Below are 57,671 nucleotides of genomic sequence, written 5' to 3' on the forward strand. Positions count from 1 at the left end.
TCTGACCTTGCACCTGTTTGCCGCGCTGGTGTTCATCGGCACGGTTTTCTTCGAAGTCCTGTTCCTGGAGAGCATTCGCAAGCAACTGCCCGCCAAGGTCATGGTGCTGCTGGAGCAAGGCATCAGCCAACGCGCCCGGCAGTTGATGCCGTGGGTACTGCTGGTGCTGTTCGGCGCGGGCATTGGCATGGTCTGGTTGCGCTATCGGCCGGTGCTGTCGCAGCCGTTGCAGTCATCCTTCGGTTTGCTGCTGGGGCTCAAGATCCTGTTGGCGGGCAGTGTGCTGGGGCATTTCCTCTGGGCCATGTGGCTGTTCAGGAGCGGGCGCATGAACGCCCGCTATGTGCACATCATCCATACCAGCGTGTTCCTGCACATGGTCGCGATCGTGCTGCTGGCCAAGACCATGTTCTACATCACCTGGTAAGCGCTGGCGCGTGGTTCCAAGGCGCTTGATACAGGTCAAGGTGACCCGGCGGGTTACCCCACAAACTGCTCCCGCACAGCCACTCGGAGATTGTCATGTTCGACCCGTTCCATACCCTCGGTGAGCGACCCTCGGGACGTGCCCCCGTGGTGGTTGATTTCGATTGTCCGGTCGGTACACGTAGATTCCACGCAGGCATCGGCTCGCTCGACCTGCTTCGAGGGTTGCGCAGCAGCCGTCAGAAACGACGGCCCCTATCCGTGGCGGTGCACCTGCCTTCGCGCTTGCGGCTGGCGTCGTGTTCGCCCCTGGCCAGCGACTGCCGGTGCGGCGAGATCGAAGGCTACTTGCAACGCCTGACCTATGAGTTGGGGTTGGTCGGTTGTCACCTGGGCGCAGGGCGGCGCGTCGAGCAGTTTTGCCTGACCGGTGGCACACCGGTGATCGCTCACCTGCAGAAGCTGATGAGTGACCTGCGCAAGCGCTTCGACTTCAGTGAATACGACGGCGGCGACCACAGCATCGAGGTGGACCTGCACCACACCGATTGGTCGACCATGGGCCTGATCCGTGACCAGGGTTTTACCCATGTCAGCATCGGCGTGCCCGACATTGGCGTCGACAGCGATCTGTCGGTCGATTGCTACCAGAACCCGGCACCGATCCATTCGTTGATCGATGCGGCGCGCACCTTTGGTTTTCGCTCCATCAACATTGACCTGGGCTACGGCCACGCCTGGCAGACGCCGAGCAGTTTCGCCCTGAAACTGGCGACGCTGATCGAACTGGAACCGGACCGGTTGCACGTTTTCGACTATGCCCGCGCGCCGTATCGTTATCGCTCGAAAAACGCCGGGATGGCCGGCGCGTTTTGCAGCCCGGCCGACAAGGACGCCATGCGGCAGATCTGCTGTGAACAGCTGATTGGCGCCGGTTATCACTACATCGGCCTGGGCCAGTTCGTCAGGGCCGACGATGACCTGGCGGTGGCCCAGGAGCACGGACGCCTGCATCGCAATTGCCAGGGTTTTACCCGTCACGGTTGCTGTGATCACGTGGGCTTCGGTTTGTCGGCCATCACGCAGATCGAGCACCTGTACGTGCAGAACACCGACGACCTGCATCAATACTGCCAGCAGTTGGACGCCGGACAATTGCCGGTGTGTCGCGGCTGGCGCTGTGAGGCGCAGGATCAGGTCAAGGCGAGCGTGACCGAGCAGCTGTCCTGTGACCTGGAGCTGGATATCCTGGCCATCGAGGCACGCTTCGGCCTGGTGTTTCGCGAGCATTTCGCGTCCGTCTGGCCGTCGCTGGAAGTGTTGCATGACCAGGGATTGATCGAACTGTCGAGCCGGTTTATCGGCATCCTGCCCGCCGGGCGCTTGAACGTCGATGCGATCTGCAATCTGTTCGACCCAGGACTGGATGACGCAGGCCCACACCCTTTTGAAAAGTTGAACCCATCATGAATGCTGCATCCGGTTTCAATCGTGCCCTGGTGGAGAAATACGACCGCCCGGGGCCGCGCTACACCTCCTATCCGACGGCGCCGCAGTTCCACCAGGCCTTTGCCATGGACGAATACCAGCAGGCTGCCCAGCGCAGTAACCAGGCGCCGCTGCCCAAGTCGTTATCGGTGTACATCCATATCCCGTTCTGCCAGAGCCTCTGCTATTACTGCGCGTGCAACAAGATCATCACGCGCAAGACCCATCGTGCCGTCGAATACCTGACCTACCTCAAGCGCGAAATTGCCCTGCAGGCGGCCTTGTTCGACCGCTCGCGCAAACTGACCCAACTGCACCTGGGTGGGGGCACGCCGACCTACCTGACCCATGAGCAACTGGCCGACCTGATGGACTGCCTGCACCAGTCGTTCGACATGGACGACAGCGACGCCCATGAGTTTTCCATCGAGGTCGATCCGCGGACCATCGATGCGCAACAGATCCAAGGCCTGCGCCAGCTGGGGTTCAACCGCCTGAGCTTTGGCGTCCAGGATTTCGATGCCCAGGTGCAGATCGCCGTCAATCGGGTACAAAGCGAAGCCCAGGTCGTCGAGCTGGTGGAAGCCGCGCGCCTGGCGCGCTTCAAGTCGGTCAGCGTCGATCTGATCTATGGCTTGCCCTTGCAGACTATCGCCAGTTTCGATGTCACCTTGAGCAAGATCATCGCCCTGCGTCCGGACCGGATCGCGGCCTACAGCTACGCCCACCTGCCGCAACGGGTGCGGGCGCAACGGATGATCCGGCCAGAAGACATGCCGCCGCCAGAGCGCAAGCTGGAGTTGCTGGAGCTGACCATCAATCGCCTGACTGAAGCCGGCTACGTCTACATTGGCATGGATCACTTTGCCTTGCCGGATGACGAACTGGTACGCGCCCGCGCCCAGGGCAGCCTGCAGCGCAATTTCCAGGGTTACTCCACCCACGCCGACTGCGACCTGATTGGCCTGGGGGTGTCCTCGATCGGCAAGGTGGGCGACAGCTACAACCAGAACGTCAAGGAGCTTTCCCAGTATTACGCCCGATTGGATCAAGGCTTGCTGGCGGTGCAGCGTGGTTATCGGCTGAGCGACGACGATCGCCTGCGGCGGGAGGTCATCAGCGAACTGATGTGTCACGCACGCATCGATTTCGGCCGGATCGAGAGCGCCCACGGCATTCGATTTACCGAGTACTTCGCCGATGCCCTGGACCGGCTCCAGGAGCTGGTGCGCGATGGGTTGCTGGACCTTCGTGACGACGAGCTGGTGTTGCTGCCCCAGGGGCAATTGATGATGCGCAACGTGGCCATGGCGTTCGACGCGTACCTGGGGGCGGACCAGACGGTTCAGTATTCGCGTACGGTCTGATAACCGCTCTTGTGGCGAGGGAGCTTGCTCCCGCTGGGCTGCGTAGCAGCCCCAAGGCCAGTCACCGAGGTGTATCAGGTTGATGTCGTCAGTTTCATTGGGGACGCTTCGCACCCCAGCGGGAGCAAGCTCCCTCGCCACGGGGATGTGGGCCAGGTTTTATCTTCCAGGCTGCAAAGCCCTTTTCAGAAACTCCGCCGTCCGGCTTTCCCGGCAGGCCGCGACTTCCTCCGGAGCCCCGCAGGCCACGACGTTCCCGCCCTGGGAGCCCGCGCCCGGGCCGACATCGATGACCCAGTCACTCTGTGCCACGACGCGCATGTCATGTTCCACCACAACCACCGTGTGACCTTCCTCCACCAGGCGATTCAGCTGTACCAACAAACGGTCGACGTCCTGGGGGTGCAGCCCGTTGGTGGGTTCATCCAACACATACAACGTCGCCCCCCGGGCTTTGCGCTGCAGTTCTGTCGCCAGCTTGATCCGCTGGGCTTCGCCGCCGGACAGTTCCGTGGCCGGTTGGCCCAGGCGCAGGTAGCCCAGTCCGATATCCTGTAGCACTTGCAATGAGCGCCGGGCCGCCGCTTGCTCGGCAAACACCTCGAGTGCCTGATTCACGGTCAGCTGCAGCACTTGGGAAATGTCCAGGCCTTGCCAGCTCACCGCCAGGGTCTGCGGGTTGTAGCGCGCGCCGTGGCAGGTGGGGCAGGGCGCGTACACGCTGGGCATGAACAACAATTCCACGCTGACGAAACCTTCACCTTCGCAGGTCTCGCAACGGCCCTTGGCGACGTTGAAGGAAAACCGTCCGGCATCGAATCCCAGTGCTTGCGCCTGCGCCGTCGCGGCGAACAGTTTGCGCACATGGTCGAACAGCCCGGTGTAGGTGGCGAGGTTGGAGCGCGGGGTGCGGCCGATGGGTTTCTGGTCCACCTGCACCAGCCGCTTGACCGCCTCGAGCCCGGCGGTAACGCGCCCGTCGCTGGTTTGCACGGGTTCGTCTTCCAGGCTTTGCTCATCGGGTTCGGCGTTGGGGCTGGCCTGGCCCAGGTGGGCGCCGACCAGATCCAGCAGGGCCTGGCTGACGAGGCTGGATTTGCCTGAGCCGGAGATGCCGGTCACGGCGGTGAAGCAGCCCAAGGGGAAGGCCGCGCTCAGGTTGTCGAGGTTGTTGCGGGTGATGCCTTCCAGGCGCAGCCAATCCCTGGGCACTCGGGAACTGCGTGCCGCAATGTGTTCTTCACCAAAGAGGTAGCCTCGGGTGCGTGATTCAGGCACTTGGCCAAGGCCTGCCGGCGGCCCGCTGTAGAGGACTTTTCCACCTTGTTCGCCGGCGTCCGGGCCGACGTCGATGAGCCAGTCGGCGCGGCGCATGGTATCAAGGTCATGTTCGACCACAAACACCGAGTTGCCCGCTGCCTTGAGGCGTTGCAGGGCGCCAAACAGCGCTTCGCTGTCGGCCGGGTGTAGGCCGGCGGAGGGTTCGTCCAGCACGTAGATCACGCCGAACAACTGGGAATTGAGCTGGGTCGCTAGGCGCAGGCGTTGCAGTTCGCCGGACGAAAGCGTCGGAGTGCTGCGCTCCAGGGCGAGGTAGCCGAGGCCCAGGTCGATGAGGGTGGTGATTCGTTCCAGCAGCTCGGCGGCGATGCGCTGGGCGGCCAGGCGTTTCTCCAGGGAGAGGTTGGGCGTGTGGCGGGCGTCGGGCCCGCCCGCATGGGGATTATCGCCCCTGGCGGCGCGTTGCTCACGGGCCTCTCGGGTTTGCTGGTGGCTGAGGACATCCCCTGTTTCTTCGGCCTGTGCAAGGTAGTTGGGCGCCAGGACACGCTTGAGCACCTCGGCCAGTTCAAGCAGCGGCAGGTGCGACAACTCGGCGATGTCCAGGCCGGCAAAGGTCACGGTCAGCGCCTGGCGTTTGAGGCGCTTGCCCTCGCACACCGGGCAGGGGCTGGCGCGCATGTATTGCGCCACGCGTTTGCGCATCTGCGCGCTTTGCGAATGCATGAATGTGTGCAGCAGGTAGCGTCGGGCGCCGCTGAACGTGCCCTGGTAACTCGGTTCGAGCTTGCGTTTGAGAGCGGCGCGGGTCTGGGCCGGCGTCAGTCCCGCGTAGACGGGAACGGTCGGGGTTTCTTCGGTGAAGAGAATCCAGTCCCTTTGCTTTTTCGGCAGGTCGCGCCAGGGGATGTCGACGTCATAGCCCAGGGTCACCAGGATGTCCCGCAGGTTCTGGCCCTGCCAAGCCATGGGCCAGGCGGCTACGGCGCGCTCGCGGATGGTCAGCGACGGGTCCGGCACCATGGACGCTTCGGTCACCTCATAGACCCGGCCCAGGCCATGGCATTGCTGGCAGGCACCCTGTGGCGTGTTGGGCGAGAAGTCTTCGGCATAGAGCATCGGTTGGTCGGCCGGGTAGCTGCCGGCGCGGGAGTAGAGCATGCGAATCAAGCTCGACAGGGTGGTGACGCTGCCCACCGATGAGCGTGCGCTGGGTGTGCCGCGCTGTTGCTGCAAGGCGACTGCCGGCGGCAGGCCCTCGATGCTGTCCACGTCCGGCACGCCGACCTGGTCGATCAGGCGCCGCGCATAGGGTGCGACGGACTCGAAGTAGCGACGCTGGGCTTCGGCGTAGAGCGTGGAGAAGGCCAGCGACGACTTGCCGGAGCCCGACACACCGGTAAACACCACCAGCGCATCGCGGGGGATGTCCACGTCGACGTTCTTGAGGTTGTGTTCGCGGGCACCACGCACCCGGACGAAACCGGTGCCTTGCGGCAGGTCGGCGGTTGAAGCAGGGGCGGAGCGTGGCGGCATCGGGCATTCCTTGTGGACGTTGGTGTAATGCATCGGGGCATTATGGCAATGGAGAGTGGACTGGATCACAGCGCTGACAATTATGCGACCGGGTTCAACCGTTCGCGTGCGATAAAAATTTACTCTGGGTAAAAGAGCACCTGTTCACGGATACGGGCTTAAGTTTTTCCAAGTTGATTTCAATCAAGGGCCCAGCAGAGTGCCGGCCCCTACCATGATCGCCAAGATCCTGTCTTTAAGCCCTGGCGTCCATGACCCCTCCCTTTGTGATGCTGCACCTATCCCGCTTCTGGCCCCTTGGGCTGTTCGTTCTCCTGCTGTTGTTCACGGGCTTGGCCCAGGCCAGGGACTACGGTGACATCCAACAACAGCGCATCCATCACGTACTGAGCCAGACCGACGCGATCTCCGAGCCCGATGGGCCCTTCAAGGTTCGCAAGCTGTCCACCGCAGGCAAGGTCGTCGGCTATGTGTTCCAGAGCCTGGACGTGGTGGACATTCCCGCTTATTCAGGCAAGCCGATCAACGTCCAGGTCATTCTCGATCCTGCCGGGGTGATCCTCGATGCCTATGTGCTCGAACACCATGAGCCGATTCTGCTGATCGGCATCGCCGAAGAAAAACTTCACGCGTTCAGCGCACGCTACAGCGGCATCAAGGTCAATCAGCGAGTGGTGGTGGGGCATTCCAGCGACCCGAATGCCGTGACCGTGGATGCCATCGCCGGGGCTACCGTGACGGCGATGGTGGTCAACGAGGTCATCATGCGTGCCGCCCACGATGTCGCGGTGTCCCTGGGCCTGGTCAAGGGCGATGCGGGGTTGGCCGTGGCGCCAGCGCGTGTGCGCGAGGACATCTACCAGCCCGCCGACTGGAAGACCCTGACTGGCAACGGCGCTATCCGCCGTCTGCTTCTGACCCGTGGCCAGGTCGACGCGTCCTTCAAGGGCACCGAGGCCGAACAGGTCGAAACCGCCAGCGGCGAGCAGGTGAACGACACCTTCATCGACCTCTATGCCACCCACCTTAATCCGCCCACCATCGGCCGCAACCTGCTGGGTGAGGCGCAATACCGCACACTGATGGCCGAGCTCAAGCCGGGCGAGCAGGCCATCGCGGTGATGGGCAGCGGTCGTTATTCCTTCAAGGGCTCGGGATACGTGCGTGGCGGCATCTTCGACCGGGTGCAGCTGCGTCAGTCCGGCGACACCATCAGCTTTCGCGACCTGGATTTTCAGCGCCTGAATGATGTGGCCCTCGACGACATGCCGGACTTCGATGAAATGGCGATTTTCATCATCCGCGCCTCCCACCGTTTCGACCCCGGTTCGCCCTGGAACCTGGAGCTGCTGGTGCGCCGTCAGACCGGACCGGTCAGCGGCACCTTCAGCAGCTTCGAGCTGGCCTATCAGTTACCGGAACCCTACCTGGAGCGGCCATTGCCGACCGCCGAGCAACTGGCGGCGGCCGAAGAAGCCAACCGGCCGATGTGGCTGACGCTCTGGTATCAGAAGAGTGTCGAAATCAGCGTGCTTGGGGCCGCGTTGCTGGTGCTGACGGCGATCCTGTTTTTCCAGGACTCACTGGCCCGGCGGCCGACGCTGTTGCATTGGCTGCGCCGCGGTTACCTGGTCTTCACGGTAGTGTTTCTCGGCGGCTACGCCTTGGCCCAGTTGTCGGTGGTAAACGTGCTGACCTTCGTCCACGCCTTGTTCGAAGGCTTTCGCTGGGAGCTGTTCCTCACCGATCCACTGATCTTCATCCTCTGGGTGTTCACCGCCGGCAGCATCCTGCTGTGGGGGCGTGGGGTGTTCTGCGGCTGGCTGTGTCCGTTCGGCGCGTTGCAGGAGTTGATCAACGAACTGGCGCGCAAGCTCAAGGTGCCCCAATACGAGTTGCCGTTCGCGGTGCATGAGCGCCTGTGGGCGATCAAGTACATCATTTTGCTGGTGTTGTTCGGCGTCTCGCTGGAGTCGATGGCCACCGCCGAACGGCTGGCCGAAGTGGAACCCTTCAAGACCGCCATCACCCTCAGGTTTGATCGCCAATGGTGGTTCGTGGCCTACGCAGTGGGCCTGCTGGTGATCAACCTGTTTACCCGCAAGGTCTATTGCCGCTACGTCTGCCCGCTGGGCGCGGCCCTGGCGATGCCGACCCGGCTGCGACTGTTCGACTGGCTCAAGCGCCGCAAGGAATGTGGCAACCCCTGCCAACTGTGCGCCAAGGAATGCGAGATCCAGGCGATTCATCCCGATGGCCGGATCAATGCCAACGAATGCCATTACTGCCTCGACTGCCAGATGACCTGGCACAACGAAAACAAGTGCCCGCCGCTGATCAACAAGCGCAAGAAACGCGGCAAGACGACCGTGACCGATCCGCAACTGATTCCCGTGGTGCAGGTGAACCCGGCGCCTTGAGGCACCCCAATGGCCTGTCCCTTGACCGTTTCATTCTTCATGGAGCACACAGCATGAGCGATAAAGAAAACCAAACCCCAGGCTCGGTGGAAGAACCCAGGGGTGTCAGCCGGCGCAGCTTTCTCGGCACTGGCGCGGTAACGGGTGCGGTACTGGCCGGCGCGACGGCGCTGGGGGCCGGGACGTTCACCCGTGAGTCCTGGGCGGCGGCGGCCAAGGAGGCCAAGTCCAAGGTCCACGTCGGGCCTGGGGAGCTGGACGAATACTACGGTTTCTGGAGCGGCGGCCATCAGGGCGAGGTGCGGGTGCTGGGGGTGCCGTCGATGCGTGAGCTGATGCGCATCCCGGTGTTCAACGTCGACTCGGCCACCGGTTGGGGCCTGACCAACGAAAGCAAGCGCATTCTGGGCGACAGCGCCAAGTACCAGAACGGCGATTGCCATCACCCGCACATCTCCATGACCGACGGCAAGTACGACGGCAAATACCTGTTCATCAACGACAAGGCCAACTCTCGGGTCGCGCGCATTCGCCTGGACATCATGAAGTGCGACAAGATCCTCACCGTGCCCAACGTGCAAGCCATCCACGGCCTGCGCCTGCAAAAGGTGCCGTACACCAAGTACGTGTTCGCCAACGCTGAGTTCGTGATCCCGCACCCCAACGACGGCCATACCTTCGACCTGCAGGACAAAAACAGCTTCACGATGTTCAACGCCATCGATGCCGAGAAAATGGAAATGGCGTTCCAGGTGATCGTCGACGGCAACCTGGACAACTCCGACGCTGACTACACCGGCAAATACGCCGCCAGCACCTGCTACAACTCCGAGAAGGCCTACGACCTGGGCGGCATGATGCGCAACGAGCGCGACTGGGTGGTAGTGTTCAACATCCCGCGTATCGAGGCAGCGATCAAGGCCGGCAAGTTCATCAACCTGGACGGCTCCAAGGTGCCTGTGGTCGATGGCCGCAAGACCGATGGCAAGGACTCCGAATTCACCCGCTACATTCCCGTGCCGAAGAACCCCCACGGGCTCAATACTTCGTCGGACGGTAAATACTTCATCGCCAACGGCAAGCTGTCGCCCACGGTCTCGATGATCGCCATCGATCGCCTGGACGACTTGTTCGCCGACCGCTTCAAGGACCCACGCGAAGTGATCGTCGCCGAGCCGGAACTGGGGCTTGGGCCGCTGCACACCACGTTCGACGGGCGCGGTAATGCCTACACCACCTTGTTCATCGACAGCCAGGTGGTGAAGTGGAACATGGACGAGGCCATCCGCGCCTACAAGGGCGAGAAGGTCAACTACATCAAGCAAAAGCTCGACGTCCAGTACCAGCCTGGCCACAACCATGCGTCCCTCACCGAAACCAGCGAGGCGGACGGCAAGTGGCTGGTGGTGTTGTGCAAATTCTCCAAGGACCGCTTCCTGCCCACCGGCCCATTGCACCCGGAGAACGATCAGTTGATCGACATTTCCGGTGAAGAAATGAAGCTGGTGCACGACGGCCCGGCGTTCGCCGAACCCCATGACTGCATTCTCGCCCGGCGCGACCAGATCAAGACCCAGAAAATCTGGAACCGCAACGATCCGTTCTTCGCCGGCACCGTGGAGCTGGCGAAGAAGGACGGCATCAACCTGGAAACCGACAACAAGGTCATCCGCGACGGCAACAAGGTGCGGGTGTACATGACGTCGATGGCGCCGGCCTATGGCCTGACGGAGTTCACCGTCAAGCAAGGCAACGAGGTGACGGTAACCATCACCAACATCGACCAGATCGAAGACGTGTCGCACGGCTTTGTCATGACCAACCACGGCGCGAGTATGGAGATCAGCCCGCAACAGACCTCATCGATCACCTTCATCGCTGATAAGGCCGGTTTGCATTGGTACTACTGCAGCTGGTTCTGCCACGCCCTGCACATGGAAATGGTCGGGCGCATGCTGGTTGAAAAGGCCTGAGTCATTCATTAGGGAGACAGGCGCAATGACCGGGAATATGCAGCATCCAAACGTTCATCGATCGGTCATTGCCCTGGTGTTCTGCCTGCTGTCGGGCGGCGCGCGCGGCGCGCCGCAGCCGATCACCGATTTGCCTTTGCAGGCCGAGGGCGACCAGCAATGGCGCTTGCCTGCAGGCCAGTACCGGGGCTCGTTCAGCATCGACCAGCCCATGACCCTCACCTGTGCGCCGGATGCGGTATTCCAGGGCCAGGGCGAGGGCAATGGCGTGATCATTCGCGCCTCGAACGTGCGGATCCAGGGCTGTACGTTCCTGGATTGGGGCCACGACCTGACGGCCATGAATGCCGCCGTGTTCATCCAACCGGTCGCCCAAGGGGCTGTGGTGCGTGGCAACCGGATGCAGGGCCAGGGCTTCGGTATCTGGGTCGATGGCACACGGGACGTCAGCCTGATCGACAACCGTATCCAGGGCGACCCCAGCCTGCGCTCCCAGGACCGTGGCAATGGCATCCATTTGTATGCCGTACACGGCGCCCGGGTCATCGGTAACCAGGTGCGCGAAACCCGCGACGGCATCTACATCGACACCTCCAGCGGCAACCTGCTCCAGGGCAATGTCCTGGAGGACCTGCGCTACGGCGTGCATTACATGTTCGCCAACGATAACCGCCTGCTGGATAACGTCACCCGGCGTACCCGCACCGGTTATGCCTTGATGCAAAGCCGCCAGTTGACGGTCATCGGCAATCGCTCCGAACAGGATCAGAACTACGGGATCCTGATGAACTACATCACCTATTCGACCCTGCGCGACAACTTCGTCACCGATGTGCGCGACGGGTCCACCGGCGACACCATGATCACCGGCGCCGAGGGCAAGGCCCTGTTCATCTACAACTCATTGTTCAACCGCATCGAAGGCAACCATTTCGAGCGCAGCGCCGTGGGTATTCACCTGACGGCTGGCTCGGAGGATAACCGCATCGCCGGCAATGCCTTCGTCCATAACCAGCGCCAGGTCAAATACGTTGCCACGCGGTTGCAGGAATGGTCGGCGGACGGGCGCGGCAATTACTGGAGCGACTACCTGGGCTGGGATCGCAACGGCGATGGCTTGGGCGATGTCGCCTATGAACCCAACGACAATGTCGATCGCCTGCTGTGGCTGTATCCCCAGGTGAGGTTGTTGATGAACAGCCCGGGGATCGAACTGCTGCGTTGGGTGCAGCGAGCCTTCCCGGTGATGAAATCCCCCGGGGTGATGGACAGTCATCCGCTGATGGAAACGCCTGTCCAACCCCCGCCACGCAACAGTGCCCAGGAGGACGCGTCTTGAACGTCGTCGAGATCGAAGGCGTCAGCCAGTACTATGGCGATGTCGCTGTGCTGCGCGGGCTGGACTTGAACCTGGCCCAGGGCGAAGTGCTCGGCCTGTTCGGGCATAACGGTGCAGGCAAGACCACCACGATGAAGCTGATCCTCGGCTTGCTGCGGGCCAGCGAGGGGCAGGTGCGTGTCTTCGGCCGCGCGCCCAGTGACCCGAGCGTGCGGCAGATGCTCGGTTATCTGCCCGAGAACGTGATGTTCTATCCGCAGCTGAGCGGACTGGAAACCTTGCGCCATTTTGCCCGGCTCAAAGGTGCTGCACCGGAGCAAGTGCAGCGTTTGCTGGAAGAGGTCGGGCTGGCGGGTGCCGCGACACGGCGCGTGAAGACGTATTCCAAGGGCATGCGCCAGCGCCTCGGTCTGGCCCAGGCGCTGCTCGGCCAACCGCGCCTGTTATTGCTGGATGAGCCGACCGTTGGCCTGGACCCTATCGCCACCCAGGACCTCTATCAGTTGCTCGACCGCCTGCGTTGGCAGGGCACCAGCATCATTCTCTGTTCTCACGTCTTGCCTGGCGTGGAAGCTCACATCAACCGCGCCGCTATTCTTACCCGGGGTCGCCTGTTGGCCCTGGGCAGCCTGGCCCGGCTGCGCGAGGACGCCGGGCTGCCGACGCTGATCCGCGCCTCGGGCCTGTCGCGGGCCGACTGGCTTCGCCAGCATTGGCGCAGCGAAGGGCACGCCACCCAAGGCTGGGGCGCCGAAGGGGTGCAGGTGTCTGCGCCGGATGGCAGCAAGCTTAAGTTGCTGCGCCAGTTACTGGCCCAGGATGACCCGTCGGATGTCGAGATCAAGCCGCCGTCGCTGGAGGATTTGTACCGTCATTACATGGTCCGTGCCGCGGCCGAGGAGACCAGCCTATGAATCCGGTCTGGAACATGGCCCGCAAGGAATTCAGCGATGGCCTGCGCAATCGCTGGTTGTTGGCGATCAGCCTGTTGTTCGCGGTGCTGGCGATCGGCATCGCCTGGCTCGGCGCGGCGGCGTCCGGTCAACTGGGGTTCACCTCGGTGCCGGCCACGGTGGCGAGCCTGTCCAGCCTGGCGACCTTCCTGATGCCGCTGATTGCCTTGCTGCTGGCCTATGACGCGATTGTCGGCGAGGACGAGAGCGGCACCTTGTTGCTGTTGCTGACCTACCCGTTGGGCCGCGGCCAATTGCTGCTGGGCAAGTTTGTCGGGCACGGCTTGATCCTGGCCCTGGCCACTTTCATCGGTTTTGGCTGCGCGATGCTTGCCATCGCTCTGTTGGTGGACGATGTCCAGTTGAGCCTGCTGCTCTGGGCCTTCGGTCGGTTCATGGTATCGAGCACGCTGCTGGGCTGGGTGTTCCTCGGGCTGGCCTATGTGCTGAGCAGCTTGTCGGCAGAGAAATCCACCGCGGCCGGATTGGCGCTGGGGGTGTGGTTTTTCTTCGTGTTGGTGTTCGACCTGGCCTTGCTGGCGTTGCTGGTGCTGAGCGAGGGGCGCTTCAGCCCGGAACTGTTGCCCTGGCTGCTGCTGTTCAACCCTACTGACGTGTATCGGCTGATCAACCTGTCCGGATTCGATGCGGCGTCCAGCGGCGCCGCGGTGCTGACCTTGGGCAGCGACCTGCCGGTGTCGGCGCCTTTGCTCTGGCTGTGCCTGGGCCTGTGGATGGCGGTGCCGTTGTGGCTGGCCTATCGGCTGTTCAATCGCCGGTGCCCGTGAATTTCAATCTTGATAAGGGAGTATGCAACGATGAACAGGGTGTATTTCAAGGCAGGTCGCTTTTGGGTCGGGGTGTTGATGTGCCTGGCACTGGCGGCCTGCGGCAAGGTCGAACCACCTGCGGCCAGCGAGGCGGCGCTGGCGTTTCATCCCAGTGACGAGTGCCATGTGTGCGGCATGGTCATCACTGACTTCCCCGGGCCCAAGGGCGCGGCGGTCGGGGCAGGGGGCGTGAAGAAATTCTGCTCGCCGGCGGAGATGCTGGGCTGGTGGTTGCAGCCGGAAAACCATCGAGCCGACGTCAAGCTGTATGTCCACGACATGGGCCGCAGCCATTGGGACACACCGGATGACGCCCACCTGATCGACGCCCGGACCGCCTACTTCGTCATCGGCAGCGGGCTTAAAGGCGCCATGGGCGTTGTCCTGGCCTCGTTCTCCGACTCCCAAGCGGCACAAAAACTCGCCAGCGACACCGGCGGACGGGTGCTGCGCCTGGAAGACATCGACCAGAAACTGCTGGGGCAGGCGAGTGCCATGGCGCCGATGAGTCACTGATATTGCTTGTTCGGCAAACCACGCTTGTGGCAGGGGCGCTTGTGGGAGCAATCTCATCCCATGGAAGCGTCCACCCGCTACCCAAGTAGCATTCGTCGACCCGCCGCGGCTTCGTACACTCAGGGCTCCTATCACGCACCCGTCGGAGGCGAAGATGCAGCAGGCCCAGAGCGAAGGTGTGGTGAGCGCCATGTCCCAGGCGACGGACGTCCAGCAGGTAGCCCAGGAGTTGGCGCGGCAGTTGTTGCACCCGCACCTGGGCTTCGTGCTGTTTTTCTGTTCCGCCGAATACGACCTGCCGGCCTTGGGCCAGGCGTTGTCCCAGAGTTTCGGCGGGATTCGCCTGGTGGGCTGTACCAGCGCCGGTGAAATCACCTCCCAGGGCTACGGCCGCAACTGTGTGACGGCGGTGGGGTTCGATCACCGGCACTTTTCCATCGCCGCCGAACTGATCGGCGAAATGGAGCACTTCAGCCTGATCGACGCCCAGCAAATGGTCGAGCGCCTGGCCAGCGGCTGTCGCAGCAACGCCCTGGCGCCGATCAAGGGCCACAGTTTCGCCTTGACCCTGCTCGATGGCTTGTCCAGCCGCGAGGAAATGGTGCTGGCGGCCTTGAGCGCCGCGCTGGGGGACATTCCGCATTTCGGCGGGTCGGCCGGCGATGACAACTACCTGACCCACACCCACGTGTATTTCGAAGGCCAGTTCCACAGTGGCGCGGCGGTGGTGGTGTTGATCAATACCTGGCTGGAATTCGAAGTCTTCACCACCCATCACATCCTGCCCCGGGAGGAGAAACTGGTGGTGACCGGCGCCGACAGCGCCTTGCGACGGGTCTACGAGCTCAACGCCGAACCCGCTGCCGAAGAATACGCCCGGCACATCGGCGTGCCGGTGAGCGCCCTCGACTATCGGGTATTCGCCGCTCATCCACTGGCGGTGCGCATCAACGACCAGTACTACGTGCGGGCCATTCAGCAGGTGCACTCGGACCTGAGCCTGAGTTTCTACTGTGCGGTGGAGAACGGCATCGTTCTCACGGCGATGACCCCCGGGCCCTTGCTGCACAACCTGCAAACGCTGTTCGACGGTTTGCAGGCCCGTCTCGGTGACCTGTTGCTGACCATCGGCTGCGATTGCTTCCTCCGGCGCCTGGAGCTGGAAGACCGCGGCGGCCTGGAGCAGATCGGCCAGTTCCTGCGCGAACAACGGGTGATGGGGTTCAACACCTATGGAGAACAGTTCAATGGCATGCACATCAACCAGACGTTCACCGGAGTTGCCATTGCCCGACATCGCGTCCCCGGCCATCGCTGAGCTGCAGGCCCAGCTCGCTGCCCAGCAGCATGAAAACCGCAAGTTGCGGCGCATCAACGAGGCGCTGATCGAACGGGTGGAGTCCGGCGTAACCCGGGGCAACGACCCGTATGCGGCGTTCCAGCACTCGGTGGTGCTGGCCGAGCAGGTGCGCGAGCGCACCGATGCGTTGAACCAGGCCATGGCTGAACTCAAGGCCGGCAATCACTTGCTGGGCGAGGCACGGCTGCGGGCAGAAACCGCCCACCGGCACCTGATCGACGCCATCGAAAGCATCTCCGATGCGTTTGTGCTGTTCGACGAGCAGCAACGCATTGTCCTGTTCAACAGCCGCTTCAAGGCCTTCTGGGCCAACAGCCGGGTGCGCATCATCGCCGGCATGCGTCTTTCCGAGGTCAAGCGCTTGATGACCGCCAACGGGCTGTTCAGCGAAGAACCCCGGGGCCAGGCCGACGAGCACGTGCTGTACCGCTTGCAGAACGGACGTTGGTTGCAAGTCAGCGAGCGGCCGACCCAGGAGGGCGGCCGGGTAATCCTGTTTACCGACATCACCGACGTCAAGCTCAGTGAAACCGTGCGCCGCGAGCAGGCCATCGCGCAGAAATCCCACCTGTTGCAGCGGGCGGTGGACAACCTGTCCCAGGGCGTGGCGATGGTCAACGCCCAAGGCGTGCTGGAGCTGTGGAACCGACGTTTTCTCGAACTCAGTGGCCTGGCACCGGTAGCGGCCCACCGGCCGTTCAATGAAGTGATCGGCGACAGTGAGTTGCAACTGCTGACCCCAGCCAGTCGCGACAGCAACGGCCGGCTGATCCACGAATCCGAGCAGCGCCTGTCGGATGGCCGGGTCCTGGAGATCCGTACGCATCCCTTGCCCACTGGCGGCTACGTCAACACCTTCACCGACATCACCGAACGCTACCAGCACGCCGAGGCGCTGAGCGAAAGCGAACGCTGGATTCGCCTGATCACCGACCATGTGCCGGCGCTGATCGCCTACCTCAACGCCGACCTGGTCTACGAATTCACCAACAAGGTCTACGAGCAATGGTATTGCTGGCCCCGTGGCGTGATGCTCGGCCAGAGCCTGCGCGAAGCCCATAGCGAGCAGCATTACCAGCGCCTGGAGGCCTACGTGGCGCGGGCGTTGGCGGGTGAGAGCGTCACCTTCGAATTCGCCGAGACCAACATCAACAACCAGGAGCGCTACATGCTGCGCTCCTATGTACCCAACCGCCTGGCCAACGGCGAAGTGGTGGGGATTTTCGTGCTGATCCGCGACATCACCGAACGCCGGCGCACTGCTGAAGCGCTGCACCAGGCCTACCAGAACCTGGAACAGCGGGTCCAGGAGCGCACGGCCGAACTGACCACCCTCAACGAGCAGTTGCTGCGCGAGATCGACGAGCGCAGCCGGGTGGAATTGCGTCTGCGGGAGGCCAAGCGTGAGGCCGAGCAGGCCAACCTGTCGAAGACCAAATTTCTCGCAGCGGTCAGTCATGACCTGCTGCAACCACTCAACGCCGCCCGACTGTTCACCAGTGCCTTGCTTGAGCGCCGCGAGCCGGTCGCCAACGCACAACTGGTGCGCAACGTCAGCAATTCGCTGCAGGACGTGGAGAACCTGCTGGGCACCCTGGTGGACATCTCCAAGTTGGACGCCGGGGTGATCAAGGCCGATGTCGCGCCGTTCGCCCTCAGCGAGCTGCTCGACAACCTGGCCGCCGAATACGCCCAGATCGCCCGCAGCGAAGGGCTGGCGCTGCACTTTGTCGGTTGTTCGGTGCTGGTGCGCAGCGACATGCAATTGCTCGCGCGGATTCTGCGCAATCTGCTGACCAATGCCATTCGCTACACCCCCAGTGGCCGGGTGGTGCTGGGCTGCCGGCGACACCGTCAGCGCGTGTCGATCCAGGTCTGGGACAGCGGCATCGGCATTGCCGAGAACCGCCTGGAGGAAATATTCCAGGAGTTCAAGCGCGGCGACGTGCAGCGCCCGAACCAGGACCGTGGGTTGGGCCTGGGCCTGGCGATTGTCGAGAAAATTGCCGGGATCCTCGGGCACCGGATCCAGGTGCGCTCCTGGCCGGGCAAGGGCTCGATGTTCTCTATCGACGTGCCGCTGAGCGCCACCGCGCCCAAACCGCTGCCGTGCCTGGGCATGAGCGAACCGATGCTCGAACGCCTGCGTGGGGCGCGGGTCTGGGTGCTGGATAACGATGCGGCGATCTGCGCTGGTATGCGTACTTTGCTGGAGGGCTGGGGTTGCCAGGTAGTGACCGCGTTGTCGGAGCAGGACCTGGCCCGCCAGGTGGACAACTACCACGCCGAGGCCGACCTGCTGATCGCCGATTATCACCTGGACAACGATCAGAACGGCGTCGATGCGGTGGCCCGGATCAACGCCCGCCGGGCCTCACCGATCCCGGCCATGATGATCACCGCCAACTACAGCAACGAGCTCAAGCAGCAGATCCGCGAACGCGGGCACACCCTGATGCACAAGCCGGTGCGGCCGATGAAGCTGAAGATTGCGATGAGTCATTTGTTGGGCCAGACCCAGAGCCATTGAGCCCGACCCATTTTGTGGCGAGGGAGCTTGCTCCCGCTGGGGCGCGAAGCGCCCCCAAACCCAGGCACCTCGGTGTATCCGGTTTACTCAGTTAGCAGGATGGGGCTGCTTCGCAGCCCAGCGGGAGCAAGCTCCCTCGCCACAGAGTTGTTCACCCTGTCCCTGTAGCGTTCAGCGGTTCAACGCCGCAGGTAAGCCCCGAAATCAATATCCCCGGCACTGAGGATCGCCTGCACCCGGTTGTGCACATTGAGTTTGCGCAGGATCGCCGAGACGTGGGCCTTGACCGTGGTTTCGGCGATGTCCAGGGTGTAGGCGATCTGCTTGTTCGACTCGCCCTTGGTCATGCGTTCGAGCACCAGCAGTTGCTTGCGGGTCAAGGCCTGGAGCAGCTCCGGTGGGAAGCTCGGGTTTTCGTTCAGGCGCCGGCCCATCGGGCTTTTTTGCGTGCGAATGATGTCGGGCGGCAGATACACGTTGCCGTTGAGGATCTGCTCGATGGCGTCGGTCATCTGCGAGCGTGGCGAGGATTTGGTGATGAAACCCACCGCGCCATAGGTGATCGCCTGCAGCACCACTTGCTTGTCCTGCTCGGCGGAGACAATCACCACGGGGATGGTCGGTGCCTCGTTGCGCAGGTTGATCAGGCCATTGAGCCCGTGCATGCCGGGCATGTTCAGGTCCAGCAGGATCAGGTCCAGGTCGTCATGCTCGGCGGTCAAGGCCAGGGCACTGTCCAGGTCGGCGGTCTCCATGACCTCGCTGCCAGGAAAACCGTCGCTGATGACGTTGTGGATGGCTTCGCGAAACAGTGGGTGATCGTCGGCTATCAGGATTTTGTACATGGCCATTCACCTCGTTATTGTCGTGTAGGGCAGGGCAGTTGCACGCACTTCTTGCAAGATCAGGGAAAGGGTTCGGGCCGGGCCGCTTGCAGGGGCAGGTTGGCCGCCTCCCAGGCATCGAGGCCATCGCGATACCAGTACACATGGTTATAGCCCATGGCGGCGGCGCGTTTTACCGCGTTCCAGCTCAGCCAGCAATCGGCGCGGCAATAAAAGACCAGCGGTAGATCCAGCCGGCCGCCGGTGGCAGCGTGCAGGTGACGGCTGAAATAGTCCTGCCAGCTTGGGTCGAGATAGCCGTCACCGGTATTGGCCAGCCACAGGCTGCCGGGGAGGTTGGCATGGGGTTCGTTGTCGATGAAACGCCCCTGGAGCCACGGCCGACGATAAACGTCGATCAGCACCGGAGGCTGGGCTTGACCGAGCAGACGTTGCAGGGCCTGGGTGTCGAGGGTCTGGGCGCCGTCGACGGTGGCGGGCGTCGGGCTGCGGTATTGGGCGATGCGATAGCCCTGTGCTGAAAACAGCGTGGTATCGGCCTGCGCGACATTCAGCGCCAGGCCCAGCAAGAGGATTGCCAGTAAACGGGGCATAGGATTTATCCTTTTTGTTATGCGCCCATTACATGCCAGGGTCGAGGTCTTGTGAATGCGACCATAGACAGGAAAACCAGTACTAAAGTAGTAATTTGAGTGCTAAAGACCCGCGTGACATGGAGAACATGCTCCCACAGATTGTCTGTGCAATGAGGCGTTAGCTGCCTGCCTTGCGCAACGCCGCATGCTGCGGATTGAACGTCCACACCGCCAGCAGCGCAAACACCAGGGTCAACCCCACGCACACCGTCATCGCCAGCAGGTTGAACTGCTCGTACAGCGCAAAACGCACCAACTCCACGCCATGGGTGAACGGGCTGACCGCGCAGAGCCAGTACAGCCAAGGGCTGGCTTCCTGCATTTTCCACAGTGGGTACAGCGCCGAAGACAGGAAGAACATCGGGAAGATCACGAAATTCATTACGCCGGCGAAGTTCTCCAGTTGCCGGATGGCATTGGACAACAACAGGCCCAGGGCGCTGAGCATCAGGGCCACCAGCAGCAAGGCCGGGAGGGCCAGCAGCAGACCAAGAGTCGGTGGCTGGATGCCGTACAGCCAGGCGATGGCGAGAAAGGCATAGACCTGCAACAGCGAGATCAGCGAGGTCGCCAGCAACTTGCTCGCCAGCAGGAACGCCCGGGGCAGGGGGCTGGTGAGCAATACGCGCATGCTGCCCATTTCCCGGTCGTAGACCATCGACAGCGAGCCCTGCATGCCGTTGAACAACAGGATCATGCAGGCCAGCCCAGGCACGATGTACACCTCATAGGGGATGTAGGTGTCGTAGGGCGCGATGATGGCGATGCCCAGTGCCGCGCGAAAACCGGCGGCGAACACCAGCAGCCACAGCAGGGGGCGTACCAGTGCGCTGAGCAACCGTGTGCGTTGCAGCACGAAGCGCAGCCATTCGCGCGTTACGATACCGCTGAAACAATGCCAGTACGCGTTCATGGCCGGGCTCCCGAGGTGGTCAAGCGGGTGAAGGCCGAGCCGAGGCTGCCGCCGTGTTCCAGGCTCACCGCGTCGGCCTGTCCGCTGGCAACCAGGCGGCCCTGATGCACGATCAACAGGTCGTCGCTGGGCTGCACTTCGTCCAGCAGGTGAGTGGTCCAGAGCACGCTGATGCCTTGCTCGCTGCACAGTTGCCGGATGTGCAGGCCCAGGGCGAGGCGGCTGGCCGGATCAAGGCCGACGCTGGGTTCGTCGAGCAGCAATAGGCGTGGTTCGTGGAGCAGCGCGCGGGCGATCTCAACCCGGCGTCGATGGCCACCGTTGAGGTCGCGCACCCGTTCATGGCGCCGCTCGGTCAGGTGCTGGCGGGTCAGTTCGGCGTCGATGCGGGCGCTGCCCTGGCGCCGCGAAAATCCGTGCAACGCCAGGTGATAGCGCAGGTTCTGTTCAATGCTCAGGTCCAGGTCCAGGGTGCTCTGTTGGAACACCACGCCCAACTGGCGCAAGGCCGGTCTTGGTGATTTCTGCAGGGAATGACCACCGATGCGGATCTCGCCGCGTTGCAGGTCGTAGAGGCGTGTGAGCAGGGCGATCAGCGTCGACTTGCCAGCGCCGTTGGGTCCCAGCAGCGCGGCGAAACGTCCGGCCGGCAAGCTGAAACTCATCTGCTTGAGGGCTTCGCGCGCGCCATAGGCAAAGCTCAGGTCGCTGACCTCCAGGGCGTTCATGGCGTGACCACCACGCCCCAAGGGTAGCGTCCGACTTTCACCGACTTCAGGACCTTACGGCTGTCTACATCGATCACTGAGACATCGCCGCTGACACCGTTGGTCGCCAGCAGCTGCTTCTGGTCCGGGGTGAACGCCAGTTGCCAGACCCGCCGGCCCACCAGCAGGTAATCCAGCACTTCGAAGGTCTTGGCGTCGATCACCGCCACATGGTTGGCCGGGCCCAGGGCGACGAACGCCAGTTTGCCGTCGGCACTGAGCTTGATGCCCACCGGTTGGACCTTGTCCGGGTGCACGCCCTTGATCTGGAACGTCAGGGTCTTGAGGATCTTGCGCGTCGCTACGTCGAGCACGGTCAACGTGCCGCCGATCTCCGCCGAGGCCCAGAGCTGTGTACCGTCGCGATTGAACTCGACGAAACGTGGACGCTGGTCCACCAGGGTGTTGTCGGTCAGGGTCTGGGTGCTGGTGTCGATCCAGTGCAGCATGTTCGTGGTTTCGCTGGTGTTGACCGCCCACTTGCCGTCGGGGCTGACGGCCATGCCTTCGGGCTCGACACCCACGCCGATCTGGCCCAGTACTTCGGAGGTCTGGGTGTCGATCACCGTGACCAGGGCATCGTCTTCGTTGGAGACATACAGCCAGCGGTCGTTGGGGTGCAGGGCGAACTGCTCGGGGTCCTTGCCGGAGGGCAGTTCCTTGATGATCTTGCGGGTGGCGACGTCCATCACCTGGACCCGGTCCGAGTCGCTGGCGCAGATGTACAGCAGGCGATTGTCATGGGACAGCAGCAGGCCTCGGGGGCGTTGGCCCACCGGCAGCGTCTCGATGACTTCCAGGCTCTGCATGTCGATCAGGCTCAGGCTGTTGTCTTTCTCGTTGGAGACCCAGGCGATGCTGGCGGCGGCGCAGGGGCCAGCGGCGAGTAACGCGGCGCCCAGGGCGAGGGCTTTGCATAACCGGGTCGGGCAGAGCCGGGCCGGGTAAATCAGGGAGCGGCGCATGGCGGTTTTCCTTATTGTTGTTATCGATCAGGGGTAACGGCAGCTCACTTCGGGCTGGTCATAGCCCAGGCTGTCCATTTCATTGGAAGGGTGCAGAAAACCGTCCTGGGGCGAGGTGCTGACCAGTGCCCGGGGTTGGACCAGGGGAATCGGTTGGCGCAACTGGCCGTTCCAGGGCCGGTAGCTGAGCTTGCGACCCTTGAACCCGTCCAGGGGCAACTGGTCGCTGAGGGCCAGTTGGTGGATGGCAAGTGGGTCGTCCTGACGCAACTTGCTCACGGCGCTGGCGATGCTGCGCACGGCAATCCAGGCGGCGAAATCGCGGTCGTTCATCCAGCGTCCGGCCAGGGCTTCGAAGCGTTTTTGCAGTTGCGCCGCGCCGTAGGTTTCCACGGTCTTGTGCCAACCGGTGGGGGTCAGCCCTTGGGTGCCGGCCACTGGGCGTGGGTACCAGGTCTGGTAGGGCAGGTATTCACCGAAGTCGCCGCGCTCGTCGGCCACCAGCACCACGTCGTACTCGGCGGTCTGGGTGAACAGCGGCATGTCGGCCTGGGCGCTGCGGCGCTGGTCGTTGTCGAACTGCCAGGCCTTCTCGGCGACGATCTTCATGCCGAAGCGTTTCGTGGCCCGGCGCAATGCGGCGGCATAGGCCTGGTCCTCGGGCGTCTGGCCGACGACCAGCAAGGCCCGCTGCCATTTGCGCACAACGCTGAACTGCACCAGGGCATCGGCGAGCATGGCGCGGTCGGGCAGGCTGTGCAGCACGTTGCCCAGGCAGTCGGTGGTGCGCAGGCGGTCGTCGGGGCTGCCGGCGTTGAACAACAGGCTGTCGGGCAGGGCGGCGCTGAGTTGGCGCAGGCTGGCGGCCGGTGCGTTGACCACGAACAATCGCAGGCCCTGGTCGTGTTGGGCCCGGGCGGCCTGGAGCAGCGCTTCGGGCGTGTCGACGCTGGCGCTTTCCAGGCGGTAGTCGTGCTTGAGGAAACGCCCGGTGCTGTTGCTGTCGACGATCGCCAGTTCAGCGCCGCGCAACCCGGCATCGGCCGGTTCGGCAATGACGTTGGACAGCAACGGGCCCGGATCGGGACGGTAACCCAGGTAGCCGATGCGCACTTGCAGCGGCGTGGCATCGCCCGCGTGAGCGGTTGCCGCTGCCAGCAGAGAAACCAGGGCGTAACTGACGAGCCGGCGCATGACGTCCTCCATTGCAGGTAGCGCCAGCATAGGAAGCCTGCGGCCATGGGGAAATATGCAGAAAGTACCGCCGGTGCAGTACCAAGGTAGTAACTCACCTTGGAGGCCGGGGTTTTAGCATGCAAGGCATCGTCATTGACCAGGAGGGGACAGACCATGCGGATTCTCAAAGCGCTGCTGCTGCCGTTTCTGCTGATTCTGAGTTTGATTGGCGTTGATAGGTTGTCTGGCAAGCACAAAACCAGCAAACACCCACAACCCCATGTGGGAGCGGGCTTGCTCGCGAAGGCGGCAGTACTGTCGATACCTATGCCAGCTGACCCACCGCTTTCGCGAGCAAGCCCGCTCCCACAAGGGATCTGTGGTGTGCATATAGATTGCGAGTTCATCCCGGCAATGGGCCGCTAACCATGTCAGCCCTGTGGCGCATCAACCTCTGGATTTGTGCCTTTTTCGCCCTGGTCACCCTGGCCTGTGCAGTCCTGTTGTTGCACCAGGCCACGGCCGATGTGAGACGCGAGCTGCAATCGGCCGAGTCGGTGGTGCATTACCTGCGTGAAACTGCCGAGCGCGATCCGGCCAGCCTTCAGCCGCGATTGACCGGCAGCCTGCGTCATGTGCGGGTCCGTTGGCTGGCCCCTGGGGAACTGTTCCCGGCGGATGAAGACGGGATGAAGGCCTGGCTCGGCCGCCGGTTACTGGATGACGGCCCTGCGGCTCAGGTGGTGGATTTGCCGGACGGTCGGCGGGCCTGGATTGCCGTCGACCCTCGCGATGAAATCGATGAGATTCTCGATTCCTTGGTGCAACTGTTGTACGTCTGCGCCTTGGCGCTGTCGCTCAGCCTGTTGGTGATTCGCTGGGGGGTACGCCGGGGCATGCGTTTGCTCGATGAGTTGCTGGATGCATTGCGTCAGGTGTCAGCCGGGAACCTGCAGGTGCGCCTGGGCACTGAAGGTGTCCCGGAGGCGCAGCATCTGGCGGGGCATTTCAATCGCATGACCGCCGCCCTGGCCGAGGCCCAGGCCGATAACGCCCGGCTTACCCAGGCCTTGCTGGCCGTGCAGGAACAGGAGCGCACCCGGCTGGCCCAGACCCTGCACGACGACCTGGGCCAATACGTGGCCGGCATTCGTGCCCGCGCCTGCCTGCTGCGGTTGGTGATGGATCAACCGCCGGCGCTGGAGCAGACCGTCAGCCAGCTCGAAGAGCATTGCGAGCATTTGCAATTGGGTTTCCGGGCACTGGTGCATGACTTGTACCCAGTGGTGTTGCAGCACCTGCCGTTATGCGAGGCCATCAGGCTGTTGGCCGGGCAATGGCAGGCCAGCCAGGGCATCACCTGTCAGGTGTGGATCGACAAAGCACTGCCGCCCTTGTCCGGCCCGGACAAGACCCATTTGTATCGCTTGCTGCAGGAAGCGTTGACCAACGTTGCCCGGCATGCCGGCGCCACGCAGGTGCGGATTCGTCTGCAACGCCGCGCCGGGCGCCTGCGGTTGCTGGTGCGCGACAACGGTTGCGGAGCGACACAACCATCGCGCGCCGGTGTTGGCTTGCACTCGATGTCCGAGCGGGCGCGCAGCCTGGGCGGTGAGCTGCGCATCATCAGCCAGCCTGGCGCCGGTTGGGCGCTGGCCTTGAATATTGCCCTGGAGGCGTGATGAACATTTTGTTGGTGGACGACCATGCGGTGGTTCGGCAGGGTTATGCCAGCCTTTTGCGGGTGTTGATGCCGGACCTGCAGGTCCGCGAAGCTGCCACCGGTGAGGAGGCGTTGAGCCAGGTGCAGGAGCAGGTGCCGCATCTGGTGATCATGGACTTCGGCCTGCCCGGTATCAGTGGCTTGGAAACCACCCGCCGGCTACGCCAGCGCCTGCCACAACTGCGGGTGTTGTTCTTCAGCATGCATGATGAATTGCCCTTGGTGCGCCAGGCATTGGACGCCGGCGCTGCGGGCTACCTGACCAAGAATTCGGCACCCCAGGTGCTTGTGGAGGCGGTGCGGCGAGTGTTGGCCGGGCATGTCTACATCGAGCAATCCCTGGCTACGCAACTGGCCTGCGCCAGCTCGCGCCAGGATGTCGACCCGCGCCTGCAATGCATGACCCAACGGGAGTTGGAGATCTTCGTCATGCTCGCCAAGGGCACCCCCGCCCGGACCATTGCCGAACAGCTGTGCATCAGCGCCAAGACCGTGTCCAACCACCTGACGCTGCTCAAGAGCAAGTTGCAGGTCAGCTCCCATGCTGAGCTGGTGCACCTGGGGATCGATATGGGGGTGGTGCGGGTGGCGGGGTGAAAATTCTCATTCCCAGGCGATGACGATCCACTGTGGCGAGGGGATTTATCCCCGCTGGGGCGCGAAGCGGCCCCCTAGATCTATTTCGCATACCGAGTTGTCTGGTTTTAGGGCCGCTTCGCAGCCCAGCGGGGATAAATCCCCTCGCCACAAGGGTTTGTGTGATCCAGGGCCTTCACTGATCCCAGGACATCGGGCACCCGGTACAGCCCTGCATGTTCGCATCCTGGAAATTCCCGTAATGCTGGCGAGAACCGCTCAGATTGGCCTGTTCCAGGTTGCTTTCGCCGAGCTTGGCTTCCTGCAGGTTGGCGTCGCGCAGGTCGGCGCCCTTGAGGTCGGCCTTGCTCAGCCAGGCCATTTCCAGGTCCGCCGCCTGCAGGTTCGCCTCGTGCAGATGGGCGCCGGACAAACGGGCGAATTGCAGGTAGGCCGCCGTCAGGTCGGCGCGCTGGAATTGCGCGCCCTGGGCGAACAGGCCCCAACCCTGGATTGCCTTGAGCGTGGCGCCGCTGAAGTCCGCCAGGCGCAGGTTGCTTTGTTGCAGGCTGGCACGGGTCAGGTTGGCGCCCTGTAGCTGGGCCTTCTCAAGGTTGGCCAGGTCCAGCCGCGCGTGCCGCAGGTCGGCATCGCGCAGATCGGCGCCGCTGAGGTTCATCTTGCGCAAGTCCTGGTTCGCCAGTTTTGCGCCCCGCAGGTTGGCGCCGGGGCATTGGCTGGATTCGGCGATGAGGCAGCCGTTGATTGTCAGTGGGGTGTCGGGGTCATCGGCATGGGCAAAGGCGCCGATGAACAGAAGCAGCAATGGCAAGAATTTCATGACATGAACTCAGGCAAGTGTGGGAGCGAGCTTGCTCGCGATGGCGGTGGTTCAGCCGGCATTCATGTTGACTGACACTGCGCTATCGCGAGCAAGCTCGCTCCCACAGGGGGTTGTGGTGTGGGTCAGGACCCAGTCGGGCTCAGGTTATTTCTGCGCCGTCGCCTTATCCCAACTCGGAATCTTGAACACCCAGAACGACCCACCCTGGGCCACCGGCTTGGTCAGTTCGGCCATGTCGCCACCCCATAACGGTACGGCGCCGCCGTAGCCGACGGTCACGCCGATGAATTGCTCGCCATCCTGCTCCCAGGTGATGGGCGGGGAGACGATGCCGCTGCCGGTCTGGAATTTCCACAGCTCCTTGCCGGTTTTCGCATCGAACGCCTTGAAGAAACCGTCGCCGGTGCCGGTGAACACCAGGTTGCCCTTGGTCGCCAGCACACCGGCCCACAGTGGCAGCGGTTCCTTGTGCTCCCAGACCACCTTGCCGGTGGTGGGGTTCATCGCCCGCAGGCTGCCGACGTGATCGTCGTACATGCGCTTGATGCGAAAGCCCATGCCCAGGTAGGCCGAGCCTTTCTTGTAGTTCACTTCCTCGGTCCAGTATTCCTCTTTCCACTGGTTGCCGGGGACGTAGAACAGGCCGGTGTCCTGGCTGTAGGCCATGGGGTTCCAGTTCTTGCCGCCGAGGAAGGGTGGCGAGACTTCCACCGGTTTGCCCTTGGTTTCACCGGGCAATGGTTTGGCCGGACGCTGGCCGGGGTTCTCCACCGGACGACCGGTCTTGAGGTCGATGTGGCTGGCCCAGGTGATGTTGTCGACGAACGGGAAGGCGTTCTGCAGCTTGCCGTTGTTGCGGTCCACGACATAGAAGAAACCGTTGCGGTCGGCGTGGGCGGTGGCCTTGACCACCTTGCCGTCCTTGTCCTTGTAGTCGAACAGCACCAGTTCGTTGTTGCCGGAGAAGTCCCAGGCGTCGTTGGGCGTGTGTTGGTAGAACCATTTCACTTCGCCAGTGCTTGGGTCGACTCCGACCTGGCCGGAGGTGTAGAGACTGTCGTAATCGTGAGGGTTGCCGTCCTTGGACGTGCGTGCCCAGGTGTTCCACGGGCCAGGGTTGCCTGCGCCGACGATGATGGTGTTGGTCTCGGGATCGAAACTGGCGCTCTGCCAAGGTGCGCCGCCGCCGTGACTCCAGGCTTCGACCTTGCCGGTTTCAGTGGTCTTGTCGTCAGGCCAGGAGGGCGCCTTGACGTCGCCGGTCGGCGTGCTGTCCTTGCCGTTGAGGCGGCCCATGTGGCCTTCGACAAACGGGCGCATCCAGACTTCTTCGCCGGTGTCCGGGTCGCGGGCGAACAGTTGCCCGACCACACCGAACTCGTCGCCGGAACTGCCATGGATCAACAGGACCTTGCCACTGGTCTTGTCCTTGATCAGCACCGGGGCGCCAGTCATGGTGTAGCCGCCGGCGTGGTCACCGAATTTCTTGTTCCACACCACCTTGCCGGTGTTTTTATCCAGGGCGACCACTCGCGCGTCCAGGGTACCGAAGTAGATCTTGTCGCCATAGATGGCCGCGCCGCGGTTGACCACGTCGCAGCACGGGCGAATGTTGTCCGGCAGCCGGTGGTTGTAGGTCCACAGGCGCTTGCCGGTCCTGGCGTCGAGGGCGAACACCCGCGAGTACGAGCCGGTGACGTACACCACGCCGTCGCTGACGATGGCCTGGGACTCCTGGCCGCGCTGCTTCTCGTCGCCGAATGAGTAGGACCAGGCCGGGGTCAGCTTGAACACGTTCTTGTCGTTGACCTGGGCCAGCGGGCTCCAGCGCTGGGCGTTGGTGCCCATGCCGTATTGCAGCACGTCCTGGGTGGTCAGGTGGTCGTTGGCGATGTCTTCCCAACTGACTCCTGGTGCTGCGGCGCGGGCCAAGGGGCTCAGCGACAGACTGCCAGCGAGCAGCAAGGCAACGGTCAGGGAGGAGAGGGCGGGTAGCGTTTTTATTCTCATGGTGGCAGTTCCCAGTGAAAGGTTTTGGCCTGACTAGGGTGTGTTGCGCCAAGGCCTGGCCGATACGGAAAAAGTCCCGCCCTTGCCGGGAAGACTTCCCGAACCGCCTGTCTTTACGACCTGCGTCGGATGGCCTGCTACCAAGGAACTAGACCCCGGCCACCAAAGCAGCATTCGGCTGGTGCCGCAGGGTTCCTAAGATGACGGCACGGCCTCCGCAAAGAGGTCTTGCGTGCAATCCAGAGGGCATAACAATGACAACAAAACGCAACGCCATCATCGCTACCGCACTGCTGATGGGGCTGACCGGCGCAGGCTCCGCATGGGCCCATGGCAACGTAGTGCCCCAGGCAGTGGAAACCAAGGGACTGACCCCGATCAAGGACGCCAACTTGCCGTTGGACGCTGATGGGTGGGCTGCCCAGAACCCGTATCGCAACTCCCCCGAGCGTGAAAAAGCCGTGGAAATCGGTGCCTCGGCCTACAACCAGAACTGCGCGGCCTGCCATGGCCTGGAAGCCAAGTCGGGCGGGATCGCTCCGGACCTGCGCATGCTCGACGCCGCCGAAGTCGGCGATGAGTGGTTTGTCGAACGCGTACGTCACGGCGCGGTACGCGACGGCCGGGTCTACATGCCGAAAATGGCCGACTACCTGAGCCAGGAAGCCTTGTGGGCGGTGCGCACCTATCTCGACAGCGTGCACGTCGAGGAGTGATCGTCATGCGCCTGTTCGCGTGGGTAATGTGCAGCCTGCTCCTGTGGGGCCAGGCGGCGCAGGCGCAGGTGCGCAGCTACGACCAGATGATCGCCGCCGGGGAGTTGAAGGTCGCGGTCTACAAGGACTTCGCGCCCTACAGTTTCGAGGACCACGGCCAACCCAGGGGCGTGGACGTGGAGCTGGCCCAGGCCCTGGCCAAAGCGCTCGGCGTGCGCCTGCAATTGATGTGGGCACCGCCGGGCGAAAAACTCGATGACGACCTGCGCGATTACATCTGGCGCAGCAGCCCGTTGCACGAGCGGCAATTGGCCGACCTGATGATGCGCGTGCCTTACGACCACGACTATGCGCAAAAGCGCAACGACATCGGCGAACTGGCAAACGCCCAGGTGGTGATGTTCGGACCTTATCAGCAGGAGTGCTGGCAGGTGGCGTACGACCGGAGCCGGTTGGATTCGGTGGGCAGTGTCGCGGTGTTCCAGCAGCACCCCATTGGCGTTGAAGTCGACAGCGTGCCGTCGTTCTACCTGACGTCGGTGTTCAACGGCATGCTCCGGGCCAAGACCCACCATTACCCCGGTGTCAGCCAGGCCTTCAAGGCCATGCAGGCCGGGGAGGTGGACGCCGTCATGGCCATGCGCGGTGAGGTCGATTGGCAAGTGCACGAGGCGGCCGATCCGCAACTGGCGCTGGCGGAAAACGCCTACCCGAATATGGGCAAGCAACGTTGGGAAATCGGCATGGCGGTGCATGAAAGCAACCGTCAGCTGGCCTATGCGGTGGAAGAGGCGCTGGAAGGCTTGATCCGCGACGGCAGCGTCAAGACCGTCTATGCCCATTACGGCCTGCGTTATGAAGTGCCGGAGATGTATCAATAGGAGCGCCGGGATGAAATGGGTCGTGTGGTGCCTGCTGTGGTGTGGTCTGCCAATGACCGCGTGGGCGGCGGTCGAGCCAGGGAAGGACCCAGTGCCGTCGGTGATGTGGGCCTTCTATCACAAGCAATTACTGGGGGACGCGCCGTTCGTGTTCGATGACCGGGTGCGGTTGCTGGCCCCACCTTTTGCCGAAGACGCACGCCAGGTGCCACTGGAAATCGATGCCCGGGCCTTCACTGGCGACGTCGTGCGGGTGTTGGCCTGGGCCGAACTGAACCCATTGCCGAAAATCGTCGACTTCCAACCGGGGGAGCGGGTGCTGCCCTGGCTGTCGATCCGCATTCGTATCGAACAAGCCACGCCGTTGCGCGCCGCCGTGCAGACCCGCGATGGCCTGTGGCACGTCGGCTCGACGCTGATCGACGCTGCCGGTGGCGGCTGCACCGCGCCCAGCGTGGTGCGCACCCAACCGGGTTGGGAGGAACACTTGGGCGAGGTGCTGGGCGCCCGCTATCCACGAGGCGAGTCGAGCCGCCTGCGCCTGCAGGTGGCCCATCCGATGGATAACGGCCTGGTGAGCGGCACTCCGGAGTTTTTCCTCAACCAGGCGCAACTGCTGGACGCCGACGGCCAGGTGTTGGCGCGCCTGGAACTGTTCCCGGCGGTCAGCGAAAACCCCAACCTGGGTTTCGACATCCCAGGCCCCGGCCAGACTCGCCTGTTGCTGCGCGATAACAGCGGCAATACGTTCGAGGCGGCGATTCCCTGACCACAAGGAGCGCGCCATGCGCTGGTTGTTGCTGATGTTCCTGAGCCTGTGCTGGCCGACGTGGGCCGGTACGGACTACGCACTCAAGCCCCGGCAGATTGCCGAAGGCACCTGGCTGCTGGAAGGCAGCACCGAGAATTTTGCCAAGGCCAACGGCGGCAACATCGTCAACACCGCGTTCATCGTCACCGATGCCGGCGTGGTGGTGATCGACACCGGGCCGTCGAAGCGCTACGGCGAGGCGCTGCGCGAGGCGATTGCCGCGACCACCGATAAACCGGTCATCCAAGTCCTGCTGACCCATCACCACCCCGACCATGTACTGGGCAACCAAGCCTTCAGCGATGTGCCCATTGGCGCCTTGGCGGGCACCACCGACCTGCTGCGGCAACAGGGGGATGCGCTGGCGGAAAACATGTACCGGCTGGTGGGCGACTGGATGCGCGGCACCGAGGTGGTGTTACCGACCCGGGAGCTGGCTGCCGGGACCCTGACCGTCGGTGACCATTCGTTGCGCTTGCTGCCACTGGCCGGGCACACCGGGGCCGACCTGGCGATCCTCGACGAAACCACTGGCGTGCTGTTTGCCGGCGACCTGGTGTTTTACGAGCGGGCCCTGACCACCCCCAACAGCCCCGGTCTGGAGGTCTGGCTCAGGGACCTGGACACCCTGCAGGCCTTGCCCTGGAAGCAAATCGTGCCCGGCCATGGCCCGGTCGCGACCGACGCCCGGCCCTTCGCGCAGATGCGCGACTACCTGGGCTGGCTCGACCAACTGATGCGCGACGGCGCGGCGCGGGGTGACGACATGGCCGAGATGATCCGCAGCCCCATTCCCGAGCGCTTTGCCGGGATCAGCCTGAGTCGGTATGAGTTGATTCGCAGCGTCAGCCATCTCTATCCGCGCTATGAGCGGGCAGGGATGACGCGGGTGGACACCCACGACCCTGACTGAACGAACACCCCTGTGGCGAGGGGATTTATCCCCGCTGGGGCGCGAAGCGGCCCTCTATCTTTGCTGGCTATTGGTGTGACCGAACTGACTCAGGGGGCTGCTGCGCAGCCCAGCGGGGATAAATCCCCTCGCCACAAGGGTTGGTACATGCCGCGGGGAGTGTGGATACAGGCACTGTCCACCCTTCACATGTACCAAGGAACTAGAAAACTCAACACAGCGGGTAATTGTTGGCTACGGCCCCGAGCCCAAGAATCTGTGGCAGACCGGGAAAAATTCCCGGGTATAACAATAACCGCAGAGGTAGCCGTCATGAGTCATCCCGCACGTCGCCAACCCTTCGCCGTGAGCCTGCTGCTCAGTGCCATGCTGCTGTCCGGTTCGGCCCTTGCAGCCGTGACCGATCAGGAAATTCTCCAGGACCCGAAAAACCCGCAGCAGATCGTGACCAACGGCCTGGGCGTCCAGGGCCAGCGCTACAGCCCGCTCGATACCCTCAATGTCAATAACGTCAAGGATCTGCGCCCGGTCTGGGCGTTCTCCTTCGGTGGCGAAAAGCAGCGCGGCCAGCAGGCCCAACCGATGATCAAGGACGGGGTGATGTACCTCACCGGTTCCTATTCGCGGGTGTTCGCGGTGGATGCGCGCACCGGCAAGAAGCTGTGGCAATACGATGCGCGCCTGCCCGATGACATCCGCCCTTGCTGCGACGTGATCAATCGCGGCGTGGCCTTGTATGGCGACCTGGTGTTCTTCGGCACCCTCGATGCCAAGCTGGTGGCCTTGAACAAGGACACCGGCAAGGTGGTGTGGAGCAAGAAGGTGGCCGACCACAAGGAAGGTTATTCCATCAGCGCCGCGCCCATGATCGTGAATGGCAAACTCATCACTGGCGTGGCCGGGGGCGAGTTCGGCGTGGTTGGCCAGATCAGCGCGTTCGATCCGAAAAATGGCGCATTGCTGTGGACCCGGCCGACCGTGGAAGGCCACATGGGCTACGTCTACAAGGACGGCAAGGCGGTCGAGAACGGCATCTCCGGCGGCGAAGCCGGCAAGACCTGGCCGGGCGACCTCTGGAAAACCGGCGGCGCCGCACCTTGGCTGGGCGGCTACTACGACCCGGAAACGAACCTGCTGCTGTTCGGCACCGGCAACCCGGCTCCATGGAACTCCCACCTGCGTCCTGGCGACAACCTCTATTCGTCGTCGCGCCTGGCCCTGAACCCGGACGACGGCACCATCAAGTGGCACTTCCAGAGCACGCCTCACGACGGCTGGGACTATGACGGCGTCAATGAACTGATCTCGTTCAACTACAAGGAAGGCGGCAAGGACATCAAGGCGGCAGCGACTGCTGACCGTAACGGCTTCTTCTACGTGCTTGACCGCACCAACGGCAAGTTCATCCGTGGCTTCCCGTTTGTCGACAAGATCACCTGGGCCACTGGCCTGGACAAGGATGGGCGGCCGATCTACAACGAGGCCAGCCGTCCGGGTGCGCCGGGCAGCGAAGCCAAGGGCAGTTCGGTGTTCGTTGCACCGGCGTTCCTCGGTGCAAAAAACTGGATGCCGATGGCCTACAACCAGGACACTGGCCTGTTCTACGTGCCGTCCAACGAATGGGGCATGGACATCTGGAACGAAGGCATCGCCTACAAGAAAGGCGCGGCGTTCCTCGGCGCCGGTTTCACCATCAAGCCGCTGAACGAGGAGTACATCGGCGTGCTGCGGGCCATCGATCCCAAGACTGGCAAGGAAGTCTGGCGCCACAAGAACTACGCGCCGCTGTGGGGTGGGGTCCTGACCACCAAGGGCAACCTGGTGTTCACCGGCACGCCTGAAGGGTTCCTACAGGCGTTCAACGCCAAGACCGGGGAAAAGGTCTGGGAATTCCAGACCGGCTCCGGCGTGCTCGGCTCGCCCATCACCTGGGAAATGGACGGCGAGCAATACGTCTCCGTGGTCTCCGGCTGGGGCGGCGCGGTGCCGCTGTGGGGCGGTGAGGTGGCCAAGCGCGTGAAGGACTTCAACCAGGGCGGCATGCTCTGGACCTTCAAGTTGCCGAAGGACTTGGTGGTCAAGCGCTAGTAAATAATGAGCCGAGCGTTGCCCTTGTGGTGACTGCTCTGTGGGAGCAAAGCTTGCTCGCGATGCAGTCGCCTCGGTTTCCTGGGAGACCGCATCGCCTTCATCGCGGGCAAGCCTTGCTCCCACAGACGTTTCGCCAAATAGCCTCGTCCCAATGCTTGAAATCTACGACCAAATAACGAGAGTCCCCCTGCCAACGACGCATTCGTCCGGCAGCCGGGGCTCTCTACCATCGGCCTATCGCCTGTCCCGTGACAGGCATCGACCAGGCAGAGGCCCCATCATGATCTACGCACAACCCGGAACCCCAGGCGCCGTCGTTACCTTCAAGCCGCGTTATGGCAACTTCATCGGCGGCGAATTCGTCGCGCCGGTCAACGGCGAGTACTTCACGAACAGCTCCCCGGTCAATGGCGAAGTCATTGCCGAATTCCCGCGCTCCAGCGCCGCCGACATCGACAAGGCACTGGATGCCGCACACGCCGCAGCTGATGCCTGGGGCAAGACCTCGGTGCAGGACCGTTCCCTGGTGCTGCTGAAAATCGCCGACCGTATCGAGCAGAATCTGGAAATCCTCGCTGTCAGCGAAACCTGGGACAACGGCAAGGCCGTGCGCGAAACCCTCAATGCCGACGTGCCGCTGGCGGCCGACCATTTCCGTTATTTCGCCGGCTGCATCCGCGCCCAAGAGGGTGGAGCGGCCGAGATCAACGAACTGACCACGGCCTATCATTTCCACGAGCCGCTGGGTGTGGTCGGGCAGATCATCCCGTGGAACTTCCCGCTGCTGATGGCTGCCTGGAAACTCGCCCCGGCCCTGGCTGCTGGTAACTGCATCGTGCTCAAGCCGGCTGAACAGACGCCGCTGTCGATCATGGTCTTCATCGAGCTGGTCGCCGACCTGCTGCCGCCCGGCGTGCTGAATATCGTCCATGGTTTCGGTCGCGAAGCCGGTGAAGCCCTGGCTACCAGCAAGCGCATCGCCAAGATCGCCTTCACCGGCTCCACCCCGGTGGGCTCGCACATCATGAAATGCGCCGCCGAGAACATCATCCCGTCCACCGTGGAACTGGGCGGCAAGTCGCCGAACATCTTCTTTGAAGACATCATGCAGGCCGAGCCGGCCTTCATCGAGAAAGCCGCCGAAGGCCTGGTACTGGCGTTCTTCAACCAGGGCGAAGTCTGCACCTGCCCATCTCGCGCCCTGGTGCAAGAGTCGATCTACGTGCCGTTCATGGCCGAGGTGATGAAAAAAATCGCCAAGATCAAGCGTGGCAACCCGCTGGACACCGAAACCATGGTCGGCGCCCAGGCATCCGAGCAGCAATTCGACAAGATCCTCTCGTACCTTGAAATTGCCCAGCAAGAGGGTGCCGAGTTGCTCACTGGCGGTGCTGCCGAGCGACTTGAGGGGGATTTGTCGAGCGGCTATTACATCCAGCCGACCCTGCTCAAGGGCCACAACAAAATGCGCGTGTTCCAGGAAGAAATCTTCGGCCCGGTAGTGGGCGTGACCACCTTCAAGGACGAAGCCGAAGCCCTGGCGATCGCCAACGACACCGAGTTCGGCCTCGGCGCCGGTCTCTGGACCCGCGACATCAACCGCGCCTACCGCATGGGCCGTGCGATCAAGGCCGGTCGTGTGTGGACCAACTGCTACCACCTGTACCCGGCGCACGCCGCGTTTGGTGGCTACAAGAAATCTGGCGTGGGTCGTGAGACGCACAAGATGATGCTCGACCACTACCAGCAGACCAAGAACCTGCTGGTGAGCTACGACATCAATCCGTTGGGGTTCTTCTAACCCAATAACACAGCACGACACCTTGTGGGAGCGAGCTTGCTGTGGGAGCAAGGCTTGCCCGCGATACAGGCGACTCGGTCTCCGGTCAGGCCGAGGCGACTCATCGCGAGCAAGCTTTGCTCCCACAGTAAGCCTTGCTCTCACAATGGGGTTTGTCGCTCTCCTGAATTGCTACCAACGCACCCCACCCACCGCTTCGAAAGTAGCATTCGAGCCCCAGGCGTGGCGTGCATTAATGACCTTGCCGGAATCGCCCGGTACAAGAAGAGGAAAGACCCATGTGGACTAAACCCGCGTACACCGACCTGCGTATTGGCTTTGAAGTGACGATGTACTTCGCCAACCGATGAGTGCCGGCCCGGCCTGACGCGTTCAGGCCGGGCTACCCAATGGTCTGATTGCAATCACGGTGGGATGCTTTAGGCTCAAGGTATCCCAAAACAATAACAACAGGCTTACCGATGAGCCACGTACCTGAAAAGATGAGCCTCAGCCCGCTGCGCAAGTTCGTTTCTCCTGAAATCATGTTCGGTGCCGGTTGTCGGCACAATGTCGGCAATTACGCCAAGACCTTCGGTGCACGCAAGGTGCTGATCGTCACCGATCCCGGGGTCATTGCCGCCGGTTGGGTGGCTGACGTCGAAGCCAGTCTCCAGGCCCAAGGCATCGATTACTGCGTCTACAGCGCAGTCTCGCCCAACCCGCGGGTCGAGGAAGTGATGCTCGGTGCCGACCTTTACCGGGAAAACCATTGCGATGTCATCGTCGCGGTGGGCGGTGGCAGCCCCATGGATTGCGGCAAAGGCATCGGCATTGTCGTTGCCCACGGTCGCAACATCCTCGAGTTCGAAGGCGTCGACACCCTGCACGTGCCCAGCCCGCCGCTGATCCTGATTCCCACCACGGCGGGGACGTCGGCTGATGTGTCGCAATTCGTGATCATCTCCAACCAGCAAGAGCGGATGAAATTCTCCATTGTCAGCAAGGCGGCGGTGCCGGACGTATCGTTGATCGACCCGGAAACCACCCTGAGCATGGACCCGTTCCTGTCCGCCTGTACCGGCATCGACGCCCTGGTGCATGCCATCGAGGCGTTCGTGTCCACCGGTCACGGCCCGTTGACCGACCCCCATGCGCTGGAAGCGATGCGCCTGATCAACGGCAACCTGGTGCAGATGATCGCCAACCCGGCGGACATCGCCCTGCGGGAAAAAATCATGCTGGGCAGCATGCAGGCCGGGCTGGCGTTCTCCAACGCAATCCTTGGGGCCGTGCACGCGATGTCCCACAGCCTGGGCGGTTTCCTCGATTTGCCCCATGGTTTGTGCAACGCGGTACTGGTGGAGCATGTGGTGGCGTTCAACTACAACTCGGCACCGGAGCGTTTCAAGGTGATTGCCGAGACGCTGGGCATCGACTGCCGGGGGCTCAACCACCGGCAGATCCGCACCCGGCTGGTGGAGCACCTGATTGCCCTCAAGCGCACCATCGGTTTCCACGAGACCCTGGGCCTGCACGGCGTGAGCACCTCGGACATTCCGTTCCTGTCGCAACATGCGATGCACGACCCGTGCATCCTCACCAACCCTCGGGAGTCTAGCCAGCGGGATGTCGAGGTCGTCTATGGCGAAGCCCTCTGACGAGCAGCAAAAAGCCCTGGCCGGGCTGCTGGGGCTGGGCAATCACTCAACGCGCAAGAGTCACTACCCGGAACTGGCGGCGCGCCTCGATGAGCTGGAACAGGCCCGGCAACACCTGCAACAGCTCAATGACCAACTGGAGCAGCGGGTGGCCGAGCGCACCGATGCGCTGTTGGAAGCCAACCACAACCTGCAGCAGCAGATTGCCCAGCGCGAGCTGGTCGAACAGCAATTGCGCGACGCCCGGGACGTCGCCCAGGCCGCCAACCGCAGCAAGGACAAATACCTGGCCGCCGCCAGCCATGACCTGTTGCAGCCACTCAACGCGGCACGCCTGCTGATCGCCACCTTGCGTGAACGCCAATTGCCTGCCGCCGAACATGTGTTGGTCGAACGCACTCATCAGGCGCTCGAAGGGGCCGAAGACCTGCTCACCGACCTGCTGGACATTTCCCGGCTGGACCAGGCCGCCGTCAAGCCCGACCTGGCGCCGTATCGGCTGGATGAGTTGTTGGGGCCGCTGGTTTCCGAGTTTCAATCGGTGGCCGGCGCCGCGGGGTTGGATCTGCGGGTGCGCTTTGGCGACGAAGCGGTGCTGACCGACCTGCGATTGATCAGCCGTATCCTGCGCAACCTGCTGAGCAATGCCTGCCGCTACACCGCTCAGGGCGCAATTCTGCTGGCGGCCCGGCGCCGGGGAGGGCAGTTGAGCATTGAGGTCTGGGACACAGGGCGGGGCATCGCGGCCGATTGCCTGGAGTCGATTTTCCTCGAGTTCAATCAGCTCGACGTTGGCCGGGCGGCGGATCGCAAAGGCGTGGGTCTGGGGTTGGCGATTGTCGAACGCATCGCCCACATCCTCGGTTACCGGGTCCAGGTGCGTTCTCGGCCAGGGCGGGGCTCGGTGTTCAGTATCGAGGTGCCGCTGTCCGCCGAAAAACCACTGCCCGTGTCCCAGGTCCCGGTACAGGCGGTCGCCGGCAACCCGCTGCCGGGGCGCCGTCTATTGGTGATCGACAACGAACTGAGCATCCTGCAAAGCATGGCCGCGCTGTTGGGGCAGTGGGGCTGCGAAGTCTTGACCGCCACCGACGAAGCGGGCGCCCTTGATGTGCTGCAAGGGCGAGCGCCGGAGTTGATCCTGGCGGATTTCCACTTGGATCATGGGGTTGTGGGGTGTGAAGTGGTCAAGCACCTGCGCGAGCATTTCCACCAGGCGATCCCGGCCGTGATCATCACCGCCGACCGCAGCGACCAATGCCGCCGCGCCTTGCGCAAGCTGGATGCGCCGCTGCTCAACAAGCCGGTCAAGCCTGGCAAGTTGCGGGCGGTGTTGAGTCAGATGCTCGGGTAGCGACTCCGAGGTATGAACACACCAAACCTGTGGGAGCGAGCCTGCTCGCGACAGCGATTTCTGTTATGTTATCCGCTTTTGTTTGGCAGGAATTCTCATTCCTGTCCATGTGCGGAATCAACGCCCTTACCCTCCGAGTAATGCCATGAGTCTCTTCCCAAGCATGACGACCCCGTCCGGTATCATCGCGCCTGCACTTGCCACCAGCACCGCCAGAACCCATGTGCGCATGCTCGCCATCGATGCCCTGCGGGGTTTCGTCATGCTGCTGATGCTGGTGGATCACGTGCGCGAGACGTTCCTGTTGCACCGTCAGGTCACCGACCCCATCGATGCGCTGAGCGTGGCCCCGGACCTGTATTTCACCCGTCTGCTCAGCACGCTCTGTGCCCCGGTTTTCATCTTTCTCACCGGTTTGTCGGCCTGGCTCTATAGCCAGAAGCACGGCGCCGGCCAGACCTCGGTGTTCCTGCTCAAGCGTGGCTTGTTCCTGGTCTTCCTGGAACTCACCTTCGTGTGTTTTGCCTGGACCGCCGAGTTCCCGCCCAAGACCCTGTGGCTGCAAGTGATCTGGTGCATCGGCATCTGCATGATCGTGCTGGCCGCGTTGCTGCACCTCAAGCGCAGTTGGCTGATCGTCCTCGGGGTGGCCATCGTCGCCGGGCACAACCTGCTGGACGGTGTGGTGCTGGGGCCTGATTCTCCATTTTTCGTGCCATGGTCGATTCTTCATCAACGGGCGTTTATCGATATCACCGAGTTCACCCGCGCCCGCACCACGTATCCGGTGCTGCCGTGGATCGGCGTGATCCTGCTGGGCTGGGCCATCGGGCCGTGGTTTTGCAAGGACGTCGAGCCCGCCGTGCGCTTGCACCGGTTGTTCAAGATGGGCTTGGGCCTGTTGCTGGCCTTCGCGTTCATCCGGTACTTGAACGTGTACGGCGACAAACCCTGGATCGAGAGCGGCGACGTGCTGCGCACCCTCATGAGCTTCATGAGCGCGACGAAGTATCCGCCGTCGCTGATGTTCCTGATGCCGACCTTGGGAATAGGCTTGATGTTGCTGGCGCTGTTCGAGAAAGCCCAGGAACGGGGGACCATTGCGCTATTGGCGATCTATGGTGGTGCACCGATGTTCTTCTACCTGTTGCACCTTTACGTGCTCAAGGCCCTGTACCTGATTGCAGTTGCCATCTGGGGCACCAACCAGGGTGCCTATTTCGGCTTCGATGATTTGCCCATGGTGTGGTTGTGGAGTGTGCTGCTGGGGGTCGTGCTGTTTTTCCCGACACGTTGGTTTGCCGGACTCAAGCAACGTCGTCGTGATATCGCGATCCTCAAGTATCTCTGACCGGACAGGCCCTGACCCCACGGACGGCACCGATCAGGGCCATTAAAATGCCGTCATTTGGTCGGCGTTTTTGCCCGGAATGTAAAAAGACGCTTCGATCTGTTTATTTCCTTATGTAAACTCCCCCCGCTGCGACAATCGGGCACGGCCACGCCAGGCCCGATGAACACCGTTTGCAGCATCCCTCGCCCCAGCTGAAGCCAAGACCTACAAGAAGTCAGCGCCGGAGAGACATAAACGAGAGGCCGACGTATTGCTCGGCCCTGTAGGTCCATCCTCCGGTCCTTCTCGATAGCCGCCCTGCTGGCGTTGCCGGCCATGGCCGTGGTCTATCCTTGATCAGGACAGGTGGACGGAATGGCGTTCATCCTAGGGATACACACATGTTGAAGAAAACACACACGGCGCTACTGGGCCTGGCGATGGCGATGGGTCTTGCGACCACGCACGCCGCCGAGCCAAAAAAAGTGGATGTCTTGCTCATTGGTGGGGGCATCATGAGTTCGACACTCGGCGTCTGGCTCAATGAGCTGGAGCCGGGCTGGACCATGGAAATGGTCGAGCGCCTGGACGGTGTTGCCGAAGAGAGCTCCAACGGCTGGAACAATGCCGGTACTGGTCACTCTGCGCTGGCCGAGCTGAACTACACGCCGGAAGACAAGAACGGCAAGGTCGAGATCGTCAAGGCCGTTGAAATCAACGAAGCTTTCCAGATCTCCCGTCAATTCTGGTCCTGGCAGGTCAAGAACGGTGTGCTGAAGAACCCGCGTTCGTTCATCAACTCCACGCCGCACATGAGCTTCGTTTGGGGTGATGACAACATCGCGTTCCTGAAGAAGCGCTACGAAGCCCTCCAGGCCAGCCCGTTGTTCGCCGGCATGCAGTATTCCGAAGATCGCGAGCAGATCAGCAAGTGGGTTCCGCTGATGATGCAAGGGCGAGACCCGAGCCAGAAAGTCGCGGCCACCTGGAGTCCACTGGGCACCGACGTGAACTTCGGCGAAATCACACGTCAGTTCGCGGCTTACCTGCAAACCAAGCCGAACTTCTCCCTCAAGCTGTCCAGCGAAGTGGAAGAGATCACCCGCAACGAAGACGGCACCTGGCGCGTTTCGTACAAGAACCTCAAAGACGGTACCGAAACCGAGACCGACGCCAAGTTCGTGTTCATCGGCGCCGGCGGCGGTGCCTTGCACCTGCTGCAGAAGTCCGACATCCCGGAAGCGCGTGAGTACGCAGGTTTCCCGGTGGGTGGTTCGTTCCTGGTCACCGAAAACCCGACCGTCGCCCAACTGCACCTGGCCAAGGCCTACGGCAAGGCTTCGGTGGGCGCACCGCCGATGTCGGTTCCGCACCTGGACACCCGTGTGCTCGACGGCAAGCGCGTGATCCTGTTTGGCCCGTTCGCAACCTTCTCCACCAAGTTCCTGAAGAACGGTTCGTACTTCGACCTGCTGACCAGCACCACCACGCACAACGTGTGGCCGATGACCAAGGTTGGTATCGAACAGTACCCACTGGTCGAGTACCTTGCCGGTCAACTGATGCTGTCGGATGAAGATCGCTTCAACGCCCTGAAAGAGTACTTCCCGGAGGCCAAGCAGGAAGACTGGCGCCTGTGGCAGGCTGGCCAGCGCGTGCAGATCATCAAGCGTGACGAAGAGAAGGGCGGCGTGCTGAAACTCGGCACCGAAGTGGTCGCGTCCCAGGACGGCAGCATCGCCGGCCTGCTGGGTGCCTCGCCAGGCGCTTCGACCGCTGCACCGATCATGCTGACCGTGCTTGAGAAAGTCTTCAAGGACAAGGTTGCCAGCCCGGCCTGGCAGGAAAAACTGCGCCAGATCGTGCCGAGCTACGGCACCAAGCTCAACGAAAGCCCTGAGCGTGTTGCCCAGGAATGGGCGTATACCAGCGAGGTTCTGCAACTGGACCCGCCACCGGCAATCGGCAAGCCAGCCGCTAACGTGGCACCGGCCAAGCCGGGCGCAGCCCCGCAAGCGAATCCAGCGGCTGACATGGCGCTGTAAGCCGGACGCTGTCTGGTGAGGTACAAGAACGCTGCGTATTGAGCGTAATGCTGTTCACTTAAGGATACGGCGCTTTTTCCGAGGGAGGGGAAGGCGCCGTTTTCTTTGGTGTTGGTGTTGGTGTTGGGTACATATCCTTTGCTGCGGTAACGGCGGCTTAGGGTTCCGCCCTGACGGCGGCTCACTTTTGAAAAGCCCGGGAGCCGGCCCAGTCAAAAGTAAGCAAAACGCTCTTGCCCCACCACTTGGCACCTCGCCTAGGCTCGGTGTGCCCCAGATCAAGATCAAAAGCGAGGCGGCCTAACAGCCGGCCTGGTTCTCCCGGTCGTACACCCCTCTGATCTGTGGGAGCAAAGCTTGCTCGCGAGGGGCCTAACAGCTGGCCTATCTCTCCGGCCGTACCCCCGATCCTATTGTGTGCGAGCTTGCTCGCGATAGCGGTGTGTCAGTCAGTATTTGAATTGAATGATGAATTGCAATCGCGAGCAAGCTCGCTCCCACAGGAGAAGTTCCCACAGGAGAAACGCGATCACCCAGAACCAGGTCGGCTGTTAGGCCGCCTCGCGGTGGACGTTGATCTCGGCGCCCCGTTAACCACGCTGTGCCGAACGCAGGTATTGCGCAGTGGGCAACCCGGCATGGATGCCGGGTTAGCCGCGCTGGGCCATGGATGGCCCTTCGCGGCGGGCCCACGGAGCAATGCCGGAGTGAGGGCATGCCGAGCCTAAGCGAGGCACCAAGTGGTGGGGCAAAAGCGCTTTGGTTACTTTCGACTGGGCCGGCTTCCGGGCTTTTCGAAAGTGACCCGCCGTCAGGGCGGAACCCTAAGTGGCCGTGACCGCAACAACGGATATACACACCGATCCCAAAGGACAATCGCCCCCAAACGCTTGAGCAGCAGTGCCTGGGCCTCATCAAACGCATCCGTCACACCTGTACCGCTCCAGTCATCACGGCGAAGGCGAGCATCACCAGGCTGACGCCCCAGGCCCAGAAGAACGTATAGGCGATGTGCTTGCGCAGCTCTACGCCGGACAACGCCAGCGCCAGGTACACGCTGGGCACCACCGGGCTGATGGAGAATCCGGTGTTCTCGCCGATCAGCATGGCCCGGGCCACGGCCTCGAGGGGGACACCCGCGGCAGCGGCCACGTCCTTGATCACCGGCAGCAGGGCGAAATAGTAGGCGTCCGGTGAGAAGATCATCCCCAGGGGAACGCCGAAGAAGCCGACGATCACATGCAGATACTGGGCAGCGCCCGCTGGCATGATATCGATCAGTGCCAAGGCCATGCCATCGGACATCTTCGCGCCGGAGAGCACGCCCAGCAGGACGGCAGCGGCCATCATCACCAGGACCATTTGCAGCGCATCGGAGGCATGCGCCTTGAGGCGTTCGGCCTGGGCGTCCAGGGACGGGAAGTTCAAGGGCAGGGCGATGCCCAGTCCCACCATGAAACAGGCATACAAAGGAAAGATGCCGGTGAACAGGCACGCCAGGATCCCACCGGTCAGCGCCACGTTCAGCCAGTAGCGCAGCTCCCGGGGAGAGAGGGCGAATTCGCGGTCTTGGGGTTGCAGGCTGTCCATGTCACACGTTGCAGCCGCCCCCAGCGACATCGGTTGGCGACGCTGGGCGCGCAAGCCCAATACGGTCGCGACAACGAGCATGCACGTCAGGCCCACCATCTGCACCGGCAGCAAGCCTAGCCACAGTTGGGTGGCATCCAGCCCCGACACGGCGGCGGCGCGTGCAGTCGTTCCACCCCAAGGGACCATATTGATCACGCCGGCCGTGGTGCCAACCAGGCACAACAGCATCGCCGGGCTCATGTTCAGGCGCTTATACAAGGGCAGCAGGGCCGGGATGGTCAGCAAGAACGTGGCGGCGCCGACGCCGTCGAGATGGACCACTGACGTCACCAATACCGTCACCAGTGCCACGGCCAGCGGTTTGCCGCCTGTGCTGCGGATCAGCAGGTTGACCAAGGGATCGAACAATCCCCGGTCACGCATGATGCCGAAGAACAGGATGGCAAACAGGAACAGTGCTGCGGTCGGGGCCACCGTGATCAGGCCGGTCTTGATGAATTCACCGATCTGCCCGAGATTGAAGCCGGCCAACAGGCAAACGATCACGGGAAGGGTGGTGAACGCCACCACCGGACTGATCCTGCGCAGCAATATCAATCCGATAATGGCGAGCATCATCAGGAAACCCAGGGTTGTAATCATGTTGCAGCCTCTCTTTTTTATTGTTGTCGAAGGTTCGCGGGCGGTGAGTCGATCAGCCTTGCGGTCCGGGCAGGCGCAAGGCCAGAAGCAGGTAACTCAGGCTCTTGCCGTGTCGATCAAGACCGCAACTGCGGTTCACACCCCCCTCCAGGGCGTCCTCGAGCACGAAATTCAGCGCATTCAGGTTCGGCAGTTCATAGCGATGCACCTTGGAGGGCTGTCGCGTCGCGAATTGCTCGGCCACTCGGGCGCAGGTCAGTTCCCGTAGCAGCCAGGGATAGTGGGCCGGATCGTGGGGGAACAGGGCGATGCTGAGAATGTTGCCTTTGTCGCCAGCACGGGCATGGGCATAGTCGGCGAGGGTGACCAGGTTCATCAGTACCACTCCAGGGTTTTATGGATTTCATCTCGCGGCAGCAGGAAACTGCGGGTGGTAACGGTCTCGGTGAGATGCCGGCGGACGCCACCGCCACCCGCCGGCCCGTTGGTGTAGAGCGACTCGACCTCTGCCAGCAGGGCCTCCACCAACCGTCGATCGGTGTGAGTCAGGCCGATCCGCACGCGCACATCCTCCAGGGCGGGCGCCTGGGCCAGTTGTTGTTGCAGATAGCGGCCGCCCTGATCGTTGAAGAGGCTGGCGATCCCGGACAGGTCGATCCAGGGTTGGACCCCGGGTGCCAACTGGTCGAAGCGCTGCAGCAGGATTTCCCGCGCCAGAGCGGCACGCGCCACGGCGCCGGGGCCTGCGTAGGATATTTCCGCCTCACCGAACCAGAGGCCGCGCACACCCGCCAAGCCCTTGAGCGTGTCGGGACGCGGATGACCCAGCAGGCCACTGATTTCAACACGGTCATCGCCCAAGTCCTGTACACGTGCCTGGCCCAGGTCCAGCACGACATCCGGCGTCAGATAGCGTCGAGGGTCGTGTACTTCGTAAAGGAGTTGTTCCTTGACGGTCTGTTCGCTGACCCGTCCGCCGCAGTGGCGGGTCTTGCCAATGATCAGGCGGCCATCCTGATGGATTTCGGCAATGGGGCAGCCGAGATTGGCCGGGTCCGGAACGTCTTTCATCCCAGGATGAGCAAAATAGCCGCCGGTGACCTGGGTGCAGCACTCCAGCAGATGGCCGGCTGTGGTGGCGATGGCCATTTTCTGCCAATCGTCGGCCGACCAACCCAACCCATCGCGGATCGCCCCTACGGCCAACGACGGATCCGCGACCCGGCCACACAGCACGATGCCAGCGCCCTCGGCCAACGCCTGGGCGATACCGTCGGCCCCGGTGTAGACATTCACTGAAACCGGGTGCTCCTCGGGACCTGAGGACAACCAGCGTTCGTAACGGGGCGGTGTTTCTTCCAACAGGTCATCACCCAGCACGCAGGCGATTTTCAGTGCAGGGAAGCGGCCCGCCAGCGTCTGGCGCAGTCGTTGCGCGGCCGCCCTGGGATTGGCGGCGCCGCCGTTGGTAATGATCGGGATGCCGGCCTCGATGCACACATCCAGCATGGGCTCAAGGAAATCGAACAGGCGCGCGGAGTATCCCGCTTGCGGGTCCAGGCGCTTGCGTAGCTGCGCCTCGGCCAGGGTCCGTTCAGCCAGCAGTTCCAGCATGATGTAGCGCTGGCCGCTGCGTTGTGCCAGGTCTTGGGCCAGGCGCAGGGCGGCATCGGGTCGATCATTGGCAAAACCGGCACCGCAGCCGACGAGAATTGTTTTTGTCATGTCGCTTTCCACTGAGGGGTGGCACTGAAGGGTGGCCCCATAGTGGAGAGACTGGATTATTCTGTGAATTTTAAAGATAGAATCAATTGATTCATTAATTTTATGAGTTGGTCATGAACGTTTCTTTTCGTCAGCTTCGTGCCTTCATCCTTATTGCCGAGACTTCGAGCTTTACCCGCACGGCCGAACAGTTGCACCTGTCCCAGCCAGCGCTTAGCTATAGCGTCCGTAAACTGGAAGAGAGCATGGGGTTGCAGTTGCTCGCGCGTAACACCCGCAGCGTCGAGCTGACGCCCGCCGGTGAACACTTCTTGCCCCAGGCCCGGCGCATGCTGCGGGACATGAACGACGCCGTGCGCGATGCTCGCGACACCCTGAGCCTGAGCCGTGGCACGCTCCGATTGGCAGCCTTGCCCACTGCTGCCGCGTCGTTCCTGCCGATCGCCATTGCTGCTTTCCAGCGTGAAAACCCTGGTGTGACGGTGAGCTTGCTGGACGGCCGCGCCGGGGAAATCATGGGCTGGGTGCAGCGGGGAGAGGTGGACGCCGGCATCAGTTCGTTGCCTGACGATCTGTCCGGACTGAGCTTTGTGCGCCTGTTGGACGACAATCTGGTGTTGCTGAGCTACAAGGACCCGCAGCGTGACGGCCAGGACGACTGGAAGCGGCAACCCTATATTGCCCTCACTCCTGACACCAGCATCCGGCCCCTGGCAGACGCTGCGTTGCGCTATTTGAACGTCGATCCTGTGCCGGCCTGGGAAGTGGCGCACATGAGCACGGCCACGGCCCTGGTGCGCGAAGGGTTGGGATTTTCTCTGTTGCCGGCCAGCTGCACGGCGGTGTTCAACATCGGTGAGCAGTGTGCTGTGACCGCCATCGACCAGCCGGCGAAACGCTCGATCGGCTTGTTGCAACGCAAGCCGCTGGCCCAATCACCTTCGTTGAGCCAGTTCATGCAGCACTTGCGGCAGGTACTGCACAGCCACGGACACTGAGGTTGATGGAGCAATGGTCATCGCGAGCAGGCTCGCTCCCACATAGGCTGGTGGTGGAACTTGATTGCATGACCACCACAACTCCCCTTGTGGGAGCGAGCTTGCTCGCGATAACGCGCTATTGAGTGCCAAACATCGCCGTCCAATAGATCCCTGCATCGCTTTTGGGATCGGTCGCATACCCGGCGCCCAATTCGCGAAACTGCGGGTTCATCAGGTTGGCGCAGTGCCCCGGGCTGGCCAGCCAGCCATCCACCACCTTGAGCGCGGTGTCCTGCCCGGCGGCAATGTTCTCGCCGATCAATTGGCCCAGATAGCCGGCCAGTTCGGCGCGGTCGCCCGGCATGCGGTTATCGCGGTCCTTGTGGTCGAAAAAGTTGTTGTTGGCCATGGCCCGGGTGTGAGTCACAGCGGCCAGGGCCAAGGTAGCGTTCCAGGCCAGCGGCGTGGTGGCGGTGAAGGCTTCGGTGCCGCAGCGACGCGGCTGGGCGCGGGCACTGTTGATCAGCTTAAGCAGTTTCTGGCCCTCGGCTTGCCAATCACCCAGGCGCGCCGACAACAGTGGGCGCGCCAGCACGATGCGCCATTCGCGGTCCAGGCGGCTGACGCCGATGTCGACGAACTGCGGGTCGAGTACTACCTGGCAGAAGCTTTCCTGGACGGCTTTCATGGCCGATTGCGCATCGCGCGGCCCGGACAGGCTGATGGCCTGCACATTAACCATTGGATAGGCCGCCCGCGCCAGCGCCTGCTGCAGGTCGCCGATGCCATTGGCCGACAGGATCAGCCGGGAATCCATCGCCAGCGGTGGCAACTCCAGCGAAGCCTGGCCGGCACAGCTTTGGGACTGGCTGCGGTAAAGGTTGATGGACTCGACCAGTTGCGTCTCTTCGGTGGCCGCGGCACTGGTGGAGAACACCAGGCCCAGCGACAGCACGACAAGACACACGACGGATGAAATGGCACGCATGTAAATCTCCCTTGAGCGGACGGCGCCTATGATGCGCAATTTTTGCCCCGCTGGGGCAACGGTATTCACGCTCTCTTGAAATCCCTTGGAACGGCACCGTCGGGTACCGTTCGGGACAATCCTCAGTAGTGGGATCAATTTTCAAGCGAATAAGTCCATTTCCGTCGTTTCAAGGCCATAAAAACCCAGATTATCAGCTCATCCAGTTACCGCCATCGACGTTATACGTCTGCGCCACCACGTATTCGCTCTCCGCCGAGGCCAGGAAAATCGCCATGCCGGTGAGGTCCTCCGCGGTGCCCATCCGGCCATAGGGCACCTGCTGCCCGACCTGGCGCTTCTTTTCCCCCAGCGGCAGGTTTTCGTGGCGGGCGAACAGCGCATCCACACCATCCCAATGCTCGCCATCCACCACGCCGGGGGCGATGGCGTTGACGTTGATCCGATGCTTGATCAGATCCAGCCCGGCGGACTGGGTCAGGCTGATCACCGCTGCCTTGGTGGCGCAATAGACACCGACCAGCGCTTCGCCACGCCGACCGGCCTGGCTGGCCATGTTGATGATCCGGCCGCCATGGCCCTGGCGGATCATCTGCCGCGCCGCCGCTTGCAGGGTGAACAGCGTGCCGGCGACGTTGATGGAAAACAGCCGCTCGTAGCTCTGGCGGGTGATTTCCACGATGGGCGCCAGGTCGAACAGCGCGGCGTTGTTGATCAGGATATCCAGCTTGCCCACCCGGGCCACCACGGCCTCGATGGCCTGGTCGATCGAAGCCTGGTCCGTCACGTCCATTTTGACCGCGTAGGCGCTGTCGCCCAGTTCGGCGGCGGTGGCCTGCGCCCGCTCCAGGTCGATATCGGCGATCGCCACTGTGGCGCCCTCGTTGAGATAGGCCTGGGCGAACGTCCTGCCTATACCACGGGCGGCACCGGTCACCAGGGCACTTTTTCCTTCCAGTCGTTTCATGGGGTTGTCCTTTTCGAAGTACGAAAAAAATCCTGTGGGGGCAAGGCTTGCCCGCGATGAAGCAAATGCGGTCTCTCAGAAATCGAGGTGCCTGTATCGCGAGCAAGCTTTGCTCCCACAGAGGGGCGAACTTTCTAGCCACGGGGCGGGTACCAGTCGTTATTGCTTTGTATAGCCAGCCCGCTTCATCTCCCGCTCGGTACTCGATTGCGCCGAGGCCAATGCCTGTTCCACCGTGATCTGTCCGGTGAGGGCGGCGGTAAACAGCTTGCCGACGGACGTACCGATGGCTTGGAACTCTGGAATCGTCACGTACTGGATGCCCACGTACGGCACCGGTTCGGCGGTGGGGTGGGTCGGATCGGCGTTCTGCATCATTTTCAAGGTGATCCGGGCGAACGGTGCGGCGTTCAGGTAGGCGTCGCTGTAGGTGGACATGCGCGTGCCGGGCGGAACATTGCTGATGCCGTCCTGCTGGGCGACCAACTGGATGTAGTCCTTGGACGTGGCCCAGGCCACGAACGCCTTGGCGGCGTCCTTGTGCCGGGAGCTGATGGGAATCGCCAGTGACCAGGCATACAGCCAGGAAGCACCTTTATGGGTCACTTCGATGGGGGCGGCAGCGAAACCCACACGGTCAGCGACCTTGCTTTGGCTGGTGTCGGTGATGAAGGAGCCGGCGACGCTGGCATCGACCCAGATCGCACATTTACCGCTGTTGAACAGCGCCAGGGTTTCGTTGAACCCGTTGCTGGTCAGGCCCGGTGGGCCGTATTTTTTCAGCGTATCGACGTAGAACTGCGCGGCGGCCTTCCATTGCGGGCTGTCGAACTGCGGTTTCCATTGCTCATCGAACCAACGGGCGCCGAAGGTGTTGGCCAGGGTACTGAGCAGCGCCATGTTCTCGCCCCAACCGGCCTTTCCCCGCAGGCACAGGCCGTACTGGCCCTGGTCAGGTTGGTGCAATTTGGCAGCGAATTCACCAAGCTGGCTCCAGGTCGGTTGCTCGGGCATGCTCAGGCCGGCCTGTTTGAACAGGTCCGTGCGGTAATAAGTGACGGTGCTTTCGCCGTAAAAGGGCAGGGCGTAGAGCGTCTCATTGACCGAGAGGCCTTGGCGAACGGCAGGGAAAATGTCCTCCAGGTCATACTCGGCAGGCAGGTTGGTCATCGGCTCGAGCCAGTGCTTGGCCCCCCACAGCGGGGTTTCGTAGGTGCCGATGGTCAGCACGTCGAACTGCCCGCCCTGGGTTGCGATGTCGGTGGTCAGGCGCTGGCGCAGGACATTTTCTTCGAGTACCACCCAGTTCAACGTGATGTCCGGGTGCTCGCTCTCGAAGGTTTTCGAGAGTTTTTGCATGCGGATCATGTCGGCGTTGTTCACCGTAGCGATGGTGAGGGTCTCGGCGGCCTGTCCGGCCAGGGCAAACGACAATCCCGCGAACATGACAAGCGCCTTGGGCACTGTTTTCATGAGCTTCTCCAGAGCTGCGCCTGGGCGCAGAATTATTATTGTTGTGGGGGCCGTGGCGTCGGTCTGAGCGGTTTGTCGCCAATGGCAAGCCGATTACAGCAGTGCACGTGGAGACCGACAAACGCAGGGAGGATCGTGTGCTGATACTTTTTTAACGCCCTCGAGTGCGGCAGGTGCGGGTTAAAAAAGTATCGGTGGCCGGTCAGGCCGAGGCTGGCGAACCGCTGCGCACTCGGCGTAAGGTGCCCGCTATAACGATAAAAGAGGCGCGACATGCCTGATCACCGAACGCCCCTGTTCGAGCAGCGACCAGCCGAACTGGAAGTCATCCTGCCTGAGCCCGAACACAGTTTTCGCTGGTACGAGCATGATTACCCGTACCCGATGGCGCGCTGGAACCATCACCCTGAATTTGAAATCCACCTGATCCGCCAGGGCAGCGGCAAACTGCTGGTGGGCGATTACATTGGCCCGTTCGGCCCTGGCCATGTAGCGATGATTGGTCCGGACTTGCCCCACGACTGGATGGGCGACCTGGCACCGGGCGAGTACCTGCCCGGGCGCGACGTGGTCTTGCAATTCGATGGTGCCACGCTGCTGACCTTGCGCCGAACCCTGCCCGAACTGGGGGATCTGCAGGGTCTGTTCGAACGCGCCCGTCGCGGCCTGGCCTTCGGCGGCGACACTGCGCGGCAGGCCGCGCAGCTGCTGGAAGCCATCGGCCCGGCCCAGGGACTGGCGCGGTTGGCGCTGTTCCTGGAACTGCTTCACACCCTTAACCAAGCCCCTGATGACGAGGCCTTGAGCCTGGCGAGCCCTTGCTACGCGCCGACCCTCGATGCGCGCAGCTCCGAGCGCATCCATAAAGCCTTCGAATACCTGCAAGCCGAACTCACCGGCGACCTGCGCCTGTCGGTGATCGCTCGTCAATTGGACATGAGCGAGCCTGGTTTCTCGCGATTCTTCAAGCGCATCACCGGGCACGGCTTCATTGACCTGATGCGCAAGCTGCGGGTCCAGCGTGCCTGTCGCTTGCTGTTACAGAGTGAAATGCCCGTGACCGATATCTGTTTTGAAGTGGGCTACAACAACCTGTCCAACTTCAACCGGCATTTTCGGATAGAGATGAACCAGACCCCCAGCGAGTACCGCCGGGGCGCCTTTTCCCCTGTTTGATGGAGACGGTCATGTGAGCCCGCCGAGGCCTCGACGGGACAGCCAGCGACGAGCACGATCCACCGCCATCGCGAACAGGCTCGCTCCCACAGGGGGATTTGTGTCGGACACAGACCTTGCAGTCACCCAGAAACCAGTGTGGGAGCGAGCCTGCTCGCGATGGCGTCAGCACAGCCAACATCAATGTCAGCTGATCCACCGCCATCGCGAGCAAGCTCGCTCCCACAGGGGATTTGTGGTGACCCCAGGTTCGGGGGTTAGTCCGGGACACCCCGTTGATGCTTCTTCAACCGATACGCAAACTGTGCCCGGCTCAGCCCCAGTGAGCGTGCGGCCGCTGCCAGGTTGCCGCTGCTCAGTTGCAGGGCTTCGTTGATCAGTCGTGACTCCAGGCCGTCAATGGAGAAGTCCGAGTCCAGCTGGCTGAGGGACTGCAGCAGGGCCGGTTTTTCCGCAGCGTCGTTGGCGGCCATGCCCATCGGCGAGAGACCGCCGTGCAGGTCCACGGAATACGCGTCCACCGGCAGTTGCTCATTGCGAAACAGGTGGACCAGGTCAATCGCCTGGCCTTCTTCGCTGGCGATCAGGCCGCGCTCGATGAGGTTCTGCAATTCCCGCACGTTGCCCGGAAAGTCATAGCGCAGCAGGACCTTCAACGCGCGCATGGTCAGGCCCATCGGGGTGCGGCCGTATTCCTGGCAAAAGCGCTTGAGGAAGGCATTGATCAGCAACGGTATGTCATCGCGACGCTCGCGCAAGGGCGGCAGGGCGATGGGGTAGACGTTGAGCCGGTAGAACAGGTCTTCACGGAATGCGCCGTCCGCCACGGCTTTGCGCAGGTCGATGTTGGTGGCCGCCACGACCCGCACATCGACCTTGATGCCGTGGCCGCCACCGACCCGTTCGATTTCCCGTTCCTGCAAGGCGCGCAGCAACTTGCTTTGCCCGGCCAGGCTCAGGCAGGTGATCTCGTCCAGGAACAACGTGCCGCCATGGGCACGCTCGAAACGCCCGGGGCGTGAATGGGTGGCCCCGGTATAGGCACCGCGTTCGACGCCAAACAGTTCGGCCTCGATCAGGTTGTCGGGGATGGCCGCGCAGTTGAGGGCGATGAACGGACCATCGCGTCGGCGACTCAATTGGTGCAACTGGCGGGCGAACATCTCCTTGCCGACGCCGGATTCGCCGCTGACCAGCACGGTGGCGGGAGTCAAGGCCACCCGTTGCAAGGCCTGGGTCGCGGCGTTGAAGGCAGCGCTGGCACCAATCAGCGGTTGTTCGCTGTCCGGTAGCGGGGCGGTTCCGGCCACACTGTCGGCTTGGGTGTCGGCGCGCGGAACGACCGTCGGCGGTGAGGCGTTGAGGTAATTCAGGTCCTGCTCAATGTCACCCCATTGCTCGGCGGTCTTGCCGACGACACGGCAGCGTTCGTGCCCCATGCCTCGGCATTCCACTTCGCGGAAGATCACCAATTGCCCGAACAGCCCGCTGACGAAACCGATGGCGTAGCCCAGTTCGGTCCAGCACACCGGGTCCTGCCCGGTGCCATAGGCGGCGACATGCTCGTCGGCCTCACAGGAGTGGTGCCAGAGAAATTCCCCTTCATAGAACCCGGAGTCGGCATCGAACTTGAAATGCAGCGGCTCGACCTTGGTCATGCCTTCGAGGGTGTGCAAATGCGTGCCGGCGCGAAACACCGCCGCGGCGTCAGCGTGGGGCCAGCGCTCGCGAATCAGCCGGGCATCGCGGGCACCGGAGGAATAGCCGGTGCGAGTGAGCATGCCACGCGCCTGCTCCAGCCCCTGGCGTTCGATGATTTCCCGGCGCAACGCACCGAAGGATGAACTGTGCAGCAGCAACATGCGCTGGTCGTTGAGCCAGATACGGCCGTCGTCGGGGGAGAAAAACAGGCACGCGGTGAGTTCTGCCGTCGTGGGCGAACTGCTGTCGGTCAGCTCGTTGCTGTCACCCCGTGGACGGAAGTGCTCGGTGGCGATCCGGTGATCCGGCAACTGGCAGTGGGGATTATTCATTGTTATGCCCCTGATGGCGGGTGATCGAAATGATCATCTGGCGAGATAGTTATTAAGCATAACTTTATCAAATGAACAAGCGGCAGCTGGCCAACGGCCACGTCGGCAGAGGCGCCATGAACCTTGTACTCGATGCAGACCATTGATCCAGAGCCCTGCGCCAGGTTTATCAAGGTCCGCAGGCAAAACCGGCACAGCGCTTGCTCAAGCACTAGCACGGCGTTTGCGTCGATACCTTCCAGGTGCGGCAAACGATGACAACAACAAAGAGCCGGGAGTGTTAAATGTCTGCATCCAAAAGCCACCTGTTGTCCCAGGTGATCGAGTCGGAATGTGTCTTCAACGGTGACTGGGTGCCTGCCTCGGGTCCGCTGCAATCGATCATTGAACCGGCCACCGGTGAGCGGCTGATGCGCTGTGCCACGGCCGACTCCGCCGACATTGCCAAGGCCAGCCGCGACGCCGCCGTGGCGCAGCCGGGGTGGGCGGCGCTGGGCCCGCGGCAACGCGCGGCGATCTTCCGCAAGGCCGCTGACGTGGCTGAGCAGTCCTTCGACGAACTGGCGCTGTACGTGGCCCGGGAGACCGGCGCCGCACTGTTCAAGGGCCAACATGAAGTGCGCGAAGCCATCGTGCTGCTGCACCAGGCCGCCGGCCTACTGTCCCAGGCCCATGGGGTGGTCCTGCCCAGCGAGGCAGGGCGCCTGTCCTATGCGCGGCGCCAGCCCCATGGCGTGGTCGGAGTGATTTCGCCCTTCAACTTTCCCCTGGTGCTGTCCATGCGCTCCGTCGCGCCAGCCCTGGCGGCGGGCAATGCGGTGGTGCTCAAGCCGGATCCGCAGACCCCAGTGAGCGGCGGTTTCCTCATCGCTCGGTTATTCGAGGTAGCGGGGCTGCCCAAGGGCCTGTTGCAAGTATTGCCCGGCGCGGCGGATGCCGGTGAGGCGCTGTGCCGCGACCCTAACGTACGCATGATCGCCTTCACCGGTTCCACCGGCGCCGGTCGCAAAGTCGCTGAAGTCGCCGGGCGCAACCTGAAGAAGGTCGCGCTGGAGTTGGGCGGCAAGAACCCACTGATCATTCTTGAAGACGCCGACCTCGACCTCGCGGCCCGGAACGCGGCCTGGGGCGCCTGGCTGCATCAAGGGCAGATCTGCATGGCCACCGGGTTGATCCTCGCCCATGAATCCATCGCCGAAGAACTGACCCGCAAGCTGGTGGAAAAAGCCCGGGCCTTGACCGTCGGCAACGCTGCCCAGGGCGAAGCCGCGTTGGGGCCGCTGATCAATCAGCGGCAGTTGAAACGGGTGCACGACATCGTCAGCGACTCCGTGCGCGCCGGGGCTAGGCTGGAGGCAGGTGGCGAGCACGATCGGCTGTTCTATCAGGCCACCGTGCTCAGCGGCGTGAAACCGGGCATGCGGGCCTTCGACGAGGAGGTCTTCGGGCCCGTGGCAACGGTGGTCAGCTTCGCCACCGATGATGAAGCCATCGAGTTGGCCAACCGCACCGAGTACGGTTTGGCGGCGGCGATCATTTCGCCGTCGGTGGGTCGGGCCATGGCCATTGGTGAGCGGTTGCAGTGCGGCATGTTGCACATCAATGACCAGACCGTCGCCGATGAGTGCATCAACCCGTTCGGCGGACGCGGCGCCTCGGGCAATGGCGGCAGCGTCGGTGGCCCGGCGGACTGGGACGAATACACGCAATGGCAGTGGGTGACGGTCAAGGACCAGGCGCCGGTCTACCCGTTCTGACAGGCAGGTTTACAGGGCCCGATGAGCTGAGGGCCCTGCGAGTACACAAAAATAATAAGAGGACTCAACATGAAACTCGATAACAAGATTGTGCTGGTGACCGGTGTCTCGTCAGGCATTGGTGCTGCCACGGCGAGCCTGCTGCGTGCCCATGGCGCCCAAGTGATTGGCGTGGACCTCAAGGCGCCGCACATGACCCTGGACGGTTTTGTGCAGGGTGATTTGAGCAGTGCCGAAAACATCGAACGGTTGCTGCCGCAACTGCCCGCGCGGATCGACAGCCTGTGCAATGTTGCCGGGGTGCCGGGCACCGCCAACCCGCAACTGCTGGCGCGGGTCAACTACCTTGGGTTGCGCCACTTGAGCCATGCGCTGCTGCCGCGCATCAACGCTGGCGGCAGCATCGTCAATATCGCCTCGATCCTCGGCGCCGAATGGCCGTTGCGCCTGGAGCAGCACAAGGCGCTGGCGCGCATCGAAGATTTTGCCGCCGCGCAAGCCTGGCTGGCCGACCACCCGGTGCCGGACCAGACCTGCTACCAGTACTTCAAGGAAGCCTTGATCGTCTGGAACTACCTGCAGGCCCAACCCTGGTTCCTTGAGCATTCGGTGCGCATGAACAGTGTCGCCCCGGGCCCGGTGTTCACGCCCATCCTCGACGACTTCGTGAGCATGCTCGGCGAGGCCCGGACCCAGGCCGATGCCCATCGCATGAAACGTCCTGCTTACGCCGATGAGGTGGCGGCGGTGATCGCTTTCCTGTGTGCCGACGAGTCGCGCTGGATCAACGGCGTCAACCTGCCGGTCGATGGTGGCTTGGCCTCCACCTACATCTGAATGCGCAGCCGTAGAAGGCGGTGCAAGCCGCTACCCGAGCGTGTTGGCTGCAAAGCCATGCCAAAAAATAACAATAACGAGAAGCGTCCATGGATAACCTCAAAGATTGCTTTGGTTTCAAGCATTGCGCCCTGTTCCTGGCGTTATGCAGCACCGGTGTGATGGTCGAAAGGGTCCAGGCCATGCAAATGGACCTGGGTGACTCCGACTGGAAACTGCGCTGGGACAACACCATCAAGTACAGCCAGGCCTGGCGCCTGCAGGGACAGGACAGCCGCTTGGTCAACGCGCCAACTGCCAACGGCCTGTACCCCTCGATCCAGAGCCAGGGCGACAAGAATTTCAGCAGTGGCCTGGTCTCCAACCGCCTGGACCTGTTTTCCGAAATGGACCTGAGCCGGCAAAACTATGGTCTGCGCGTGAGCGGCGCAGCCTGGTACGACGATATCTACAACCAGGACACCGACAGCAGCGAGCAACCGCATTTCCTCAGTGAAACCCGCAAGCTCCATGGTCGCGACGCGGAAATTCTCGATGCCTTCGTGTTCTTGCGCGGTGACCTCGGTGAAGATTCCCAGGGCGTGGCGCGCCTGGGCCGACACAGCCTGATCTATGGGGAAAGCCTGTTCTACGGTGGCAACGGCATTGCCAATGCCCAGGGGCCGACCGATGTCGTCAAGTTGCTCAGCGTACCGGGGACTCAATTCAAGGAGATTCTGCGCCCGGTCAATCAGATATCCGGGCAGTTGCAGATCAACCCGCAGCTGTCGGTGGGCGCTTACTATCAGTTTGAGTGGGAACGTTCCAATCTGCCCGGCGCCGGCAGCTACTTGAGCGACGTCGATGCCATCGGTTACGGCAGTGGCCCACTGCGCGAAGTGTTTGGCAACGACACGGTCAATGGCGGAGATTTGAAACCGCGCAATTCGGGGCAGGGCGGCATGCAGATCCGCTACAAACCCACCGGCACTGAGCTGGAGCTGGGGTTCTACGCGGCCCAGTATCACGATAAAGCGCCGATCGGGTTGTACGCCTACCTGGACGGTCCGGCGTCTGCGGCCAGCGGCTTGCCGATCCTGGGTTCCTATCGTCAGGTCTACGCCGAAGACATCAAGACCGCCGGCGTCAGTTTCTCCACTGCCTACGGTCCGTTCAACTTTGCCGGTGAAACGTCGCTGCGCTGGAACGCGCCGCTGGTGAGCAATCTGCAAGTAGTGACCCCCGGCATGGCGGCCGATGGTGGCGACAATGAATTGTTCGCCAGGGGCAAGACCGCCCACGCCAACTTGTCGGCGATCTACCTGCTGTCGCCCACCGCGTTCTGGGACGGCGGCTCGGCCTTGGCCGAACTGGCCTGGAACCGCACCCTGAGCGTGACCAAGAACGCTGCCGCGCTGGACTCCAACACCACCCGCGATGCCACGGCGCTGCGGGTCTTGATC

Annotated in this window: 46 protein-coding genes (2 of these 46 cut by a window edge); 30 read left to right on the forward strand and 16 right to left on the reverse strand. The window is 62.6% G+C overall.

Annotated elements, in window-relative coordinates:
* The 3 genes from HU749_RS15285 to hemN all read left to right on the forward strand — a co-directional run.
* Positions 1–427, forward strand: the 3' portion of a protein-coding gene (locus HU749_RS15285) for a CopD family copper resistance protein (protein WP_079304653.1). It extends 17 nt beyond the left edge of the window; the window shows 427 of its 444 coding nt (coding positions 18–444); its start codon lies off the left edge, out of view; its stop codon occupies positions 425–427.
* Positions 428–522: 95 nt separating this feature from the next.
* Positions 523–1,896, forward strand: a complete 1,374-nt coding sequence (locus HU749_RS15290) for an oxygen-independent coproporphyrinogen III oxidase (RefSeq protein WP_079304651.1) — start codon at positions 523–525, stop codon at positions 1,894–1,896.
* Entirely contained in the window at positions 1,893–3,281 is a 1,389-nt protein-coding gene (gene hemN / locus HU749_RS15295; RefSeq protein WP_079304649.1) for an oxygen-independent coproporphyrinogen III oxidase, read from the forward strand. The genes HU749_RS15290 and hemN overlap by 4 nt, the downstream gene beginning before the upstream one ends.
* Before the next feature lie 159 nt (positions 3,282–3,440).
* On the opposite strand, the gene HU749_RS15300 is transcribed toward hemN, so the two are convergent.
* Positions 3,441–6,098, reverse strand: a complete 2,658-nt coding sequence (locus HU749_RS15300; RefSeq protein ID WP_186651043.1) for an excinuclease ABC subunit UvrA — start codon at positions 6,096–6,098, stop codon at positions 3,441–3,443.
* Positions 6,099–6,349: 251 nt separating this feature from the next.
* Here HU749_RS15300 and nosR point away from each other — a divergent pair, with 251 nt between their 5' ends.
* From nosR to nahK, 8 genes are all read left to right on the forward strand, one after another.
* Positions 6,350–8,518 carry a transcriptional regulator NosR gene (gene nosR, locus HU749_RS15305; RefSeq protein WP_225919095.1) on the forward strand — a complete coding sequence of 723 codons (2,169 nt, stop codon included), beginning with the start codon at positions 6,350–6,352 and terminating at the stop codon, positions 8,516–8,518.
* Between the two features lie 53 nt (positions 8,519–8,571).
* Positions 8,572–10,491 (forward strand): TAT-dependent nitrous-oxide reductase, encoded by a 1,920-nt coding sequence (gene nosZ / locus HU749_RS15310; RefSeq protein ID WP_046062339.1) that lies wholly within the window; start codon positions 8,572–8,574, stop codon positions 10,489–10,491.
* Positions 10,492–10,516: 25 nt separating this feature from the next.
* Positions 10,517–11,830: a nitrous oxide reductase family maturation protein NosD gene (locus HU749_RS15315; RefSeq protein WP_186651041.1), complete on the forward strand. Its 1,314-nt coding sequence runs from the start codon at positions 10,517–10,519 to the stop codon at positions 11,828–11,830.
* Positions 11,827–12,744, forward strand: a complete 918-nt coding sequence (locus tag HU749_RS15320) for an ABC transporter ATP-binding protein (protein ID WP_013693248.1) — start codon at positions 11,827–11,829, stop codon at positions 12,742–12,744. The genes HU749_RS15315 and HU749_RS15320 overlap by 4 nt, the downstream gene beginning before the upstream one ends.
* Positions 12,741–13,571: an ABC transporter permease gene (locus tag HU749_RS15325; RefSeq protein ID WP_003201419.1), complete on the forward strand. Its 831-nt coding sequence runs from the start codon at positions 12,741–12,743 to the stop codon at positions 13,569–13,571. The genes HU749_RS15320 and HU749_RS15325 overlap by 4 nt, the downstream gene beginning before the upstream one ends.
* 30 nt (positions 13,572–13,601) lie before the next feature.
* Positions 13,602–14,129, forward strand: a complete 528-nt coding sequence (locus HU749_RS15330; protein WP_079304641.1) for a nitrous oxide reductase accessory protein NosL — start codon at positions 13,602–13,604, stop codon at positions 14,127–14,129.
* A gap of 154 nt (positions 14,130–14,283) precedes the next feature.
* Entirely contained in the window at positions 14,284–15,447 is a 1,164-nt protein-coding gene (nosP, locus tag HU749_RS15335; RefSeq protein ID WP_186651040.1) for a nitric oxide-sensing protein NosP, read from the forward strand.
* Entirely contained in the window at positions 15,377–18,019 is a 2,643-nt protein-coding gene (gene nahK, locus HU749_RS15340) for a hybrid sensor histidine kinase/response regulator NahK/ErcS' (RefSeq protein ID WP_225919096.1), read from the forward strand. Before nosP ends, nahK begins: the two co-directional genes overlap by 71 nt.
* 179 nt (positions 18,020–18,198) lie before the next feature.
* On the opposite strand, the gene HU749_RS15345 is transcribed toward nahK, so the two are convergent.
* The 6 genes from HU749_RS15345 to HU749_RS15370 form a co-directional block, all read right to left on the reverse strand.
* Positions 18,199–18,864, reverse strand: coding sequence for a response regulator transcription factor (locus HU749_RS15345; RefSeq protein WP_014338437.1), 666 nt, complete (start codon positions 18,862–18,864; stop codon positions 18,199–18,201).
* 59 nt (positions 18,865–18,923) lie between these two features.
* A complete protein-coding gene (locus HU749_RS15350; RefSeq protein ID WP_186651038.1) occupies positions 18,924–19,457 on the reverse strand; it encodes a PQQ-dependent catabolism-associated CXXCW motif protein in 534 nt (177 codons plus the stop codon).
* 160 nt (positions 19,458–19,617) lie between these two features.
* The gene (locus tag HU749_RS15355) at positions 19,618–20,412 is read right to left on the reverse strand and encodes an ABC transporter permease (RefSeq protein ID WP_079304633.1); all 795 of its coding nucleotides are present in this window, start codon (positions 20,410–20,412) and stop codon (positions 19,618–19,620) included.
* Positions 20,409–21,140: an ABC transporter ATP-binding protein gene (locus tag HU749_RS15360; protein ID WP_079304631.1), complete on the reverse strand. Its 732-nt coding sequence runs from the start codon at positions 21,138–21,140 to the stop codon at positions 20,409–20,411. Before HU749_RS15360 ends, HU749_RS15355 begins: the two co-directional genes overlap by 4 nt.
* Positions 21,137–22,144 (reverse strand): YVTN family beta-propeller repeat protein, encoded by a 1,008-nt coding sequence (locus tag HU749_RS15365; protein WP_046062348.1) that lies wholly within the window; start codon positions 22,142–22,144, stop codon positions 21,137–21,139. Before HU749_RS15365 ends, HU749_RS15360 begins: the two co-directional genes overlap by 4 nt.
* A gap of 27 nt (positions 22,145–22,171) precedes the next feature.
* Positions 22,172–23,338, reverse strand: coding sequence for an ABC transporter substrate-binding protein (locus HU749_RS15370; protein ID WP_186651036.1), 1,167 nt, complete (start codon positions 23,336–23,338; stop codon positions 22,172–22,174).
* Positions 23,339–23,494: 156 nt separating this feature from the next.
* Between HU749_RS15370 and HU749_RS15375 the strand changes: the two genes are divergently transcribed.
* The 3 genes from HU749_RS15375 to HU749_RS15385 are packed head-to-tail and all read left to right on the forward strand — an operon-like array spanning position 23,495 to position 25,640.
* A complete protein-coding gene (locus HU749_RS15375) occupies positions 23,495–23,746 on the forward strand; it encodes a hypothetical protein (RefSeq protein WP_046062350.1) in 252 nt (83 codons plus the stop codon).
* Between the two features lie 2 nt (positions 23,747–23,748).
* Positions 23,749–25,002 carry a HAMP domain-containing sensor histidine kinase gene (locus HU749_RS15380; protein WP_046062351.1) on the forward strand — a complete coding sequence of 418 codons (1,254 nt, stop codon included), beginning with the start codon at positions 23,749–23,751 and terminating at the stop codon, positions 25,000–25,002.
* Complete coding sequence (locus HU749_RS15385; protein WP_186651034.1) at positions 25,002–25,640, forward strand: response regulator; 639 nt, start codon at positions 25,002–25,004, stop codon at positions 25,638–25,640. The genes HU749_RS15380 and HU749_RS15385 overlap by 1 nt, the downstream gene beginning before the upstream one ends.
* Positions 25,641–25,815: 175 nt before the next feature.
* Here HU749_RS15385 and HU749_RS15390 read toward each other — a convergent pair whose 3' ends face one another.
* Both HU749_RS15390 and exaA read right to left on the reverse strand, forming a co-directional pair.
* The gene (locus tag HU749_RS15390; protein WP_186651032.1) at positions 25,816–26,460 is read right to left on the reverse strand and encodes a pentapeptide repeat-containing protein; all 645 of its coding nucleotides are present in this window, start codon (positions 26,458–26,460) and stop codon (positions 25,816–25,818) included.
* Between the two features lie 147 nt (positions 26,461–26,607).
* Complete coding sequence (gene exaA / locus HU749_RS15395; RefSeq protein WP_014338428.1) at positions 26,608–28,473, reverse strand: quinoprotein ethanol dehydrogenase; 1,866 nt, start codon at positions 28,471–28,473, stop codon at positions 26,608–26,610.
* Positions 28,474–28,727: 254 nt separating this feature from the next.
* Here exaA and pedF point away from each other — a divergent pair, with 254 nt between their 5' ends.
* The 11 genes from pedF (at position 28,728) to mqo (ending at position 42,058) form a co-directional block, all read left to right on the forward strand.
* The gene (pedF, locus tag HU749_RS15400; protein ID WP_018604055.1) at positions 28,728–29,189 is read left to right on the forward strand and encodes a cytochrome c-550 PedF; all 462 of its coding nucleotides are present in this window, start codon (positions 28,728–28,730) and stop codon (positions 29,187–29,189) included.
* A 5-nt stretch (positions 29,190–29,194) separates the two neighbouring features.
* On the forward strand, positions 29,195–30,070 hold the full coding sequence (locus HU749_RS15405) for a substrate-binding periplasmic protein (protein ID WP_046062354.1): 876 nt from the start codon (positions 29,195–29,197) through the stop codon (positions 30,068–30,070).
* Positions 30,071–30,080: 10 nt separating this feature from the next.
* Positions 30,081–30,839: a quinoprotein dehydrogenase-associated SoxYZ-like carrier gene (locus HU749_RS15410; RefSeq protein ID WP_186651030.1), complete on the forward strand. Its 759-nt coding sequence runs from the start codon at positions 30,081–30,083 to the stop codon at positions 30,837–30,839.
* 16 nt (positions 30,840–30,855) lie between these two features.
* The gene (locus HU749_RS15415) at positions 30,856–31,794 is read left to right on the forward strand and encodes a quinoprotein relay system zinc metallohydrolase 1 (RefSeq protein WP_186651028.1); all 939 of its coding nucleotides are present in this window, start codon (positions 30,856–30,858) and stop codon (positions 31,792–31,794) included.
* 312 nt (positions 31,795–32,106) lie between these two features.
* A complete protein-coding gene (locus HU749_RS15420) occupies positions 32,107–33,882 on the forward strand; it encodes a PQQ-dependent methanol/ethanol family dehydrogenase (RefSeq protein ID WP_046062357.1) in 1,776 nt (591 codons plus the stop codon).
* Positions 33,883–34,165: 283 nt separating this feature from the next.
* Positions 34,166–35,686: an acetaldehyde dehydrogenase ExaC gene (gene exaC / locus HU749_RS15425; RefSeq protein WP_014338422.1), complete on the forward strand. Its 1,521-nt coding sequence runs from the start codon at positions 34,166–34,168 to the stop codon at positions 35,684–35,686.
* A gap of 278 nt (positions 35,687–35,964) precedes the next feature.
* Positions 35,965–36,036, forward strand: coding sequence for a pyrroloquinoline quinone precursor peptide PqqA (gene pqqA, locus HU749_RS15430; protein ID WP_003243383.1), 72 nt, complete (start codon positions 35,965–35,967; stop codon positions 36,034–36,036).
* A gap of 132 nt (positions 36,037–36,168) precedes the next feature.
* Positions 36,169–37,326 (forward strand): alcohol dehydrogenase-like regulatory protein ErcA, encoded by a 1,158-nt coding sequence (gene ercA / locus HU749_RS15435; protein WP_095963606.1) that lies wholly within the window; start codon positions 36,169–36,171, stop codon positions 37,324–37,326.
* Positions 37,310–38,680, forward strand: a complete 1,371-nt coding sequence (locus HU749_RS15440; RefSeq protein WP_186651026.1) for a hybrid sensor histidine kinase/response regulator — start codon at positions 37,310–37,312, stop codon at positions 38,678–38,680. Before ercA ends, HU749_RS15440 begins: the two co-directional genes overlap by 17 nt.
* A 145-nt stretch (positions 38,681–38,825) precedes the next feature.
* On the forward strand, positions 38,826–40,031 hold the full coding sequence (locus HU749_RS15445) for an acetyltransferase domain-containing protein (RefSeq protein WP_225919097.1): 1,206 nt from the start codon (positions 38,826–38,828) through the stop codon (positions 40,029–40,031).
* Between the two features lie 383 nt (positions 40,032–40,414).
* Positions 40,415–42,058: a malate dehydrogenase (quinone) gene (gene mqo, locus HU749_RS15450; protein WP_014338418.1), complete on the forward strand. Its 1,644-nt coding sequence runs from the start codon at positions 40,415–40,417 to the stop codon at positions 42,056–42,058.
* A 927-nt stretch (positions 42,059–42,985) separates the two neighbouring features.
* On the opposite strand, the gene HU749_RS15455 is transcribed toward mqo, so the two are convergent.
* The 3 genes from HU749_RS15455 to HU749_RS15465 are packed head-to-tail and all read right to left on the reverse strand — an operon-like array spanning position 42,986 to position 46,018.
* Positions 42,986–44,293, reverse strand: coding sequence for a CitMHS family transporter (locus HU749_RS15455; RefSeq protein WP_018607712.1), 1,308 nt, complete (start codon positions 44,291–44,293; stop codon positions 42,986–42,988).
* 52 nt (positions 44,294–44,345) lie between these two features.
* Positions 44,346–44,669, reverse strand: a complete 324-nt coding sequence (locus HU749_RS15460; protein ID WP_003201468.1) for an AtuA-related protein — start codon at positions 44,667–44,669, stop codon at positions 44,346–44,348.
* On the reverse strand, positions 44,669–46,018 hold the full coding sequence (locus HU749_RS15465; RefSeq protein WP_186650112.1) for an acyclic terpene utilization AtuA family protein: 1,350 nt from the start codon (positions 46,016–46,018) through the stop codon (positions 44,669–44,671). Before HU749_RS15465 ends, HU749_RS15460 begins: the two co-directional genes overlap by 1 nt.
* Before the next feature lie 113 nt (positions 46,019–46,131).
* On the opposite strand from HU749_RS15465, the gene HU749_RS15470 reads away from it, so the two are divergent.
* Positions 46,132–47,016 carry a LysR family transcriptional regulator gene (locus tag HU749_RS15470; RefSeq protein ID WP_186650115.1) on the forward strand — a complete coding sequence of 295 codons (885 nt, stop codon included), beginning with the start codon at positions 46,132–46,134 and terminating at the stop codon, positions 47,014–47,016.
* Between the two features lie 118 nt (positions 47,017–47,134).
* On the opposite strand, the gene HU749_RS15475 is transcribed toward HU749_RS15470, so the two are convergent.
* From HU749_RS15475 to HU749_RS15485, 3 genes are all read right to left on the reverse strand, one after another.
* Positions 47,135–47,986, reverse strand: a complete 852-nt coding sequence (locus tag HU749_RS15475) for a CAP domain-containing protein (protein ID WP_095962723.1) — start codon at positions 47,984–47,986, stop codon at positions 47,135–47,137.
* Between the two features lie 193 nt (positions 47,987–48,179).
* Positions 48,180–48,953 carry an L-iditol 2-dehydrogenase gene (locus tag HU749_RS15480; protein WP_095974723.1) on the reverse strand — a complete coding sequence of 258 codons (774 nt, stop codon included), beginning with the start codon at positions 48,951–48,953 and terminating at the stop codon, positions 48,180–48,182.
* Positions 48,954–49,112: 159 nt separating this feature from the next.
* Positions 49,113–50,426, reverse strand: a complete 1,314-nt coding sequence (locus tag HU749_RS15485; protein WP_186650117.1) for an ABC transporter substrate-binding protein — start codon at positions 50,424–50,426, stop codon at positions 49,113–49,115.
* A 273-nt stretch (positions 50,427–50,699) separates the two neighbouring features.
* Between HU749_RS15485 and HU749_RS15490 the strand changes: the two genes are divergently transcribed.
* Positions 50,700–51,602 (forward strand): helix-turn-helix domain-containing protein, encoded by a 903-nt coding sequence (locus HU749_RS15490; protein ID WP_079303418.1) that lies wholly within the window; start codon positions 50,700–50,702, stop codon positions 51,600–51,602.
* A 257-nt stretch (positions 51,603–51,859) separates the two neighbouring features.
* Here the strand turns inward: HU749_RS15490 and HU749_RS15495 are convergent, their stop codons facing one another.
* Positions 51,860–53,635, reverse strand: a complete 1,776-nt coding sequence (locus tag HU749_RS15495) for a sigma-54-dependent Fis family transcriptional regulator (protein ID WP_095962727.1) — start codon at positions 53,633–53,635, stop codon at positions 51,860–51,862.
* Between the two features lie 284 nt (positions 53,636–53,919).
* Between HU749_RS15495 and HU749_RS15500 the strand changes: the two genes are divergently transcribed.
* From HU749_RS15500 to HU749_RS15510, 3 genes are all read left to right on the forward strand, one after another.
* Complete coding sequence (locus HU749_RS15500; RefSeq protein ID WP_079303416.1) at positions 53,920–55,392, forward strand: benzaldehyde dehydrogenase; 1,473 nt, start codon at positions 53,920–53,922, stop codon at positions 55,390–55,392.
* A 69-nt stretch (positions 55,393–55,461) separates the two neighbouring features.
* Positions 55,462–56,229 carry a coniferyl-alcohol dehydrogenase gene (locus HU749_RS15505; RefSeq protein WP_095962728.1) on the forward strand — a complete coding sequence of 256 codons (768 nt, stop codon included), beginning with the start codon at positions 55,462–55,464 and terminating at the stop codon, positions 56,227–56,229.
* Positions 56,230–56,318: 89 nt separating this feature from the next.
* On the forward strand, positions 56,319–57,671 hold the 5' portion of the coding sequence (locus tag HU749_RS15510) for a DUF1302 domain-containing protein (RefSeq protein ID WP_095962729.1). Its footprint extends 297 nt past the window's final position; the window shows 1,353 of its 1,650 coding nt (coding positions 1–1,353); its start codon is at positions 56,319–56,321; the stop codon falls past the right edge of the window.

The organism is Pseudomonas ogarae (assembly GCF_014268695.2).
GTDB lineage: Bacteria > Pseudomonadota > Gammaproteobacteria > Pseudomonadales > Pseudomonadaceae > Aquipseudomonas > Aquipseudomonas kilonensis.

Bases quoted from the DNA above. Each gene is read 5' to 3' on its own strand.
- HU749_RS15290 (WP_079304651.1), top strand. From the start codon at position 523: ATGTTCGACCCGTTCCATACCCTCGGTGAGCGACCCTCGGGACGTGCC.
- hemN (WP_079304649.1), top strand. From the start codon at position 1,893: ATGAATGCTGCATCCGGTTTCAATCGTGCCCTGGTGGAGAAATACGAC.
- HU749_RS15300 (WP_186651043.1), bottom strand. From the start codon at position 6,098: ATGCCGCCACGCTCCGCCCCTGCTTCAACCGCCGACCTGCCGCAAGGC.
- nosR (WP_225919095.1), top strand. From the start codon at position 6,350: ATGACCCCTCCCTTTGTGATGCTGCACCTATCCCGCTTCTGGCCCCTT.
- nosZ (WP_046062339.1), top strand. From the start codon at position 8,572: ATGAGCGATAAAGAAAACCAAACCCCAGGCTCGGTGGAAGAACCCAGG.
- HU749_RS15315 (WP_186651041.1), top strand. From the start codon at position 10,517: ATGACCGGGAATATGCAGCATCCAAACGTTCATCGATCGGTCATTGCC.
- HU749_RS15325 (WP_003201419.1), top strand. From the start codon at position 12,741: ATGAATCCGGTCTGGAACATGGCCCGCAAGGAATTCAGCGATGGCCTG.
- HU749_RS15330 (WP_079304641.1), top strand. From the start codon at position 13,602: ATGAACAGGGTGTATTTCAAGGCAGGTCGCTTTTGGGTCGGGGTGTTG.
- nosP (WP_186651040.1), top strand. From the start codon at position 14,284: ATGCAGCAGGCCCAGAGCGAAGGTGTGGTGAGCGCCATGTCCCAGGCG.
- nahK (WP_225919096.1), top strand. From the start codon at position 15,377: ATGGCATGCACATCAACCAGACGTTCACCGGAGTTGCCATTGCCCGAC.
- HU749_RS15345 (WP_014338437.1), bottom strand. From the start codon at position 18,864: ATGTACAAAATCCTGATAGCCGACGATCACCCACTGTTTCGCGAAGCC.
- HU749_RS15350 (WP_186651038.1), bottom strand. From the start codon at position 19,457: ATGCCCCGTTTACTGGCAATCCTCTTGCTGGGCCTGGCGCTGAATGTC.
- HU749_RS15355 (WP_079304633.1), bottom strand. From the start codon at position 20,412: ATGAACGCGTACTGGCATTGTTTCAGCGGTATCGTAACGCGCGAATGG.
- HU749_RS15360 (WP_079304631.1), bottom strand. From the start codon at position 21,140: ATGAACGCCCTGGAGGTCAGCGACCTGAGCTTTGCCTATGGCGCGCGC.
- HU749_RS15365 (WP_046062348.1), bottom strand. From the start codon at position 22,144: ATGCGCCGCTCCCTGATTTACCCGGCCCGGCTCTGCCCGACCCGGTTA.
- HU749_RS15370 (WP_186651036.1), bottom strand. From the start codon at position 23,338: ATGCGCCGGCTCGTCAGTTACGCCCTGGTTTCTCTGCTGGCAGCGGCA.
- HU749_RS15375 (WP_046062350.1), top strand. From the start codon at position 23,495: ATGCGGATTCTCAAAGCGCTGCTGCTGCCGTTTCTGCTGATTCTGAGT.
- HU749_RS15380 (WP_046062351.1), top strand. From the start codon at position 23,749: ATGTCAGCCCTGTGGCGCATCAACCTCTGGATTTGTGCCTTTTTCGCC.
- HU749_RS15385 (WP_186651034.1), top strand. From the start codon at position 25,002: ATGAACATTTTGTTGGTGGACGACCATGCGGTGGTTCGGCAGGGTTAT.
- HU749_RS15390 (WP_186651032.1), bottom strand. From the start codon at position 26,460: ATGAAATTCTTGCCATTGCTGCTTCTGTTCATCGGCGCCTTTGCCCAT.
- exaA (WP_014338428.1), bottom strand. From the start codon at position 28,473: ATGAGAATAAAAACGCTACCCGCCCTCTCCTCCCTGACCGTTGCCTTG.
- pedF (WP_018604055.1), top strand. From the start codon at position 28,728: ATGACAACAAAACGCAACGCCATCATCGCTACCGCACTGCTGATGGGG.
- HU749_RS15405 (WP_046062354.1), top strand. From the start codon at position 29,195: ATGCGCCTGTTCGCGTGGGTAATGTGCAGCCTGCTCCTGTGGGGCCAG.
- HU749_RS15410 (WP_186651030.1), top strand. From the start codon at position 30,081: ATGAAATGGGTCGTGTGGTGCCTGCTGTGGTGTGGTCTGCCAATGACC.
- HU749_RS15415 (WP_186651028.1), top strand. From the start codon at position 30,856: ATGCGCTGGTTGTTGCTGATGTTCCTGAGCCTGTGCTGGCCGACGTGG.
- HU749_RS15420 (WP_046062357.1), top strand. From the start codon at position 32,107: ATGAGTCATCCCGCACGTCGCCAACCCTTCGCCGTGAGCCTGCTGCTC.
- exaC (WP_014338422.1), top strand. From the start codon at position 34,166: ATGATCTACGCACAACCCGGAACCCCAGGCGCCGTCGTTACCTTCAAG.
- ercA (WP_095963606.1), top strand. From the start codon at position 36,169: ATGAGCCTCAGCCCGCTGCGCAAGTTCGTTTCTCCTGAAATCATGTTC.
- HU749_RS15440 (WP_186651026.1), top strand. From the start codon at position 37,310: ATGGCGAAGCCCTCTGACGAGCAGCAAAAAGCCCTGGCCGGGCTGCTG.
- HU749_RS15445 (WP_225919097.1), top strand. From the start codon at position 38,826: ATGAGTCTCTTCCCAAGCATGACGACCCCGTCCGGTATCATCGCGCCT.
- mqo (WP_014338418.1), top strand. From the start codon at position 40,415: ATGTTGAAGAAAACACACACGGCGCTACTGGGCCTGGCGATGGCGATG.
- HU749_RS15455 (WP_018607712.1), bottom strand. From the start codon at position 44,293: ATGATTACAACCCTGGGTTTCCTGATGATGCTCGCCATTATCGGATTG.
- HU749_RS15460 (WP_003201468.1), bottom strand. From the start codon at position 44,669: ATGAACCTGGTCACCCTCGCCGACTATGCCCATGCCCGTGCTGGCGAC.
- HU749_RS15465 (WP_186650112.1), bottom strand. From the start codon at position 46,018: ATGACAAAAACAATTCTCGTCGGCTGCGGTGCCGGTTTTGCCAATGAT.
- HU749_RS15470 (WP_186650115.1), top strand. From the start codon at position 46,132: ATGAACGTTTCTTTTCGTCAGCTTCGTGCCTTCATCCTTATTGCCGAG.
- HU749_RS15475 (WP_095962723.1), bottom strand. From the start codon at position 47,986: ATGCGTGCCATTTCATCCGTCGTGTGTCTTGTCGTGCTGTCGCTGGGC.
- HU749_RS15480 (WP_095974723.1), bottom strand. From the start codon at position 48,953: ATGAAACGACTGGAAGGAAAAAGTGCCCTGGTGACCGGTGCCGCCCGT.
- HU749_RS15485 (WP_186650117.1), bottom strand. From the start codon at position 50,426: ATGAAAACAGTGCCCAAGGCGCTTGTCATGTTCGCGGGATTGTCGTTT.
- HU749_RS15490 (WP_079303418.1), top strand. From the start codon at position 50,700: ATGCCTGATCACCGAACGCCCCTGTTCGAGCAGCGACCAGCCGAACTG.
- HU749_RS15495 (WP_095962727.1), bottom strand. From the start codon at position 53,635: ATGAATAATCCCCACTGCCAGTTGCCGGATCACCGGATCGCCACCGAG.
- HU749_RS15500 (WP_079303416.1), top strand. From the start codon at position 53,920: ATGTCTGCATCCAAAAGCCACCTGTTGTCCCAGGTGATCGAGTCGGAA.
- HU749_RS15505 (WP_095962728.1), top strand. From the start codon at position 55,462: ATGAAACTCGATAACAAGATTGTGCTGGTGACCGGTGTCTCGTCAGGC.